Genomic DNA, 57,671 nt, shown 5'->3' with positions numbered 1-57,671 from the left:
TGGCTTTTTCTCTTATAGCGCTTACCTTAGAAGCTATATCCTTTGAAACCGCTCTCCCTAAGACTATGCCATTCAACACTTGGGCTCTGAAATAAGTGCTTCGGTACAGCGTTATTCAATAACGTCTTTTCGAAATAAACACAAAAACAACTTCGCGAGTATCAAAAAGTGAGTGCTTAATTAATTTTGTTAACACTTTGTTGACATGGCATTCCTCCTATAATAACTTATGTCTTATACAAGACTAAAGTCTTTTTTATTAAACAGGATTAAAGATATGAACGCGTTGGAAAAAATCCCTGAGGTTGGGTTTGGTTTCTGGAAAGTCGATACGGCTATCTGTGCTGATACTGCATACGAAGCGATTAAAGCGGGCTATCGCCATTTAGACTGCGCTTCTGATTATGGCAATGAGAAAGAGGTTGGCGAAGGCATTCAGCGTGCTATCAAAGATGGCCTTTGTACCCGTGAAGAGCTTTGGATCACGTCGAAACTGTGGAATACCTTTCATGCACCAGAGCATGTGCCGCTAGCACTTGAAAAAACATTAAGCGATTTACAACTCGATTATCTCGATTTGTACCTTATTCACTTCCCGATAGCGCAAAAATTTGTGCCGATTGAAACTCGTTACCCACCAGAATGGTTTTACGATACTACGCAAGAGAACCCAACCATGGAGTTGGCTCCAGTGCCACTTTATAAAACATGGGAAGCCATGGAAGGTTTGGTAGATAGCAAGAAGGTTAGTCGTATTGGTGTATGTAACTACAACACAGGGCTACTGCATGATTTGATGAGCTACGCCCGTATCAAACCAGCCATGTTGCAAATTGAATCTCACCCTTACCTTACACAAGAGCGTTTGATTCGCCTAGCAAAAGACTACGATATGAACGTTACCGCGTTCTCACCATTAGGTGCTCTGTCTTATCTTGAGCTTGAAATGGCGGATAAAACGGAATCGGTACTTGAGCAAGACGTAGTGAAAAAAGCCGCTGCTGCTCATGGTAGAACACCTGCACAAGTGGTACTTCGTTGGGGTGTACAACGTGGTAATGCCATTATTCCTAAAACGTCGAAGCCTGAAAGAATGCGCGAAAACTTAGCCCTGTTCGATTTCGAACTTACCGATGAAGAAATGCAGGCTATTTCAGCGCTTAACATGAACCGACGCTTTAACGACCCAGGTCACTTCTGTGAAGCTGCCTTTAATCGTTTCCACCCTATTTACGACTAGGAGAGTACTATGAGCAACGCAATCGAATATGCCAATGTGCCAACTCAACACAGCTACAACGGTCAAGTTTTTCCGCAAATTGTGGTAAATAACGATGGCTGTAAAACCGTAGAAGAAACAGTGACGTTTATTCAACAGAACCAGGCTGAGTTAGAAGCACAACTCGCCATTTCGGGGGCGTTGTTATTTAGAGGTTTCCCTTTAAATTCTGCTGAAACTTTCGATATCTTCTCTGCGGGCTTCGGGTATGCAAATTTTACCTATAAAGAATCGCTCTCGAACGCGGTGCGTATCAACTTTACTGAACGTGTATTTACCGCCAACGAAGCCCCTAAAGACGTAGAGATTTTCTTGCATCACGAAATGGCACAAACGCCAATTTCACCTAGTAAGGTATTCTTTTACTGCCAGTCAGCGGCTGATAATGGCGGCGCTACGCCACTATGTCGTTCAGACAAATTGTTTGAAGCACTAAAGGCGGAAAACCCGTCGTTAGCTAACGATTTTGCAGAAAAAGGCTTGAAGTACACCACGACAATGCCCGCTGCAGATGATGCGAATTCAGGTCAGGGCCGAAGCTGGAAAAGCACGTTAAGTGTAGAAAGCACCGCAGAAGGCGAAGCAAAGCTAAAAGAGCTTGGTTACAGCTGGGAATGGTTGGACGATGGTAGCTTACGCGCTATTACCCCAGTGTTGCCGGCAGTGATTGATCTTGGTGACGGTTCATACTCGTTCTACAACCAACTTATAGCGGCTTATATGGGGTGGAAAGGGGTGCGTGAAAACCCGTCTTCAGCCATTACGTTTGGTGATGGTTCTGCTATTCCTAAAGAAGGCTTAGAGCGTATTGCTGAGCTATCGCAACAGTTTACTTTCGACCTTGAGTGGCAAGATGGCGATGTTGCGTTAGTTGATAACTATCGCTCTATGCACGGCCGTCGCCCATATTCTGGTGAAAGAAAACGCCAAGTATTAGTCGCTCTTGTCGCTGCCGAGCGTTAATTGTTATGACCGAGTTTGCCGCAAAGTGTAAATCGATTTGGCCTGGGTTTGGTATTGCTACAATAACCGGTATGGCAGCGCTGTTTTTAAGTGAACATTATGGCGCACCGGCCATGTTGTTCGCGCTGTTACTGGGTATGGCAATCTCATTTTTGTATCAGGCCGATGGGGTGTGCAAATGCGGCATTGATTTTACCGCCAGTACGCTATTACGTGCTGGTGTTGTATTGCTGGGGTTGCGTATTGCCTTGGGTGACTTAGTCGTTCTTGGCTGGCAAACTGCAGCCATGCTGGCTTTTGCCATTTTCTCAACCATAGTGTTGGGCGTGGTGATGGCAAAAAGCGTGGGTATGCAAAAGCGCTTTGGCGCATTAACCGGCGGCTCGGTAGCTATTTGCGGGGCCTCTGCGGCATTAGCAATTTCTACTATTTTGCCTGCTGGCAAAAATCATGAGCGGGATACGCTGCTAACGGTAATTGGCGTAACTGCTATGTCTACCATTGCCATGATTGTTTACCCTATTATTGCTGGGCAATTGGGTATGGACGATACCGAAGCGGGTATTTTTCTAGGCGGTACCATTCACGATGTGGCGCAAGTGGTAGGCGCTGGATATTCAGTGTCTGAAGACGCGGGCGATATGGCCACGTTAACGAAGTTAGTGCGCGTTGCCATGTTATTACCCGTTGTTATGATCATGATGGTCATAGTAAAACGAGCACACACTAGCGTACAGGATTTGGATGGCGAAATGCCTAAGCTACCGGTGTTCTTAGTGGGTTTTGTGGCTCTCATGCTGTTAAATAGTTTTGTTACCTTACCTGAAGTGGTTATTGAATCAGGCTCACAGATATCTCGATTTTTTCTTGTAGTATCAATCACTGCCATTGGTATGAAATCAAACTTAGGTAAGCTGGCTGAAGTCGGCATGTTACCTATTGTACTTATTGTGACGGAAACCCTTTGGATAGCCCTACTCATTTTAGGTTATTTGTTTTTAAGTTAGTCAACTTGAGCTAGTTCTAAGTTAGCTTTTAAACTAGCTTTCTTAAGTTAGTTTTTCTTGAATTAGTTGTCGACATCAATGCACTCGTAAAGGAGGCAATGCGTGCCTATCTCAAAAAAATCTAAACAGAGTGTGAGCACGCATTCTGAATCATCAAGCCAGCAGCCTTTGGCGAACGAAACCGGTATTCATGCCTTGTACGCCGAAAATCCTATTGCCGCAGACGAGCAAGTATTCGGGCGTAAAACCGATGGGTTAACACGACGTGGTTTTCTATCAGGTTTTAAAACCCTCTCTGTATTACTAGGCGCAGAAATTGTTTATGGTCGCTTTATGCCAGCAGGGCTTATTCCGGCTGCATTAGCGCAAACCGAAACGCCTTTTAGTATTGAAGGTAAAGACGGGTTGGTGGTACTAAACGACAGGCCTATTAACGCCGAAACCCCCGCGCATTTACTTGACGATAAGGTTACGCCAGCGTCTAAATTGTTCGTGCGAAATAACGGTATTGTGCCTGAAATAACCCCCACTGATTTTGATGAAAACGCGTGGACACTCACGATTGAAGGTGAGTCGGCAGCTGCATCTCGCACCTTCACCTTAAGCGAACTTAAAGCCAATTTTAAACATTACACCTATCAACTCACCCTTGAGTGTGGCGGAAATGGCCGTTCTGAATTTTCCCCTACGGCCAGCGGTAATCAATGGACTACCGGCGCGGTAGGCTGCCCGTCATGGACAGGTGTTCGTTTAAAAGACGTACTGAATGCCGTCGGTATTAAAGACGATGCAGTCTACATAGGTTATTACGGTGAAGATTTACATTTAAGCCGCACGCCGGGTAAAGCGGCTATTTCTCGTGGCGTGCCTATTGGCAAAGCATTAGAAGATGAATCGTTAATTGCCTTTGAAATGAATGGCGAACCGCTACCGCTAATGAACGGCTTCCCCATGCGGTTAATGTTTGGCGGCTGGCCTGCTTCTACCTCGGGCAAGTGGTTGTCGAAAATTGTTATTCGCGATCGGGTACATGATGGCGCGAAAATGGGCGGCAATGCCTATCGTGTACCGTGCAAACCCATCGCACCAGGCACGAGTGTGCCAGAAGATGAAATGTGCATTATTGAAGCTATGCCGGTGAAATCGTTGATTACCCATCCCAAGTCAGGTGCGAAGCATAACAAAGGCAAAGCGTTGGCAGTGCGCGGGCATGCATGGAGCGGCGAAGCCGCGATAGCCAAGGTCTTTACCTCAATTGATTTTGGTCAAACGTGGCAACAAAGTACCCTGTCGAAGCCCGTTAATAGGCATGCTTGGCAGCACTTTAATTCAGAAATTAACTTCAAGCAGGCTGGCTACTATGAAATTTGGGCGCGCGCTGAAGATGCAAATGGTCGTTCTCAGCCCATGGTGCTGCCTGGTTGGAACCCCAAAGGTTACTTAAACAATGCGTGTCATCGCATTGCAGTAAAGGTGGTGTGAGAAATGAACAGGCTGACAAGCGCGCTAATGCTATCGGTGTTATGTACTACATCATTAGCAACGCTAGCTAACGAACATAAGCTCAACCCCGCGACAGGGCTTGTTGATGCCACTGGGCATAATATGGTGGCTGCACATTGTACTGCCTGTCATTCCGCTAAGCTTATTTCGCAAAATCAAATGAGCCGCGAACGCTGGCTTGAAACTATCCGCTGGATGCAAAGCACGCAAAAACTATGGCCCTTAGGCGATGCGCAGCCGGTTATTTTAGATTATCTTACGACGTGGTACGGGCCCAAAACCCAAAGTCGCCGTGCTCCCATTCCGGACTATTTAATGCCGAAAAAATCAGACTAGTTTTATCGCGGCTAAAAACGAAAACACCTAGATTATAAATATAAAAAACGGGAGCATAGGCTCCCGTTTTTGATGTTTTTAATTTTTAGGCTAGCGTGAGGCTAACTTAAGCTCAGATAGCCCAGCAATCACACGCTATGGGCACGCAATGTCTGACATTGACGCATCATCGCTAGAGGCATTCGCTTCATAGCGTATATTAGATACCAATAACGATGCCGAAGCGTTAGCGTTAAGCGCAAAGGGTGAGAAAAGCTCAGCAAATGACGCGCCTGCTTCTACAAAACAGCGTGAAGGAATAACAACCGTTTGCCACTCGCTTGAAGTAGCTGCGAAGGAATTTAACGGTAACGACACGCCGCAATTACTGCTACTACAACCAATAGACACCCTAAGGTTGTCTAGGCCTTCTGCTAGTTTCACATCTAGTACAAGTGCTGACTCATCGTCGCTGTAATCACGCATATCTTCAGGGAAAGGTGAATAGAAGCCTACAGTAGCTTGGTCAGTAAACGTTAGCGATAAGCTATCTTCTTGCACCATGCGGTCGGTGGTACGAACGCTAGCGCCTTCAGATTCCACCGTATTGCTTGCGACAGTCGTATCACCCGAAGCGTCTTTAATTATTAGCTGCCATGGTTTTTGTGTAGAAAGTACGTAAATATCATGGGCAGGTAATGGCGCGTTAGCATCAACGCCAGTCGACTCAGACAGGGGCGCTTCGATAGGATCGGTATCACCAAACGTTAACCCATAACCGTAAGCAAATTGTGCGGTATTACCGTCATCTTTATTCACGATTTGCGTAGGGGTGGCAGGCCAAGAGAACGATAGCTTTCCGTGCATTGGATAGTTGATTTCACCATCTTTTTTAGTGAACAACACATCAGCAACGCCTTGGCCTTCAGAGCCAGGTAACCACGCCACTACAAAGGCATCACTGGCGTTAATTTCTGGGTTTACCCACAATGGGCGGCCGGTAATGAAAACAGATACCACAGGAATACCTTGGGCTTGGAAAGATTTCAACAACGCAAGATCTGACTTGTCGCCACGTTGATATTCAACATTTGAAATATCGCCATTGCCTTCAGCGTAAGGGTTTTCACCAAATACGATAATGGCTACATCAGGTTTATTGTTTGTTGAACTTTGTGCATCAAACGTCATTCCTTCAAATAAAGTAGCCGTTCCGCCCGCTTCGCTAACTGTTTGCTGAATACCTTCAAAAATAGAGGTTGCGCCTGGGAAGTCGCTATTTTGGTTGCCTGTACCTTGCCACGTAATTGTCCAGCCGCCTGATTGCTTGCCAATATTATGAGCAGCATCACCCGCTACCACCACGTTCATATTGGGTGCTAGTGGTAGCAATTTATCTTGGTTTTTAAGCATCACTAAAGACTTACGAACCGCAGCGCGAGCAATATCGCGATGGGCTTGCGCACCAATAATCTCGCTATTGCCCGATAACGCGCGGTTAGCCGGAGAAGGTTGCTCAAACAAACCCATGCGTACTTTAACCCGCAATACGCGGCGTACCGCATCGTCTAGACGAGACTGAGGAATAACCCCAGATTTAACCTGTGCAATGGTGTTCTCATACAAAGGTTTCCAAGCACTGGTAGGCACCATAAATACATCAAGACCCGCGTTCATAGCTTGAGGGCAGCTTTCGTTAGTACAGCCTTCAATTTGACCATGGCCGTTCCAGTCACCCACGATAAAACCGTCAAAACCCATCTTATCTTTTAGCACATCTGTAAGTAGGTATTTGCTGCCATGAATTTTCTTACCATGCCAGCTGTTGAATGACGCCATTACCGACTGTGAGCCAGCATTTAAGCCCTCAACGTAGCCTTGTGCGTGAATGCGAAATAAGGTTTCTTCGTCGGCAATGTTGTTACCTTGATCGTCACCACCTTGTGTACCGCCATCACCAATAAAGTGCTTTACCGTTGAGATAACATGGCTATCGTCAATGCTGCCACTGGCGATATCGCCTTGCATGCCAGATACAATGGCTTTGGCATAAGCGCCTACAATGGCAGGGTCTTCTGAATAGCTTTCATAAGTTCTACCCCAACGATCATCACGGGCTACCGCAACAGTTGGCGCGAATATCCAATCTATACCAGTCGCTCGTACTTCTTTGGCCGTCGCTTCGGCAATTTGAGTAATGATGGCAGGGTCGTTCATCGCACCCAAACCAATATTATGCGGAAACAACGTAGCGCCAATGACATTGTTGTGACCATGTACAGCATCAGTTCCCCACATGGTAGGAATGGTGCTGCCATCAACAGAATCGTCTATTGATGCTTGATACATGGCATCCGCAATGGCAATCCAATCTTGTGGAGTGGCGTGCTTATCATTATTGGGAAATGCACCGCCGCCATTTAAGTACGAGCCAAACCCGTAGGTACGCATATCTTCAAGGGTAACATCGCGAATTTCTGGCTGAATCGTTTGCGCGACTTTTTGCTCAAGGGTCATAGTGGCTAAAATAGCGTTTACTTTTTCTTCTACCGCTTCGCTATTCGCCGTGCTAAAAGTAATTTCAGGCCAAAAATCGGGTACTGATTTTTGTGATGCTTGCTCAGCCTGCTCAGTTTTCGGCGTGCTAGCCTCGTCTGTCGCTGGCTGACAACCTGCCATAACCAATGCTGCGGCAATTAGTGAATATGAACTTAGTTTCATAGTAAATTCCTTGTTTATTTGTGGCTAGCAGCCAAGTTAACGGTGGCACCACGAAGCCCGTAATAAGCAATATATAAGTAGCAAATAACCGGCAATAAGAAAGAAAGTTGTACACCCGCGTTGTCAGCAATAACACCTTGTAGTAGTGGCACAATAGCACCGCCCACTATGGCTAAACACAACATACCAGAGGCTTGTGCTGTTTTTTGGCCTAGCCCTTTAAGTGCAAGACTGAAAATAGTGGGGAACATGATAGAGTTGCAAAGCCCTACCGCTAAAATTGTCCACATGGCGATATTACCGCTGCTGCATACCGAAACAACAATGAGTGTACATGAGGCAAATGAATTAACGGCGAGCAGTTTACCCGCGGCCACTTTTTGCATTACCGCGGCACCAATGAAACGCCCTACCATAGCGCCACCCCAGTAATAGGCGATGTATTTAGACGCTTGGCTTTCACTCATGCCTTTAATGCTTTCAAGCCCAAAGTAGTTTACCAAGAAGCTGCCAATCGCGACTTCAGCACCTACGTACAAAAATAAACCTAGTGCGCCTAATGATAGGTGGCGATGTTTTAATAAACCTGTATCTGTCGTGGTGGCGACATCCATTTCACTGTGCGTGGGTGAGGGCAGCTTCACTTTCACCATCACCACTGCCATGGCCACTAGTACAGCGGCCAATGTTAAATAGGGAAGTACTACCGCATTTGCATCTACTGCTGCGTTTTCCATACCTTCATGCGCACCAAATAAGACTATGCCGCCAATGATGGGCGCAACAGTTGTACCCAATGAGTTAAACCCTTGGGTCATGGTGAGTCGGCTAGAAGCGGTATCTGGGTTTCCCATAATGGTCACCAAGGGGTTTGCGGCAACTTGCAAAATAGTGATGCCTGAAGCCAATACAAACAACGCACCTAAGAACATCCAGTACTGAGTGAATAGCGCCGATGGAATAAACAACACGCAGCCCACTGCAGCCGTGATCAAACCCACACCAATACCTTTTTGATACCCAGTGGCACTCACTAATTTTCCGGCTGGAATAGAAATAAGAAAATAGGCGCCAAAGAAGCACGATTGCACCAGCATGGCTTGGGTATAAGAAAGCGAGAATAAGGCTTTCAAATGGGGGATGAGAATGTCGTTAAGTGCGGTAATGAAACCCCACATGAAAAATAATGATGTTAGCGTAGCGAGTGCAAGTTGACTGGTGGTTGTAGAACCAGCCGTGGTTTTTATAGTTTGATTCATAGGTAACGCCCTGAATTCACTTGTTAGTAAACGAAATGCCGTGTTCGCATTTAGCTTGTTGGTTACTTTGCGTTAACGAATTGGTTTGGTATTTGTTAACACTTTGTTGGTCAGTATAGGGGGCGAAAATGAAAATGCAAGCGCTTACATTGTTTGATTGTATGCGTTTACATTTTTATTGAAATATTACAAATACCTGCTGTGTTCTCTCGCATTTTTAATAGTTTGACGTGGTGAAGTTAATATTATTTTCCAATAGCGCTTGCATTTTTTCTTTAAATAAATAAGATCAAATGCAAATTGTTATCATTTGCATTATTGATTAGAAAGTAAATTAAATGACTCATTCTTACCCTGTTACTTTGCTATTGGCGAGCGCGCTACTGCCAACATATGTTTTAGCCGAAACTGAGGCGCCAGTTGAACGCGTAGTGGTAACGGGAACACGAACACCCAAGCTTTTAGGCGCATCGCCGGTAAAAGTCGATGTGGTAGATAAAGCGGAAATTTCGAGGCTTAGCAAAGGAACACTTAGGCAAGTATTAGAAGTGATGCCGGGTGTGGTAGTTCGGCGTAGTCAAAAAGACGGCTACAACGTTCAGTTGAATGGGTTTAACGGCGACCATGTGTTGGTGTTAATTAACGGTCAGCCCGTTATTTCTCCTACAGGCTCTTCAGTCGACCTAGACCAAATTAGCGTTGCCAATATTCGACAGATTGAAATTGTACGCGGCGCTGCATCGGTGCTTTATGGCAGTTCTGCCATGGGGGGGGTTATCAATATTATTACTGATGTGCCCGAGGGCTCACAGTTATCCGCCGACTACGAACTTTCTCATTACAGTGACGATGGGCTCGATGGCGATACCTTGGGGCACACCGCCAAGGTTAGTGCGGCTAAAGCAATAAAGGACTGGCAGCTAGGATTAGCCGCTCAGCATATTACGAACCCCGGCTTTGATTACGACCCTGATACCGTCTCTCAAGATGGTGGTGCGGTGGATAAATCCTTTGTGCAGTTCTCCTTATCAACACAGATCAGCGACCTTGATTTGAGTTACAAAGGCCAATGGCTAGACGAGAAGAAAGACAAACCCCAGTCCGCTATTCCAGGGCAAGTTAGCATTATCAGTTATGTGTCTAACGTTACTCAATGGCAGCACGATGTAAAACTTGCTCAACAGCAGAACTGGCACATTAATGGGCGCTATTTGTCTCACGATGAACAAAGCGGTAATACCAATGGCCTTCGCCAAACCGATATTCAATTAGCGGAAATTGAAGCGCAGAAAATTTTAACCTTGGGCGATGTTGAGTGGGTAGGAGGATTGGTTGCCCATGCTGATAACTTAGATCAGCAAAATGTAGCAACGGGTACGGTAGAAGTAGACGATGTTAGCCGAGAAAGCACCGAAGCTTACGTGCAAGCCAATTGGCAGCAAAACGACACCCAAGCCCTACTTGGCCTTCGAGTACAAAATGATTCAGATTTTGGTTGGCATACGGCGGCCAAGCTCAGTGGCAGTCAAAGCTGGAAACTTGATGAAACCACACTACAAGTGCGTGGTGGCGGTGGTTCAAGTTATCGAGTCCCTAATTTAAAAGAACGTTACTACGTGTTCGATCACAGTAACTTAGGTTACATGGTATTGGGAAATGAAGACCTTGTGCCAGAAACGGCGCTAAGTGCCAATATTGGGTTGAACGCGCGATTAACACCGAAACAAAGTCGTTGGTGGTATCAGGCCGATATCGATTTCCACTACACCGAAGCAGAAGATTTTATTACCACCGCGGTAGATGTTGAAGCATCGCAAGAAGCCGGACTTGATATCTCTATGTACGAAAACCTCGATGAAGCCACGCTGTATGGTGCGGATTTGAGCGTGAGCGCGCAAAACGATAACTGGCAGTGGCAACTTAACTATAGCTACTTACATGCACAAGATGGTGATTCTGAGCGCTTGCCGGAACGGCCCACACATTTAGTGAAAGCCTCAGTGACCTACCAATTTGATAAAACGGATACCAGCGTTCAACTGTATGGCGTGCATGAAAACGACGTTTCTCCCACCTCTGGTTACACCGTTACCGCGAAAGACAGCTACACCACCTTAAATGCCGTGGTGCAGCATGACTTTTCTAGCCATTGGCAAACCCGCTTGGGGGTTGAAAACCTTACCGATGAACATCGCTCACCCGATTCACTTTCGGCGGGGGCTTTTGATGCTCGCCCTATTTCAGCTCGCCGCGTTTATTTAGGCGTGAGTTATCAATACTAATTCGTCTGTGAAGGCTGAGCGCTTTAAAACAAAGCCCTTAAGAACAACTACCTAAAGACAGAAAAATCTAACAAAAAAAGCAAATAAGAGAAGTAAGCATAGGCGCCGTTTAATCGATTAATAACAACGGCTAAACACACCACTTAAAAAGGAACATACACATGAATAAAACATACTTAGCATTATTACTTGCGATGACACTGGGGCTTGCAGCCTGCGGTGGCTCTGATAGTAGCGATCCAGTTATTGAAACCCCTGATCAAAGTGGTGAAGATAGTGGTGAAGACAGCGCCGATAATTCAGGTGACGAAACCGATGACAGCGCGGGTGATGAAGGCGAAACCAGTAATGAAGTGGCTACAATTTATGGGCCGTACAGCACAGGTAGTACATCTGAACCGGTTGCCGTGTATTTTGATTTAGATACACAAACCCAGGTTACTCTTACCGAAGAAGAAGCGGCCAGCGACACCACTTGGGATATCGGCTTTAAACGCACGTCGGTATTTTTAAATACAGCACAAGAGACGCCAGTAAGTGTCTACTTTACTGCAAACAACAGTGACTTCTACGATGATAGTGGGGCAGCTGTGGCAGACTTATTTTTAAATGCCACCGCTGATAGCGAGCTGGATGATTATTTAGCAGTAACAACGAGCGATGTGCCAGATGCCGACGCTTTTTCTACCGATGCTGAGTCTGCTGTTATTGGCGATACCTTTTATAATTATGACACTACAACCCATGTCGTCAGCGCGGCGAGCGATACTTACTACGTGGTTTCATCAGATGAAAACTACACCAAATTCCATGTAACTGACATTGTGACTGAAGGGCGTGGTCTTGGGGAAATCACGTTGGGTGTTATGCATCAAAGTGTACTTGATGGGCAAACCACGTTTGCAGAAGAAGTATCGCTAAGTGTTAACGCAGTAGGGTGTACGTCGTCAATCTACATCGATTTCGATTTGCAGCAAGAAGTAACGGAAACGGATGCATGGGACATCACAATACCTTGTGCTGATGGCGCAGGTGAATTTGCCTTATCTATTGCCGATGATGCAACTGTACTTCGCACTGATGCTGATACCTATGCAGGCATAGATACCGAAGCCGCTGCATTTTATGGTTTCAGTGCTGAAACTATCAGTGACTACGCGTTTACCGCCAACAACTGGTACTTCTATGACAGCACAAGTCACTTGTTGTACTCACAGTTCGGGGTATACCTAATATCAGCGGGTGATAGCGTATTTAAATTTCAAATTACTAGCTATTACGATGAAGACGGAACGTCGGGCGCTTATAGCTTCCGCGCCGACCCCGTTACCGAGGAGTAATTAATGGATAAAACCAAATTACCACGCTTAGTTAGCACGAAAAAAGTGCTACATAGGCTAAGCGTAATGAGTGTACTTTGGTGTTTATGTAGTGGCGGCGTATATGCTGCCGCTACATCCTCAGCACCTAATACCCACACAGCGCAGCTCACATCTTCGGTACATGAAAACCAGCAAGCTGACACGCCTCGAATTATTGCTGCGGGCGGCAGTGTAACGGAAATCATCTACGCGCTAGGGCGGGGTGATTGGGTGGTGGCAACAGATAGCACAAGTATGTTTCCCGCCGCGGCGACTGAGGTAACAAAACTAGGCTATTTTCGTCAACTTAGTACAGAAGGCGTGCTTGCCCAGCAGCCGTCTTTGTTACTAGGAGCAAGTGCCACAGGCCCAGAACCTATGTTAGAGCAGGTAGCAAATGCTGGCGTTGATGTGCATGTTTATCATGTGTCAAAAGACATAGTCGGTTTGAGCGAGATGGTACTTGATATTGGTCACCGAGTATCGGCTGTAGAGAAAGCCAAGCAGCTTGTTACTGACTTACATCGCCAAGTGGACGCTCAGCAAGTGCAATATTCCGAAGCAATAGCGTCTTACGCCAGTGCCAACTATTCCAACACCATTAATGCACTTTTCGTGGTGGCGAATAATGATAGAGGCATTACCGTAGCGGGAGCCGATACGGTGCCGCAAGCTCTTTTTGATACCTTGGGTATGACCAATATTGCAGGCGATCTCAACGGTTACAAGTTAATGGATGCCGAGTCAGTGCTGGCACGAAACCCTGATGTCGTGTTTGCCGCAGGACACATGTTGCATGGCGAAAATGCGCTTAATTCACTGTGTTCACACCACGCGATTGCAGCAACGTTTGCAGGCCAACATTGTTTGGTTAAAGCGATGGATAGCAGCATTGGTTTGGGGTTATCTCCCCGTTTTACGATTGCGCTAAAAGCCGTTGCCGAACATGGGTTACGGGCTTTATCCCTTAAAGCTTCTGATACAGCTAAGCAGGGGCCTGCTAACCAAGAGCAGGTTATTAAAAAACTGATTTCACAAAATATTGTCTTAGAGACAAGCCTCAATTCAGACTCTCATCGTGATGCTGCGGGAAGGGAAGAGTGACAGTATCTACCTCGCCCTCCAGTTCTACCAATCATCCGCTGACAAATAATACGTCAGCGGTGAACCGGTCTGCATTGATGTTAAATTTGCTCGGAGCACGAACAAGACGTAAACGACACGGTTTAGTCTTACTTGGTTTTCTATTACTAGTTAGCGCCTATATTGGGGTGGTGAGTGGCAGCTTACCTATTAATGTGGGCGAACTTTTGTGGCATAAATTTTCTCAGTCCGCAGAGCTTCATATCTCTCAAAATGTGCTGGTTGAAGGACGTGGCGTTAATATTGAGGCGCTGTCATCTGACGCTGCATTTAACAGCACGCACTGGTACGTACTTACCGAACTGCGATTACCGCGGGTTATTATGACCTTATTTATTGGCGCGCTATTGGCGGTGTCTGGTTGTGCTATGCAGGGCTTGGTAAGAAACCCATTAGCCGACCCTGGTTTAATCGGTATTGCCGGTGGTGCCGCCGCTGCAGCAGCGGTCAGTATGGCCATTGTACCGCCACTCGTGCCAGCGCTTGCCTCAGTTTGGGTGGCACTTTGGGCGTTTGGCGGTGCATTATTGGCCGTGTGGACCGTGTTACGTTTTGCTAATAGTGCACAAGGTGTTTCGGTGGCTACCTTAATACTCGCCGGAGTAGCAATAAATGCGTTTACCGGCACCATTATTGGCGCCATTAGCTATGTGGCTAGCGATGATGCACTTCGCCAAATCACTTATTGGACGATGGGCAGTTTAGCCGGCGCTAGCTGGACGTTATGCGCGCTGGTGGCGGCAGCCGGTGTTATTGCTATTTCAGGCTTAATGGTGTCTCGCAATGCGCTTAATTTACTAGCCTTAGGCGAAAATGAAGCTGCCTATATGGGGTTGAATGTAACGCGCTATAAACAAGTCATATTGTGGTTGGTGGCGTTTGCTGTGGCTTTAGCCACCGCTCTGTGTGGCATTATTGGATTTGTGGGTTTAGTGGTGCCGCATATGTGCCGCACACTATTTGGCGTCAATCACAATGTACTTATTCCAGCCTGTGCATTGATGGGGGCATTGTTACTAACAGTGGCCGATACGTTGGCTCGCACCCTATTCATACCTATGGAAATTCCCATAGGGATAGTTACATCCGCAATCGGTGCACCTTTTTTCTTGTATCTATTATGGCAACAAAAAGGGGTGTTTAATGGCTCGCTTTAATCAAGCTCATGCACAGGAAAATGAAACGTTGTTTACCCTTATTAATGTGGATGTTATCAGGGGCAAGCGACAATTATTGTGTAACCTTAACATGGTATTTACTGCTGGTGAATTTATTGCGCTTGCGGGAGAAAACGGATGTGGGAAATCATCGTTACTCACTGTTTTGGGTGGCCTAGCGCCACTTGAAAAAGGCACACTATTATTTAAAGGCCAGCTACTAAGTGAAATAAGTATGCGAGACCTTGCAGAGTATCGCGCGGTAATGTTGCAAAGTGCTTCTACTCCTTTTGGCTTTTTGGTTGATGAAATATTGCAGTTAGCTCGCCATCATATTATTGAGTCGCCTGACAATCGACATCGTATTATTAGTGAGGTTGCCGAGCAATTTGATATTACTCATTTGTTGTCGCGAAATATTCAAACCTTATCAGGGGGAGAGCGGCAACGGGTATTTTTAAGTAAAGCAATATTACAGCTGCTGCCAGTAAACCCACAGGACAGCTTAGTAGGAAAGTTATTGCTACTTGATGAGCCAACCTCTGCACTAGACTTACGTCATCAAAAGTTGGTGATGCAGCAATTGGTCAGTCTTAGTAAACAGGGGCTTTGCATAGTTTGTGTGAGTCACGATCTTAACTTGATTTCCCCCTATTGCAGCAGAATGCTTTTGCTGGCTGAACAGGGGTGTATAGCCGATGATAAGCCGGAAAATGCTTTAACCATAGATACATTGGCACGCTGCTATCACACCCAATTAAACCTTATTCGTAACCAAGAACACGATGTGTTTGTTACGCATTAATTTAAATAGACGGAGTTTCTTATGAGCATGCAAGATATTGCATTTTCAGCAAAACAATTAAGCCGAACTCACCATAGCGGTGTGCTAGGAACCCATTCCACGTCAATGCCTGGGTATCCCTTTGGCTCGGTTGTTCCTTATTACCTTACCCCCGCCGGTGATGCCATTATCTACATTAGTGATATTGCCTTGCACACTCGCAATATTAAAGCGAACGATAAAGTCAGTTTAACCATATTCGATGCTGCTGAAGATGATTCTCAAGCAAATGGTCGAGTGACTATTATGGGCAATGCAGAACTGGCTAACAAAGAGGATGTGAAAGCGCAATATTTGCGGCTGTTCCCACAAGCCAAAGGGTATGAAAAAACCCATGACTTTAACTTTTATGTTATTCGCGCGGAGCGTGTGCGCTTTATTGGCGGATTTGGAAAAATCCATTGGATAGACAAAGCGTACTGGCAGGTTGAAGAGCAAGAGTGGCACACTTCACCAGAAGGTATGATCACTCACATGAATGAAGACCATCAAGATGCCATGCAGTTAATTTTACAGCATAAAATCGGCGTGAACATTGAGCACCCTGTTATGCACAGCGCATTTCCCGAAGGCATGCATTGTGGCAGCGAGGAAGCGACCTGGTTCATTCCATTTGAAACCCTTTGTGCAACCTCGACAGATGTTCGAAAGGCACTCGTCAAACTGACTAACGATGCACGCACGGCATTGAACATATCTAAAGCGAGCTAAGAGGCTCAAGCTATTGGAGTCTCGTTCTCCGTGATAGTGGCGTGTGCTAGACACCCTACCTTTATATCAACCCAGTGAAATACGTTACTGGGTTGTCTTCTGTGAATAAAATGTAAAAAGTTTCTTGGCAATGCTTGTACTATGTTTGCTATTGTATGAAAGCGCTTACATATAATGCTACACTTTGCCTAATAGAGATGCCTAATATGGATGCTTAATAGAGCTGCCTCATATATTTGGCTCTGTCCGTAAGTTGCCGGTAGCGCACCTTATATAAAGTGCTAGTAAACATTGGCTTCACACAATCTAAATATTGTTAGTGCCTGTGGTATTTACTTTTTAATCGCCTGTTATCTACAGGTGCTGATACATACATTCGAACAAGGTTTTGTACACATGGAAATTTTAGCCCAAGCTGGCTCTCCCTTTATGCAATCAAATTTCACTATGGGGGTTGCGACATCGTCATTTCAAATTGAGGGGGATGCAAAAAACAGGGAGCCAAGTATTTGGGATACGTTTTGCAATACACCGGGAAAGATTGCTGATGGCAGTCATGGGCTGGTGGCGTGCGACCATGTGAACCGTTTGGAAGAAGACCTAAGTATTATCGATTCGTTAAATGTAGACGCTTATCGATTTTCCATTAGCTGGCCACGAATTATTAAAAAAGATGGTTCGATTAATCAGCAAGGGCTCGATTTCTACCTTGCCTTGCTAGCCAAACTAAAGCAAAACAACATAAAGCCTTATGTCACTTTGTATCACTGGGATTTACCTCAGTATCTAGAAGATGATGGAGGGTGGCTAAATAGAGAAACAGCCTATGCGTTTGCTGAGTATGTAGATGTAGTGAGTAAAGCTTTCGGTGATAAGGTTTTCTCTTACGCGACGCTAAACGAACCTTTTTGTAGTGCTTATTTAGGTTATGAAATAGGCATTCATGCGCCAGGGAAAGTGGGTAAGGAATTTGGTAAAAAAGCCATACACCATTTATTGCTGGCCCATGGTTTAGGTATGCGTGTACTCCGTAAAAATGCACCAAATATCGAGGCTGGGGTGGTACTTAACTTTACCCCGTTTTACCCTAATTCCGATGATGAAAAAGACATTCGCGCCACACAATTAGCGCATGATCATCACAACGACTGGTATATTAAACCGTTAATGCATGGTTGCTATCCTGCCCTTATCGATGAGATTCCAGCCGCTCACCGACCAGATATTTACGATGGCGATATGGATATTATTGCTGAGAAAATAGATTACTTAGGTGTGAATTATTACACTCGCGCTAAAGTCACAGATGATGGCACAGAAGATCCTTGTCAGTTGCCAGCCCCAGAGGGAAGTGAAACTACCGCAATGGGCTGGGAAGTTTACCCCCAAGGGTTAACTGATTTGCTACTACAGTTGCATAATGATTACCAACTGCCACCGCTTATTATCACTGAAAATGGTTTGGCCAGTGATGATACGTTAACGAAGGATGGTACTGTAAACGATGAACAGCGTATTCGGTATCTAACCACCCATTTGCAGGCGGTGGCCGATGCGATTGAAGCAGGGGTTAATATAACAGGCTATTTTGTTTGGAGCTTGTTAGACAATTTTGAATGGGCGCTGGGTTATGAGAAACGCTTCGGTATTATTTACGTTGATTACAACACCCAAAAACGAACGTTAAAAGCCAGTGCCATAAGACTACAACTTCTGCTAGAAGAAAGGCGAAAAACGTTAAACGCAGCCTGATAGATGCGCAATTGATTAAAAGCATAAAATAATAAAGATAACGGTGAAGCCAATGGTAAGTGCAAAGGAAAAAATTGCCTACGGGTTAGGCGATACGGCAAGTAATTTCATTTTTCAAACCGTCATGCTGTTTTTGACATTTTATTATACCGACGTTGTCGGCATACCGGCTGCAGCAGTAGGGAGCATGTTCTTACTCGTTCGCGTATTTGATGCCGTTACCGACCCTTTAATGGGCTCTCTAGCCGATAGAACAAGAACGCGGTGGGGGGCATACCGGCCCTATCTATTATGGTTGGCTTTGCCTTTTGCGCTATGTAGCGTGCTGGCGTTTACCTCGCCTGAATGGCTTACTGAAGAAGGTAAGTTGTACTACGCATTTATCACCTACGCACTGCTAATGATAATGTATACGGCCATTAACATTCCTTATTCTGCATTGGGCGGCGTGTTAAGTGCCGATGCCTCAGAACGCGTATCTATTCAATCTTATCGCTTTGTATTTGCCATGGGTGGTGGGCTGTTGGTGACATCATTTATGTTGCCATTGGTTGATTACTTAGGGAACGGCAACGAAGCGCTTGGGTATCAGCGCGCCATGATAGTGATGAGCATAGTGGGGATGGTACTTTTTCTACTTTGCTTCGCCGGTACTAAAGAGCGGGTAAAACCTGCCAATGAAACGCCTGCGCCCTATAAAACTCAGCTAGCGGCCATTTGGAAAAATGATCAATGCCGAGTGCTTTGTATGGTTGCGATTGTGTTACTTACCGGTATGGTGATGCGAAACACGCTAGCGCTTTACTATGTGAAGTACGTGTTGCAGCGGCCTGAATCGGCCACATTGTTTGTTACCGCGGGTATGGTAGGAAGCATTATAGGCTGTGCGTTGGCGAACCCTGTTGCGAAACGATTTTGCAAAATTAAAGTCTACACTTGGCTTCAGTTAGCCAGTGCAGCAGTGTGTATTATGAATTATTTTGTATCTTATCAGGCGTGGTTTGCGGCCATTTCACTGCATTTCCTTTGGGGTCTTATACTGCAAATGGCTACGCCGCTACTGTGGGCAAAAATTGCTGACGTGGTGGATTATGGCGAAGATAAAACGGGGCTTCGTATGACAGGGTTAACTTACTCAACCGTGGTCTTTTTTATTAAGGTTGGGCTGGCTTTGGGCGGCGCACTAGCGGGGTGGTTACTGGCATCAGTCAACTATCAACCAGACGCATTTTCACCTGATGTGGCAAAAGGAATTGTGGCGTTATTTTGTATCGGGCCGGCAATTGCATCGATAGGTGTTGCGATTATTATGCGCTGGTATACATTAGATAACCAAAAAATGATGGCAATTCAGCAGCGTCTTGGATTGACCACAGACGACGCGCATCGCGCATCGTAATAGTAACTTCGCAAAGCAAGGATACACAGCGCTCGTGTGCACTGTTAATGTTCTATGGTAACGATTAAGCAAGTAAGTAAATTAGCCGGCGTGTCGTCAGCTACCGTATCTCGGGTGATCAACAACACAGATACCGTTAAAGAGAAAACGCGCCAACAAGTGCTTGATGCCATGGAGAAGCTTGGCTATCGACACAATGTAATTGCGGCTTCCCTTGCCTCAAATAAAACCCATACCGTTGGGTATGTGGTTCCTGAATTACACGGCTCATTCTTTGGCGCCATGATGGCCGGTTCTGAAAAAGTGCTAAGGCAAGCCAACAAACATATGTTTGTGGTGACTGGGCACAGTGATGAAGCCTTAGAGAAAAAAGAAATAGAAGCCTTGCTGAGCCGCCGCTGCGATGCGCTTATTCTGCATGTTGAAGCGGTCAGCGATGAGTACCTTATAGACCTTGCTAGCCAAGATGTTCCTATAGTTGTGGTTAACCGCTACATAGAAGCTATTGGTGAAAAGTGTATTAGTCTAGACAATGTGCTTGGCGCATATCTAGCCACTAAGCATCTTATCGATTTGGGCCATACCCACATTGCATACGCCGCAGGCGCATTGTTTAAAGCGGATGGTTTTAATCGTTTACTTGGGCACAAAAAAGCATTGGAAGAAGCCAATTTTAATTTCGATGAAGACTCCGTGGCTGAAGGTAATTTCCAAGCCTTCTCTGGTGAAAAATGTGTGGATGAACTATTTAGTCGTCACGTAAGTTTTAGTGCTATCGCCTGTGCAAATGATGAAATGGCATCAGGTGCCATTAACTCACTCAGAAAGCATGGTAAGCGCGTACCGGAAGATATCTCCGTCATCGGATTTGATAACGTTGACTTTGCTAGTTACCTAACGCCTAAGTTGACTACCGTAAATTACCCAGTGCGCGAAATTGGTGCTATGGCATCTCGCTGGATCTTAAATCAGGCTTATGGCGATGGAAAACTGACAATGGAACATATTTTGTCGCCCAAATTGATTATTAGAGGAACCACCAGAAAATTCGAGTAGATTCAACCAACGACGAATGGTGAAGTTACGCTTTTTTCTGTTATGCTAAATTTTACACATATAAAAATTTGGTCACCCTATGTTCGTTTCTCGAAGCAAATACTTAGAAAAAGAGTCTCAGGCCACGCAACTTGAAAATCGCTATCAAGTTGCCCTAGATAAAATATCAGCCTTAGAGTCTGAAAATGTAGAACTTCATCGACAAGTTACCGAGTTAAGCGATGCCTCAAAGCAAAGTAAAGACGATGTGGTAACACGGTGTTTAGTTAACTCTTTGAACCAAGTGGAAGGTATACGAGAAACCGTATTAGGGTCTTATCAAAAAATACACGCCGAAAACCAATCAATATCAGACATTAATGAATTGTTTGAGCAGTCCTCCCACGTATTGACCAAAATTGTTAAAGACATGAGTGGCTTGAATACCCAAATGGTGAGCATGAGCGAGCGCATTTCTGGACTATCAAGCACAGCCGATAACATCAACAAGTTTGTATCTACCATTACCAGTATATCGGATCAAACCAATCTACTGGCGTTAAATGCGGCTATTGAAGCCGCCCGTGCGGGTGATGCTGGTCGAGGATTCAGTGTGGTCGCCGATGAGGTGCGCGCACTAGCTACTGAAACAAATAAATCAGCGACAGAAGTCTCTGAACTAGTAAACGATATTATTCAATCTACGGCGAAAGCAGTTTCAGGTGTTAACGAATTAAGAGGCAATAACGAAGAACTAGAAGAGGGCATTAGTACCCTTAATAGTAGTTATGAAACCATGGTTTCTCATTGCGATAGCATGAAAACGACCATTAATGAGGGTTCGTTAATCACCTTTATACAAACGGTTAAGCTAGATCACGTAGTGTGGAAGTCAGATGTGTATGCGGTTTTATTTGGTTATAGCGATAAAAAATCAAGTGATTTTGCTGACCACGCGAGTTGCCGTTTAGGAAAGTGGTATAGCGAAAATCAGGGTACCGCTATTGGCAAGTCGTCATCATTCAGAGAATTAGAAACACCTCATGCAGCGGTTCATCGTGCCGGTGTGGCTGCTATTAATGCAAAAGCAGAGGGTGATACTTCAACACTAGAAGCTAAGGTGATTGAAATGGAACGCTCTAGTGAGAAAGTGATGCTGCTATTGGACAAGATAGCGAGCTAACCTGTTTTCTCATATACCTAAATGCGTTTGAAGAGGTATAGACTAAAAGGCTTATATATTGAGCGATGCTTCAATACCCCCTAGCCCCAACGAGGTTGCTGACTTAAAAGCTCAAGTGAAGTTACTTGAGCGACAACTTAAGCGCCAAAAAATAGCGCGGGCAAATGCTGAGTGGTTTTTAGAAAGCTACTCAAGTGATGCCTATTCGGCAACGCAAGCCTTGCGTAAAGCATTACATGAATCGAAAAAAAGAGAGCGAGAATTAATCTTTCTAAATCGCTCTGCTTCCCACCTTAAAACTTCCGATAGCGGGGCGAGTTTCATTTTCTCCGCCATTGAGTCAGCAGTAGAGTTCAGCGATGCCTTTTGTGGTTTAGCCTTCATTACCAAAGCCGGAAAAGTGGTTCAAGGAGATGACAACAAAATTTGGCAAGTAGAGAATGGTTGGGTTGAAGCCAACGATTTTGCCAAGGTTATGTTAGATGAGCTGCCACTGTCTGTCACCGAAGATTATAGCCAATGGTGTGTAAATATCGTTGAAAGGCCTGACAATCATGAAGAGGCTTACGTATTACATTTCATGCAGAACTTGGGCAATGGCGAGCAGGCATGGCTAGCACTACTGACCAAAAACAGCGAACTAGATGAAGAAATGCTGTATGTGCTGGATGCAAATAAGCACTATCTTCAATTTGGTATAGGCTACCGAAGTTCTAAACACGAAATTAAGCATCACAAAGCCGCGCTGTCTTCGATGGAAAAAGACCAACGCTATCTGCAAGAAAAGCTAATAACCGCAGATAAAATGGCCATGTTAGGTCAGTTGGCGGCCGGTATTGCCCACGAAATTAATAATCCGATTGGTTATGTACGTAGCAACACCTCGGTGGCTGGCGACATCTTTAAGGATTACCAGAGTGCTTTGTCTGAAATAAAGGTACTTTGTGAAGATGCTGGTGGAGAAATAGAAGCCCGTTATTTAGCGCTTGAAAACACGTATTCATTAAAAGAGAGCGCCGAGGCTATCTCAGAAATGTTTGAAGAGTCCTCAGAAGGTATCGAAAGAATTATCGATATCGTAAAAGCGTTAAGAGGGTTTTCCTACCCTAGCGGTGGTAAGCGCGTAGCCATTAATGTTGCCGAAGCGATAAACTCAGCCTTACGAATCACGAATAATCTGCACAAGTACAAAAATAAGGTCATATTCACGCCTCCTGAAACCGATATCGAAGTACTAGGCAACGCTGGGCAAATACAGCAAGTACTCGTCAACTTACTCACTAATGCCATCTATGCCACAGACGAAGGAAAATGCATTAAGTTTGTTGTTGAATCGGTAGAAGGCGAGGCGGTCATTACGTTGCAAGATGAAGGCAAAGGTATGTCAGAGGAAGTTATTGGCAAAATGTTTACCCCCTTTTTCACCACTAAACCGCCAGGTGATGGTACCGGTCTTGGTATGTCTATTTCACTGACTATTATTGAAGAACATGGCGGCCAATTTGAAGTGGCCAGTGAAATCGATAAGGGCACCACTATTACAGTTCGCTTGCCACTGGCGTAATTTTTTTATTCTTATAATCTTCATTGTTACCGAATTCTTTTTCTACTTTAGTATAAACCTAGCCAATAATGTTCTACGCTTCTAGGTAACTATAAAGAAATAGGACGCTCCTATTTACTTTGATACCACTATAGCAATGGATTTTATTAGTGAAGAAAAATCAGTCTGTTACCCAGCGCGAATACAAATTCCCATCTCACTACCGCCTTATCTCTTCCACTGACAAACGGGGTGTCATACAACACTGCAATGATGAGTTTGTAGAGGCAAGTGGGTACAACCGAGAAGACCTGATAGGAAAAAACCACAACATTATTCGTCATCCGGATATGCCATCAAGTGTGTTTAAAGAAATGTGGCGAACGTTAGAATCGGGTCAAAGTTGGGCTGGACTCGTTAAAAATAGACGAGAAAACGGCGACCACTATTGGGTGTCAGCATTCGTAACCCCCGTACACGAAAACGGACAAGCGGTGGGTTATGAGTCAGTTAGGGTTCATGCCGCCGATGAAGAAATAACACGAGCATCCGCCATATATGCCAGGTTATCGGCAGGAAAATCGCCAATTCCTTTTGCTGCAAAATTGGGTCAGACACTCTCACCTATGTTACCCATGATAGTGGTAAGTTTACTGCTGTTGGTAGCCATTGGCTTTACGGCGGGTTTGGTACCTCTAGGTGTTACTTTCATTGCACTACTGATTATGATGGTGTGGCAATCGGCAAAAAGCCGGAGTTACTGGCGGGAGTTTCTTTCGTTAAGTCCTGCTAGCTATAGTAATGAACTCGTGGCACAAACGTATTATGCCGATGTTGATTATATTGCTCAGGCTAAGTTAGCGTTAGGCTGTGAACTCGCGCGTACTCGAACGGCGTTAACCCGCATTAAAGATGAATCTGAGGGGTTAGAAGATATTGCAGTCTCAACTCACAGCCAAGCCGAGTTAACCAGTAAAACGATTATTCAGCAAAACCTTGCCACCCAGCAAATTGCCACAGCGGTAACTCAAATGAGTCAAGCTATTCAAGAAGTAGCTGAGCGAGTAGAGAGCAATGCGGTTAGTGCTAAAACTGCCGCGACTAACGTACAAATGGGTAACGACAAAGCTGAAGAAGCGATGCAGGCTATACTGTCATTAAAAGGCGCGGTGGAGTCGATTTCCGATACGGTTACCGAGCTTGCCCAATCCACCAGTGATATAGGCGAAGCGGCTAGCATCATTTCTAGCATTGCTGATCAAACAAACCTGCTAGCACTTAATGCCGCTATAGAAGCCGCCCGCGCTGGCGAACAAGGACGCGGCTTTGCTGTTGTTGCCGATGAAGTTCGTACCTTGGCATCTAAAACTCGGGTGTCCACCGATAAAATTCACAACATTATTCAAGAGCTTGTTGATAGAACAGAACGGGCTGTAAAGGTATCTTCGGAAGGGTTGGTGTCTGCTGAACACGGTAGTGCCATTGTTGAAGAAACCCGAGGCGCGCTACAAGAAATCAATAATGCGGTAAGTGGTATCGCCTCAGCTACCGTTGAAATGTCTTCTGCTGTAGAAGAACAAAGCACCGTGGCTGAACATATTAATCAGCAGCTCGTCGATGTTGCCAATAGCGCGGAAGCAACGCAGAAGTCATCAGAAGCTTCCCTCAAAGTGGGTCGAGATCTTCGTGATACCGTAAATCAAGTTAACGGGCTAATTGCTCGTTTTAACACGGATAAACGCACAGGATAATCTGTGCTGTTTATCTTTCGCGTGCTTTTAACCTTTTTCTACTTACGTTAGTGCCACTTAAAAGCACGCCAAGCTTTTCTGCTATGCCTATCCGTTGGCTTTAAGCTTTACTACGTCGGCACTCTCATCTTCTAATACACTTTGTGCTGTCGCACCTTTAAAAATTTTGCTCACCTTGTCTTTATTTTTAGACAACATAATAGTGAGTTCTTCAACAAGGCTATCGTCAATGCCCAAGCCCTTTGCTTGAATGTATTCAGCAAGGTTGTCGGCAGCGTCGAGCATCTTATCGTACTGATCTGCTTCTTTTTTATCGGTAGTTACCAATTTTTCTACCCCTTTGTGCGTGACAACATACTGTGTGGTAATGGCCATGGTAGGTCCCCTTAGATGAATAGACCATAAAACTGTACAATATTTAACTGGATAAATAAACAGTATTTGCAGTTTTTTGATTTTATTTTTCTACAACTTAAGTATAGTGACCAAGTACGCTTCGATATATTTTAAAAACGTACGTTGGAAAACAGCTTTCACATCGCCACGTCTATATGCAAAAATTTACCGGCTTCGTTCACATTGGTTACCGTTTTTAGCTAACAACACAGCCACGAAGAACAGTAAATTTATCACTAGGCACAAGAATCTTTCTTGCTAGAGCGTGAAATCGAGTGCCGAAAATCGGCGTGATTTAGGTGACTTAGATACGAAGAGGATGTAATGAATTCTTCCATTGAGCGAGATATTCGCACGATTCAATCGATAGAAGCTGTTCCACATATAATGAAAATGTTGTCAGATGCCACGGGACTTCGCTTTATTTGCGTCGCCAGAGTGACGGAAGATAATTGGACCATGTGCGCTGTGCTCGATCAGGTAGATTTTAATTTAATACCTGGCGATGAACTCGATATCAAAACCACCTTTTGCAACCAAGTAAGAAAATCTACGAAAGCGATAGTGATTGAGCACGCTAAAGAAGATACCGTTTATCGCGAAAGCGAAATCCCCATTATGTATGGCTTCGAGAGTTACTTTTCTTATCCCATTTACAACAAAAACGGTGATTTTTTCGGTACGCTTTGTGGTTTAGATCCACTACCTGCCATTTTAAAAACCGATAAAATTGAAAACCAAATAAAGTCTTTCGCCGAATTAATTTCAAGGCAGATGGAAGTGGATGAACGCCTTATCGAGGCTGAAACTAATCTCATTAGCGAGCAAGCTGCCGCTAAATTGCGAGAGCAATATATCGCCATTTTAGGTCACGACTTAAGAACACCGTTGTCGGCGCTTAAAATGGGGGTCGATTTCCTTGTTGATCACGTCAGTGATACCACTTCCCAAAAAGTGCTGTCGCGAATGGACAATAGCGCTAGACGCATGACGCGACTCATTAGTGACGTGATGGATTTTACGCACGGGCAAATGGGCAAGGGGATTCAATTAAACGTTAAGCCAGTAAACGATTTACAAAGTGTATTAGCACATACGGTAAGTGAACTATCGGGTTTGCATTCAGACCGAGACATACGTGCAGATATCAATATAGAAGGCACTTTTCCGTGTGATCCAGAGCGTATCAGCCAGTTATTATCTAACTTGCTGATTAACGCCATAGTGCACGGCGATAGAGCGCAGCCTATTAACGTTAACGCGAATATTGAAGAAGAAACACTTACAGTAAGTGTGTCTAATGGGGGGGTCCCAATAAGCGCTGATGTTATCGATAAGCTATTTCACCCATTTTGGCGAAATGAAAACAATAAACAAACCGGTGGCTTGGGTCTAGGTTTGTTTATCGCCTCGCAAATTGCTGAAGCCCATAAAGGCAGCCTGATGGTGCGTTCAGATGAAAATGAAACCGTGTTTTCATTTAAGGCAGCATTATAAACATGAAGGTTAAGCCTCGCGCTTAGCCTTTTTAACCCCGACGGAACCCGCTACCCCCCCACCATTCAGCGTATCTAGCCCAATTTCATCAAAACACACACAAACATAAAATTTGCCGGTGATTAATGCTTGTACAAAAGCAGGTATGTGCGTATAATCCGCGCCCTTACAGCCACCCTAACTAGGTTCCTTGTCTCTATACAGTCTGGCTGTACTGTCGAGGCTACAACCGTAAGGAGCAATAATGCGTCATTACGAAATCGTATTTATGGTTCACCCTGATCAGAGTGAACAAGTACCTGGTATGATCGAACGTTATACCACTATTCTTAAGCAAAACGATGGTCAGATTCATCGTTTAGAAGATTGGGGCCGTCGTCAATTGGCATACCCAATTGAAAAGCTGCACAAAGCCCACTATGTATTGATCAATGCTGAAGCGACTGCTGAAGCTGTTGACGAGCTGGAAAATGCTTTCCGCTACAACGACGTTATCTTACGTAACATGGTAATGCGCACTAAAAACGCTGTAACCGAGCCTTCTCCTATGACTAAAGAAGAGCGTCGTGAGCGTCGTGACGATTCTGCACCTCGTACAGAGCGCGCAGAAAGAAGACCTGAATCCACTGAAGATAACGCTTAAGGAGATCACCCATGGCTCGTTTTTTCAGACGTCGTAAATTCTGCCGTTTCACTGCAGATGGTGTGACTGAAATCGATTATAAAGATATCGCTACTCTTAAGAATTATATCACAGAGAGCGGTAAGATTGTCCCTAGCCGTATCACTGGTACAAGCGCAAAATATCAGCGTCAGCTGTCTTCTGCGATTAAGCGCGCACGTTTTCTTGCGTTGCTTCCGTACACTGATTCACACAAGTAATTTGGCGTAATTAAGGGGTAGTTAAGATGAACATCATCCTACTAGATAAAGTCGCCAATCTTGGCGGTCTGGGCGACCAAGTAGCTGTTAAAGCTGGTTACGCTCGTAATTTCCTGTTTCCACAGGGTAAAGCAGTTCCTGCAACTAAAGCGAACGTTGAAAAGTTCGAAGCACGTCGTGCTGAACTTGAAGCGAAAATCGCTGAGCAGCTTGATGCTGCTAATGCACGTGCTGAAAAACTAAATGAACTTGCTGAAGTAACTCTTGCGGCGCCAGCTGGCGACGAAGGTAAACTTTTCGGTTCTATCGGTACGCGTGACATTGCTGATGCAATCACTGCAGCTGGTGTTGAAGTAGCTAAAGCGGAAGTTAAACTTCCTACTGGCACACTTCGCGACACTGGCGAATATGACATCGACTTACAACTTCATTCTGATGTAACCACTTCTATTAAAGTGATCATCATTGCTGAAGCATAAGCGCTGACGTATACGAAAAAACCGCTCTTATGAGCGGTTTTTTTATGTCTGGACGCTTTATATCTGCATGCACCTCAACGCTATACACTTCGCTACTTCCTTTATAAAAAATCACCTTACATTTCTTATTTGCAGTACTTTCCGTAATTGCCGTTTTCAAGGTTTGACACGTCTTCCACATTTTATCTCTTACACCAATGTGATCTTCACTCACATCCTCGGCAATATGTAACGATTTGTTAATTATTTCGTTAAATTAATGATAAATTACGACCGTTGGTCGTCGACAGATTGCTGTTTTTTTCAGCATTAACCGAAAATGTCGGTTAACCCATAAATTGTTCTTAATATAGCTTTAAACTTTTCCTGTATCCCCTGCGACCTATAGTAATCCAAACTACAAAAAGCATAGTGCTTCATTATGGACATTACACGTGCAGCAATAAAAAATGCGTCAGGGGTAGGAATTGGCATCGCAATATTGGTTTTTCTTGGGCTATATAGCTTATTCAATTTGCCAGTTCAGCTTTTCCCAGACATTGAACGCCCTAATATCAATATTCAAACCTCTTGGCGAGCAGCGTCTCCACAAGAAATTGAGTCGGAAATAATAGAGCCACAAGAAGAAGTGCTTCAGGGAATACCTGGGTTGGTCTCGATGAATGCGTGGTCAAATCAAGGTAATGCATGGATTAATCTCGAATTCAGTTTGGGTACAGACATGCAGAAAACCCTTATTGAAGTGATAAGCCGCATGAACAGAGTGCCGCCATTACCTAGAGATGCATTGTCGCCGAATATAATGCTGGCAGGCAGTGGGGGGGATGCCCCTGCGCTAACTTACTTTTTCATGCAGCGCCTGCCTGGCAATCCCAACGAAATAAACACCTACGTTACTTACTTCTCAGATGTAATAAAACCTCAGCTAGAATCTATCCCCGGGGTTGCCCGTGCACGGATGGAAAGTGGGGTAGGGGGGGAAGAAGAATTCCAAATTGTTTTCGACCCTTTCAAGGCCGCTCAACTGGGTATTGATTTAACTGCAATCACTGCCGCTTTGGGGCAAGCTAACGATGTTTCTGGCGGGTTTGTGGATGTAGGACGGCGCCGATATACCCTGCGTTTTGAGGGGCGTTACGAGCCGCAAAAAATGGGGGAAATGATTTTAGAGTGGCGTGATGGCAGCCCCATTACCCTAAGTGATATTGCAGAGATTACTATTACCCGCGCAGATGGGGCTAATTTTAGCGTGCAAAACGGCAATCCTGCTATTTCTATTCGCGTTGATAGACGTAACGACGCGAATGTTCTCGCCACCCTAGATGCGGTAAAGAAAAAAGTCGCCGAGATAAACAAAACCCACCTCGAAGCAGAGCAACTAATAATGGTTCAGTCCTTTGATGCTTCAATATTCATTAAGCGTGCGGTGCAATTGGTGACCAGTAATCTGTTCATCGGAGTCATGCTAGCTATCGGTATCTTGTGGTTGTTTATGCGCCAACTTAAAGCCACGCTCATTGTCGCACTCGCTATTCCAATCTCTTTACTCAGCACGTTTGTTGTACTTCAAATCACGGGGCGTTCGCTGAACATTATTTCACTTGCGGGCTTAGCCTTTGCTGTAGGAATGGTATTGGATGCCGCCATTGTGGTACTGGAAAATATTGTTCGCTTAAATAAAAAGGCCATGTGTCGGCAGGAAAGTGCTTATGTAGCCACTAAAGAAGTATTCGGAGCGTTAATGGCTTCGACAGCCACCACGGTCGCCATTTTTATTCCGGTGATGTTCTTAAATGATGTTGAAGGGCAACTGTTTGCAGATTTAGCCTTAACCATCGCTATTGCTGTATGTATGTCATTAGTGGTGGCGGTAACGGTTTTACCTGTTGTGGCCAGCCGTTGGCTTACAGAAGACGTACCCGAAGACAAATTATTGCCGGTGTGGAAGGCCATAACAAATAAAATTATGATCTTATCATCAACAGGTATGCGTCGCATTATAGTGATGTTGGCTTTAATGGGGGTACCCATTACGGGCAGTTATTTGCTCATGCCATCAATGGACTATTTACCACCTGTTAAACGAGATGCGGTAGATGCCTTCTTAATGTTACCCGCAGGTGCGAGTGAAAATTTTGTCGCTGAAGAAGTGATCCCCGTCATTGTCGAGCGATTAAAGCCTTACATGGAGGGCGAAAAATCCCCTGCGCTTAAAAACTACTACATCATCACATGGCCCAATGGCGGCACCTTAGGGGTAAGGGCGAAAGATCAGTCTCAAGTAAAAGCATTAGAGGCTATTGTTCGCGATGAGGTACTTAAAGATTTACCCGACACTCAAGCATTCGCGCAACAAGGCAACTTGTTTGGTGGCTTTGGTAACGGTCGCTCTATTGATATTCATTTGCAGGGTACTAACCAAGCTATGCTGAGCGTAGCGGCGCAAGCGGGCATTGATAAACTAAGAGATATTTTCCCCAATGCCAATGCGCGGGCGAATCCTCCGTTAGAACAGTCTGAGCCTGAACTGCAATTTTATCCCAACGACAGCCGATTAGTCGAAGTAGGGTTAAGTCGCGGGCGTATGGCGGGCTTAGTGCGAGCAATGGGCGATGGAATGTATGTGGGTGAGTACTTTAATGGCACAAAGCGGATGAATATTATTTTTCGCTCAGAGCCATGGTCAACCCCAGAAGAGTTAAGTGCGACGCCCGTAATGACCCCCATGGGGGAAGTGGTGCAATTAGGTGAACTTGTCGAGATGAAACGAGCGGTAGGGCCGAGTCGCATCCAGCGTATTGATGGTAAACGCACCCTTACACTCAATTTTAACCCGCCTGACGGTATGAGTTTAGAAGAGGCCATGACGATGATAAAAGCCGATGTTGAACCGGCTATTATGGCGATGATGCCAACCGATGGCGCAATTCACTATGGTGGCAGTGCGGATAGCTTGAAAGGGGCAATTGCCTCGATGGCAGATAACTTCTTGTTTGCCATGCTGTTGCTGCTTCTGTTGATGGCGGGACTATTTAAATCGCTTAAAGACAGCGTCTTAGTGGTGCTGTCTATTCCCCTCGCTACAGTTGGCGGGGTGGCGGCCATTAAAATTATGAATAGTTTTACCTTCCAACCGATGGATTTACTGACCATGATTGGTTTCATTATCTTGCTTGGGCTTGTGGTGAATAATGCCATTTTGTTAGTGCACCAAACCCGATTGGGGCAAGCTCATGGGCTTAATCGTAACGATGCTGTAGAGCAAGCCATTCAACTGCGTCTTCGCCCTATCTTTATGAGCACGCTCACCTCTATTTTCGGCATGCTCCCGCTTTTATTACTTCCTGGCGCTGGCAGCGTGATCTATCGCGGTTTGGCTGCGGTGATTGTGGGAGGGATGTGCATCAGCACAGTGTTCACCTTAGTGTTACTTCCCACGCTACTTAGAATGACAAGAGCCGATTTCGGCTTCAAAGATAAAGTAAAAGCTCCCGTGGTTGGTACGCCAGGCGGCATGCCAACAAAAACGGTAAAGCTAAGCAAATTTTCAGATTTTAATTAAAGGATGCAACCACCATGAATATAAAAATAGGCCTAGTAGGCATAAGCGTGTGTTGTTTGTCGCTGAACCTTATTGCACGAGAAGCGGATAAAACGCCTCCACCCATCTTGGTTCAAGTTGATGAAGCCAGAGAAGAGGCGATAACAGCATTAACTTGGGTGCCAGGTACCGTGATGAGTCAAACTGATTCAGATGTCGCCTCTGAAGTTGATGGCCGAATCACGTGGATGGCGAATGTAGGTGACAGTGTTGCGGCGGGCGAGGTTTTAGCCAAAATTGATGATACCCGATTGCAAATTACGCTGAGTCAAAATCAATCCAACATTGCACGGTGGCGTGCTCAGGTGACTTTATTTGAAAAGCGCTTGGCACGTTATGAAAACTTGGAAGCCAGCAGAAATACGTCGCGGGGTGAGCTAGAAACCGTAGTGGCTGATTTAGAAAACGCGCGTCAGGAGCTAGAGCAAGCCACGTTGGCAAAAAATTTAACCGAATATCACATTCGCCAAAGTAGTGTAAAAGCACCCTTTACCGCCTTGGTGGTCGACCGCATACAAGCTCCTGGAGAATACACCAGTATTGGTCAAACCCTGATTAGAGTAGTTAACCCTAATAATATAGAGGTGCAGGTGAAGGCGCCGCTTTCCGTATTGCCTTTCATTGAAAGTGGAATGCAAGTTAATGTGCTAAGTAAAACCCACGGAGTAATGGAGTCGGTGCGGGCTATTGTTCCTGTGGGTAACGAAAACTCTCGCATGATGGAAATGCGTATTGCCCTTAAACCCGGAGATTTCCCTATTGGAAGTGCAGTAAGGGTGGCTGTGCCTAGCAGTGAAGAGCATGGTGGTGTTACCATTCCTAGAGATGCGCTAGTTTTACGAAAATCCGGTACCTATATTTATCAACTCAATCAAGATAATGAGGCCCAGCAAGTTAAAGTAGAAACAGGGGTAGGTATGGGGAGTAGAATTGAAGTCTTTGGTGAAGTAGACCCCACGCAACTGGTTGTTATTCGTGGGGCCGAGCGTTTAAAACAAGGTCAAAAGGTGCGTCATGAGTGGGAAGGCGATAGCCTGACAGCGCGCAACTAGCCTTTTCGGCTTATGCGCGCGCACTTATCCCGCCATTCATCATCAATAATGGTTAAGTTTGCCAGTTTGGTCGCTAATTCGACATCGGTTTTAGTGTGTGCACAGCGCATAAGTGTTTGTACATTAACGGTATCGCCCTCTCTGCTAACCAAGGTTACCGAGTCGCCTACGTTAATTACACCGGTCTTAATCACGCGATAGTACCAACCCGTTATCCCTCGCTCACCAACAAATCTGTCTAGGTTTTGAATATTGAAACGCTGGGATATTTTACTGCATGGTGCTCTAGGTGCACTGACTTGCAGTACAACCTCACCGAACTTCCATACGTCGCCGATATAAACCGTGGCATCGTCCATACCATCCACGCTGATATTTTCCCCAATACTACCAGGCTCGAACTCACCGTCTGGAAAATGCTTACGTAACGTGAAGTAATGAAGGGGGCTAAATTGATGCAAAACCTTTTCAGGTCCGCCATGAAGCTTCTTGTTTGATTGTTGATCTTCGTCGGTACAATCAAGATGGACGGTTAGCTGCGACACGGCACTTTTTACAATACTGCTTGGGGCACCTCGCGGGCCAAGTGGTTGAGGCTGACCGGCGAATAAAGCATCCACTTTCAAGGGTGAGGACATACAAACTCCAAAAATAAGTTTTGCTCATTTAAACCTTTATCGCATAGGGTACGACTAACCTTTTAAGAATAACAAGATGGTAAGCCAAAAATGTCAAAAAAATCGGTTTACGAAAAAAAATGAGATTGTCATGGAGCGCACTTTAGCAAAGGTTACCAACCTGACTAGTGACGATGAAAGCCAGCGCGAAGCCGCGGTTATTCTCGCGGCTAAACAGGGTGATAAAGTGGCCTACAAAACCTTGTACCATAATCATGTCGGGCGAGTGTACGCACTGTGTTTTCGTTTAACCGGCGACCGTGGCCTCGCAGAAGACGCCACACAAGAAGTATTTATTCAGTTATGGTCAAAGTTAGACAGATTCGATGGACAAAGCCAGTTTTCAACTTGGCTACATAGTGTATCAGCCAATGTGACCGTGTCGTATTTACGTAAGCAGCGCAATTGGGTGCAACGTATGTTTAATATTGAAACCAGTCCAGCGATGGAAATGCCAGCAGAGGCAGACAGTAGCCAAGTCGATTTAGAAGCATTAGTGGTTAGATTGCCACAAAGAGCACGAATGGTATTCGTACTGCACGCCATTGAAGGCTATCGGCATGAAGATATTGCACAAATGTTAGATATGGCAGTTGGAACCAGCAAAGCCCAGTTTCATCGCGCTAAACAACTGCTAAAAACCTGGATGGGGTGTGAAGATGAATAAGTTTGATAAAGCCTTAGATGCTGAGATTCAACGCCTACCGAAAACCCGTGAGCCTGAAAGAGATTTATGGCGTGGTATTGAATTGTCACTACACAGCCAAGAAAGTAGCGGTGCCGATAATAATGAGCTACATAACGCGCCCCAGGGGCAAGAGAGGTCTAGTACTGTTACTCGCTTATCTACCAAGCCATGGTTGGCTATGGCGGCAAGTGCCATGCTGGTCAGTGTTATTTGGTTTTTCTCACCTGCTTTTACTAGTGGTGAAACGAGCGATGAGCAACCTAAGCTTTCAGGTTATGCGTTAGTTGATGCACTAAGTGAGCAGCAAGATGATCAGATGAGTACATTGCTAGCAAGTTACGACAGTGCGCCAGAACTAAGTGAAAACTGGCAGGCGCAATTAAAAGAGTTAGACGATGCTGCTGGCGTGATAAAAGCAGCATTAAAAGATGATCCAAACAATCGAGCACTATTAAAGATGTTGAAACATGTATATCAACAGCAAATCACATTGATTGAGCGAGTGCACGCGCCCAAATGGCAACAAATTTAAGGAGTTTTTATTATGACTATCATTCGCAAAACCTTAGCTAGTGTACTTTTTCATGGAGTGCTTTTAAGTAGCACAATGTTGGCGTTGACTGCGCATGCAGGTGAGAAAATAGACCGCGTACTTGATGCCCCCAATAATGTGAAAATTGATATAGAGCACGTTAACGGTGACGCTGAAATTAGAGGCTGGGATAAACCGCAAGTACAGGTTACGGGTGAACTGGGTGACAACACAGATGAATTTATCTTTGAGCAACGTGGCAATGTTATTGTTATTCATGTTGAAGTGGAGCGTAGCGGCAAGCACTGGTGGAAAAACAAAGATGAAGGTGATGACCTCGTTATTTTTGTGCCTAAATCTAGCGACGTTAACTACACCGCGGTTAATGCCGATGTGCAAATAAACGACATAGTCCAAAGTGTTAATGTTGAAGTGGTAAACGGAGATGTTGAATTAACCGATATTGGAAAGCGCGTTAAAGTAGAATCGGTAAACGGTGACATTACGTTGAACAATGTTAAAGGAAAACTGGATATTGAAACGGTGAATGGCGATGTGGAAGCCGTTCATTCCGGCAAGGAAAATGTGACGTTTCTTGCCGTTAATGGTGACTTAAGGTTAAGTACCACCAGCCCTGACGTAGCCGTGGAAACCGTCAATGGAGGCATTGATTTAACCTTAGAGAAAATAGATTCTCTTAGTGTGACCACTGTGAATGGCACCACGAATGCGCGCTTGCACTTAAACGAAAATGGGCGACTGAAAGCCAGTTCGGTAGGCGGGGAATTACGTTTTAACCTTCAACCTGAAGTATCGGCACAATTTGATATTGAGACGCATGCAGGTGGCAAGATTATTAATAACGTAAGTAGTGATGCAGTTAAAAAACCAAAATACGGCCCTAGCAGTTGGCTACGATTTATTAATAATGGTGGTTCTGCAAACGTTGATATCTCAACAGTAAACGGGCGTATCACCTTGGATACGCAGTAGCGGCAAGGGTCGAGGTAATGAAAACATAGGCGTTTTTGCTTGAAAAAAGCACTAACGCCCCCATACATAGATTAAGTTAGGGCAGATTGCTATCAGGTTGCTATTCAGTTAGCGCTCGATTGCGACATGGTGCTACACCATATTTCGCATAATTCACACGCAATTAATCTGTCCGCCGCAGTTTTGTGTCTATTTACCCCACGCTAGTGAACGTAACCTTTCTCCCCACGTCAAAATAGCAAAGTCGATATCCGCAAATAGCGCTAAATAATCAATAATTAGGGAAAGAGCTTTGAATATTCTTAGCCATTTAAAACGCTTTTGGCGCTTTCACGGCCTTATAGCCGGCGCGATAAGCATCAGCGTATTAACATTAGGATGCGCAGTACAAGATCCTGCTTTTTTTGAAGGTACATGGGTGGTAACCCAAGCTTACCAGCCAGGTATCTCAGCACACAGCGCTACAGAAGCTAACGATGTGTTAGGCAGTTCGTTAGTTTACCATGCAGATGGCGCACAACTGAATCAGCAGGCATGTGAGTCTCCTACGTATACTGAGGAAAAAATTGATTCCGACCAAATAGCCACTAGTTTCAAAATAGAGGGCAACGCGTTAGGTTTCGATGATGGTAAAATTACGCAGGTCGAGCTTTCGTGTGCTAATGGCCCACAGGCGTTAGGTTCAGTGCTGTTGTTTCAAGAGCACAATGTTGCTTATACCGTTTTTGATGGCACTTTTTTCCGCATTGAAAAAACGATCTAAATTAACCTTCATTTATGATCCTCTTCTTTATTGTTCAACGATGCGCAAAAGCGCATAATAGTCGGCCGTGCTTCAAGTAAACAGAATAGGTAGTGTAAGTGGTATCCCCTCCAAAAGGCGATAATAATGTAGAGAAGTTGAAAGTTCCTCCTCATAGTATTGAGGCCGAACAGTCTGTTCTTGGCAGTATGCTTATAGATCCAGAAAGTTGGGACAAAGTAGCGGAACTCGTTACTGATACCGACTTTTATAACCGCTCGCATCAAACCATTTATAGCGCCATTACTCGTTTGTTAAATAGAAGCGCGCCAGTCGACCTTATTACTGTATCGGAAGAGCTTGAAAAGCACGATGAACTTGAAAATGCAGGTGGCTTTGCTTATCTCGGTGAACTCGCTAAAAATACACCAAGTTCTGCGAACGTGGTGTCATATGCACAAATTATCAGTGAACGTGCAATTACACGTGAGCTTATTGGTGTGGCTCATGAAATCGCGGAAGTCGGATATAACCCCGAAGGTCGAGATAGCGCTGACATTCTCGACTTAGCCGAAAGCAAAGTATTTGAAATTGCAGAACGCCGCACCGGTGAAAATGAAGGTCCTCGCGATGTAGAAGCGGTACTGGGTAAAACCATCGACCGTCTTGAAGTGTTGGTTAAGACCAATAAAGAAGTGACGGGTGTCACTACCGGCTTCACCGACTTAGATAAAAAGACCAGTGGTTTGCAGCCTTCAGACTTAATTATTGTTGCTGCTCGTCCTTCAATGGGTAAAACCACCTTTGCGATGAACTTGGTTGAAAATGCCATGATGTCTGAGGAAAAGCCGGTATTAGTGTTTAGTTTAGAGATGCCTTCTGAACAAATCATGATGCGTATGCTGGCATCACTTAGCCGAGTGGATCAAACCAAAATTCGTACCGCTCAGTTGGATGACGAAGATTGGGCACGCATTTCTAACACCATGGCGATGTTGAAAGACAAAGACAGATTATTTGTTGATGATTCATCTGGCCTTACCCCCATGGATGTGAGAAGCCGAGCGCGTAAACTCGCTCGTGAACGTGGTGGAATAAGCTTGATCATGATTGATTACCTTCAACTTATGCGCGTACCTTCATTAAGTGATAACAGAACCTTAGAAATTGCTGAAATTTCCCGCTCACTTAAAGCATTAGCAAAAGAGTTGGAAGTGCCAGTGGTAGCCCTATCGCAGCTTAACCGAAGCCTAGAGCAACGGGCCGATAAACGGCCAGTAAACTCAGACTTGCGTGAATCGGGCTCTATCGAGCAGGATGCCGACCTTATTATGTTTATCTACCGTGATGAGGTTTATCACGAGAACAGTGAAGAGAAGGGCGTAGCAGAGATTATTATTGGTAAACAACGTAATGGTCCTATTGGAACCAGCCGTCTTACCTTCCAAGGCCAGTTCTCTCGTTTTGACAATTATGCTGGTCCAGCAATGCCTGACGAATATTAACCTAGTAGAAACGTTTGCTATCGATGCATAGCGATAAGGTGAATTGTTGGAATGAGCAGAAATGAGCAATAAAAAAGGCGCCAATTAGGCGCCTTTTTTGTGTCTGAGGGAAGCTTACTTCTCTTCAGGAACCTTGACAGTATCTTTAACAGTCACAGAGATGCGACGGTTAACACGATGTGCTTCGGCATTTTTAGCTGTATCTAGTAAACGAGTCTCACCGTAACCAACAGTTTCTAAACGGCTAGCGTCGATATCGTACATGTCTACCATTACTTCTTTGAAAGATGCAGCACGGTCTTCTGAAAGATCCATGTTGTATGCTTCAGAACCTGGTGCAGAAGTGTGACCTTCAATTACCGCAGTAGTGTTAGTGTACTGTTTCATGAACTCAGCAAATTCAGAGATTTCTGGGTCACGAGGTGCTTTAACAACAGAGCTTTCATTGTCGAAAAGAACGCGTAGTGTAATTTCTACTGTTTCTTCGTCAAATACTGTACAACCTTTAGCGTCAACTTTAACGCCAGCAGCTGTGTCTGGGCACATGTCTTTTGAATCTACAACGCCATCGTTGTCAGCATCTTTAAGTGCACAACCTTTAGCATCAACAACAGTACCTGCTGGAGTGTTAGGACACTGGTCTACACTGTTAAGCACGCCATCGTTGTCGTTATCAACGCTACAACCAGTTGCATCAACACGAACACCAGCTGGAGTCATAGGACACTGGTCACGGCTGTCGATTACGCCATCGTTGTCAGCATCTTTAGGCGCAGACGGAGTAGATTTACCGAAAGGAATCGCTAAACCAACTTTTACGCTGTAATCGTTATAGTCTTCACCAAAGTCATGGTAAGTAGCAATCTCTGTAACAATCTTAACAGACTCAGAGATATCCCAGTGTTTACCAATACCGATGTTACCTAGTGTGGTAGATTCGCCTACTGATTGACGTTTAACACCACCGAATAAGTACCATGCATCGTTAGGCATGAAGTAAAGTGCATCAACACCTACCATTTCGCCATCATCGCTAGAACCACCAACGTAGTCTAGTTCTAGAGCAGTAAATTCAACACGTGCTGCCCAGCTTTGAGTGAAGCGAAAACCGTACTCGAATGATACGCCTTGGCCGTCATCTAGTACTTCAGTAGTAGGACGTTCAACGTCAGTGTTGTAATAAAGGCCAGAAATACCAAACCAGTTTTTATACTCTGGCTCAGAAGAATCTTGTGCAAAGGTAGTTGATGAAAGTACGGCAAGCGAAAGTGCCGCTAATTTAAAGTGTTTTTTCATAGTCACATCCTGTTAAACGTTGAGTGATTATCGATTTATGATAATTCTAGCTTGTGCTTAGTTGTTCTAAGCAATTAATATGCCATTTTGTTATATGGGCGATGTCGCTAGCCCTTGTAATGTGGCAATAATCGTTCGTTGGCCGCCAATATCTCGGTGCTCGCCTAGCATGATGCCCTGCCAAGTACCAAGTTGTAGCCTCCCTTTCTCCACCGGTATTGAAACCTGACACCCCAGCAGACTTGATTTCAAGTGAGCCGGCATATCATCACTACCTTCGTAAGTATGCCGGAAAAAGGGCAAGTTTTCTTTTACACTATAGTTAAAGAAGGCCTCCATATCCGACCTAACCGTCGGATCTGCATTTTCATTTATTGTAAGGCTAGCACTGGTGTGTTGGAGCCATAAATGAAGAAGACCTACCTCAATATTTTGCAGCATGGGTAAAGCGCTAATTATATACTCTGTTACTATATGAAAGCCACGAGGAAATTCAGGTAGTGTAATTTTTTCAGAGTACCAGGAATTATTTGTCAAAGCAGATCTCTAAATGCGCCAATCCTTCATCACACATAAACGGAAGAATGATTTTCGCGCCGCTGACCTGATGGCTGATGGTATGCTGCTTACCAGACACAACAATAGGTGTCGCCATTCCAAATTCAAACCCACGCTCTGCAAGGTCGCGTTTTGCCGCTCCGCATATCATATTAGTGACTTCGCCAACCATATCCCCAACTTCCGCATCAAGTTTTTCAGGGCGCTCTCCAACCATGCGTTCCATAATGGTAAGGGCAAGTGATTCTTCAAAGGTAATCGACATAGAGCCGCGTACACTTGGGCCAACCATACCGATTAACCCAGACACATCGCCTTTAGCTACATCGCCTTGCTTGCGTTTGGGTTTACCCGGAGTAAGTTTGGTTTGCGCCATGGTCTCTAATACATTAAGTAAACCAGAGATAAACGGATTAACGAATTCAGCATTCATGGGAGTGCTCCTTTGCAACGGTATTTTCCGTTTGTTGACAATCAGCACAAAGACCATGCGCTTCTATTGTTTGTTTAGACACTTTGAAGCCGTTGGCCTCTGCCTGACTATCTAATGTTTCTTTCAAACCTTCAGACTGTATCTCTGCAACGTCACCACAACTGTCGCAAATAAGGAACTGAACAGGGTGGTTGCAACCAAAATGATAACAGGCTACGAATGCATTGGTCGACTCAAGACGATGAATAAAACCGAAATCGAGTAAAAAATCGAGGGCTCGGTAAACGGTGGCAGGTTTTGCACCGGACTCAGTCTCTTTTAGCGCATCTAGCAAATCGTAGGCCCCCATTGGACCGTGCTTTGCGACTAATATTTCGTACACTTTCTCTCTAAGAGGGGTAAATCTAGCACCTCTTTGTTCGCAGTATGCGCGAGCCTTGTGGATAAGCGTGGCTTTATTCATTTATTGCTACCGTGGCTATTTTACTAATTATATTGGTAATGACGTCATTAATGACAGATGTTTACCCGCTTTATTTACTCTACGCTGGCGTACATATGTGCAATTAATTGGTCCTCTAAAGCAAAGCGCTCTTCAAGAGTTTCACCAATATTCGCAAGTTCACTGTCAAAAACAGCCGCTTGTTCAATAGTAAGTGCCTCTGCGAATTTATCATTAAATTGTAGGGCTGAGTCAGTGGTTTGCGTAAGTTTTGGGTAAAGACGCTGTTTTAACGCTTTTCCTTCTGCTTCATCGTCAACCAACATATCAAAGACTTCAAAGTGCCCAGCGGAAAGGTAATCCATTAGGTTTTCACAAAAATTAGCGATGTCATTTGCTTCAGGCAATGACTCGCCTTGCTGGTCTAAACCGGCTAAATGGCAATAGGACACCAGCAGTGACTGTCTGGCTAACAGCCAATTATCGACAGTGTCACTTTTGCCGCCCCATTTTACTTTTACCTTCTCTAACTGCTGTAACATTTCATGATCCTTTCAATCAGCGCTTTTTATTAATTCAGCACCTGCTATTTACCAGCATTTTAACCTAGTATAACACTCAGCCTATACGACACAAATTGAACCCACTTCGTTGTCGCAATTAAATATATGTTATCTTACCTTGTATATCTTTAATGGTTGGATGACAGTTTTATGATGATAAAGCGCAGCGATAGTGAAATCGAGACTGAGATTGGGCAATGGATCATTTTTTCCAAGGGGCGCATTGTCATTCGTAAAGGCGAAATAAACGTTCCTTTAGCGCATATCAATGAATTTACCTTTCTTGAAAACTATCGCGAAGAGATTCATCAACTCCCTCCATTACATGAGTCAGCTCAGAAAAATGAACCTGTCTTTGTTGTCGACCTTGGTGCTGAAACCATAGAAGACGAACAATGGGAGTCGGTGTCACTACGACAATTATTGTTTGAGCAACAAGATATCGGTTTTTCAGTCATCGGTCGGGCGTGGCAGTATGTCCATTTTTTAAGAACGCATCAGTTTTGTGGTCAATGTGGTTCACATACCGAAAGAGTGAATTGGGAAATGGCCGTGCATTGCCATCGCTGCCATCACAGAAGTTACCCTCGTGTATCACCATGCATCATTGTTTCAATACACAATAATGAAAAATTGCTATTGGCAAAAGGCGTTAGGCACAAAGAAGCGAATATGTATTCAACCCTTGCTGGTTTTGTAGAAAGCGGTGAAAGTTTAGAAGAAGCCGTTCACAGGGAGGTATTCGAAGAGGTGGGGGTAAAAGTTAAGAACTTACGTTACATCGATAGCCAGCCATGGCCATTCCCGCATTCTATAATGGTTGGATTTATTGCTGAGTATGAGAGTGGTGAAATTCGGTGTCAGGAAAATGAAATTGATGATGCACAGTGGTTTAGTGTTGATGCATTGCCAACCATTCCACCGCCATTCTCTATTGCAGGCCAACTCATTGCCAAAACACTGTCGCAATTAGAAGACAAATAAAAAACCCTGCCGAAGCAGGGTTTCAATGAGTTTAGCACGGTCCCTTTGCGGGCTTCTTTGTCGTTGCTGTATCTATTAGTAGCAAACACTTACTATTAGTGCAAGCCCCTTTTTCAAGTATTGTTCGTCGCATTATTATGGGCAAGTATCGCAAGTTGCCAAATTAAGACAGCTTTTTAGCACAAAATGAAATGAATGCTGGTATAATTTCGCCGTTTTATTTTTCTAATTTTAGGTGAATATATGTCGCAAAAAGCTACCAGTGCTGCTAAACCCGCTTTAAAGAATGATCGTTACCTACGGGCTTTATCAAAGCAACCTGTCGATGTCACCCCTGTATGGATGATGCGACAAGCTGGCCGCTATTTACCTGAATATAAAGCAACGCGAGCAGTCGCCGGCGACTTTATGTCGTTATGCAAAAATGCGGAGCTTGCCTGTGAGGTGACTTTACAGCCTCTTCGTCGTTTTCCACTAGATGCCGCTATTTTATTTTCAGACATTCTAACGATTCCTGATGCGATGGGCTTAGAGCTTTATTTCGAAACTGGCGAAGGCCCGCGTTTTAAAAAGCCAATTACCTGTAAAGCCGATGTCGATAAAATTGGTTTGCCGGACCCAGAAGGTGAACTGCAGTATGTAATGAATGCAGTGCGCACCATCCGCCGTGAACTAAATGGCGACGTGCCTTTAATTGGTTTTTCTGGCAGTCCTTGGACGCTTGCTACTTATATGGTGGAAGGTGGCTCAAGTAAGGCCTTCACTAAAATCAAAAAAATGGCGTTTGCTGAACCGGCTATCTTACATGCCTTACTAGAGAAGCTGGCTGATTCCGTAACGGAATACCTCAATGCTCAAATTGCAGCAGGTGCACAATCAGTCATGATATTCGATACGTGGGGCGGTGTGTTGTCACCACGTGATTATAAAGACTTTTCATTGCAATATATGGCGCGTATTGTTGATGGACTTACCCGTGAAGCCGATGGAAGAAAAGTACCGGTTACTTTGTTTACCAAAAACGGCGGCATGTGGTTAGAGTCAATTGCTGCTACAGGTTGTGATGCGGTAGGCCTTGATTGGACGATTGATATTGCTGAAGCACGTGCACGTATTGGTGACAAGGTAGCACTACAAGGCAATATGGACCCTTCCATGCTTTATGCTTCGCCGGAAAGAATTCGTGAAGAAGTTGGCACTATTCTATCGGGTTATGGTGAAGGCTCTGGCCATGTATTCAATCTAGGTCACGGTATTCACTTAGATGTGCCACCAGAAAATGCAGGTGTGTTTGTGAATTCAGTTCACGAACTCAGTGCGCCTTATCATAAGTAGTTATATTCGTAGCTAAATGTTTAGCTACGACTCGCCAACAAGTTGGTAAGGAAATCATGAAACCCTGGGTTGTTATTGTACTCATTCTCTTTATTGCCGTGACAGGTTATCAGTTCGGCTTTTACCACGGTAAGTTGGCTAATTCCAACGTGGAAAAAGAGCGTTTGAATACTGTGCTGGAGCGTTCGCGCACCACCGCAAGTAGCAATCTTAGGGTGATTAAAGCTACCCCTCAAATGTCTGGCGAAGCATACGCCCAGCCCCCGACGAGCGCGCATATACTCGCTACCAATGAAGATCTTTCTGAATTTCAGGTTCAAAACGAAATAACGGAATTTTTAGCGTTTCACCCCAGTGGTCAAAAACTTACACTGAATACGTTTCAATGCACGCAATCAGAATGTGAGTTTACGGGGGAATACTCTGGCAGCCATGCAGGGTTCGAGCGCATGCTTGATGACTTGAAATCCCAGTCGTGGTGGCAATTCGGTGAAATGCTTGAAGTGAGCAATATTGAAGAGGGAAACCCCCGAATTGGTGTTAAGTTTTCATCAAAGCCCGTGCTTATCAGTGATGCAACTACTTAGTCAGGTGATAGGCTAACCAGCTTTGTGTACGCGTTTTATTACGCGTCTCTGGGCAAGCCTTTCTCAACTGCTCTGGTTAGTCTTTTTTGTTGTCTATTCGCCTTTTCTTCTAACGCTAATCCTGTTTTTTTATTTTCCTGTTGCGCTAATGCCCATAAAATGTGCCGGTCGACTTTATCACTCACCTTCCCAAGGTTTGCCTGAAGGGCGTTAACTGTCTGTTCGCTATATTTGGCATTTCCCAATGCGACGGCAATATTACGTTGCCATTTTTCAAACCCAATTCGGCGAATGGGCGACCCTTCGGTATTAACTAAAAAGGTAGCTTCATCCCATGAAAATAGGGTTGTCAGGCTTTGCCCGTGCAATACTTTTCTGGGGTGAAAGTCTTCTTCTTCAGTGATATCAGCATAACGATTCCACGGGCAGATAAGTTGACAGTCATCACAGCCATAAATTCGATTACCCATTAAAGGGCGAAGTTCCTCGGGAATGTCTTTGTCTGATTCAATAGTCAAGTAGGAAATACAACGCCTAGCGTCTACTTTATAAGGCGCTACTATTGCGTTAGTAGGGCAGATAGTTAGGCATGCCGTACACGTGCCACAGCCTTCTTCTATTGGTGAATCGATAGGTAAGGGCAAGTTAATAAAAAGCTCACCTAAAAAGAACCAAGAACCTGCTTCTTTATTAATGGTTAAGCTGTGTTTTCCTGTCCAACCTATTCCCGCTTTTTCTGCAATAGCGTGTTCCAATACCGGTGCTGAATCTACAAACGGACGGTACTGGGTGTCACTCAGCGCGGTAGTAATTTTCTCGCCGAGTTGCTTCAAACGCTTACGCAATACCTTGTGATAATCGCGGCCAAGTGCATAACGACTGATATACCCTGTATCTGGTTGGCTTAAATGTTTTGCGAACGAGGCATCGGGTGGAAGGTAGTTCATTCTCACACTAATAACCCGCAGCGTGCCTGGCACAAGTTCGTCGGGCCGGGCCCGCTTCATTCCATGGTTAGCCATAAAGGCCATGTCGCCGTGATAGCCGTTCTCTAACCACTTAGTTAAATGGGCTTCATGCTGATGTAAATCAATGTCGCTAATACCAACTTGCTGAAAGCCTAGCGCGCGGCCCCAAGCCTTGATATCTTGGGTCAATTGAATTAGGTCGATAGAATTTATAGTGGACATGTACTTATGCTAGATACTCAACTCACCTCAAGTTTATCATACAAACTGTTTCGGGCCGATCAGGTCAGAGAAAATGAAGCCGAAGCGGCTGCTCAGTCTGGCTGTGATATGTTCACGTTAATGCAACGCGCCGGCGGTGCTGTATTTGAACAGTGCCAAAGTTTATTCGCTAATTCTGATGTGTATTTAATTTTACTAGGCCAAGGTAACAATGCTGGCGATGGTTACATAACAGCATTAAATGCGAAAAAAGCGGGTAAAAAAGTGCATGTTTGCGCAATTGAACCTGACCGCGTGTTAGAAGGTGATGCCGGCACTGCACAAAAACAGTGGCTAGATGCTGGCGGCAGTATTAAACCTTTCGATGTTGGCCTGATTGAAAAAGCAGACGTAGTCATCGATGCATTATTAGGTACAGGAATTAACAGCTACATTCGCAATGAATTCGCCGATGTTATCGACGCTATCAACGATTCATCAACCCCAGTGGTCAGTATTGATGTACCTTCAGGATTAGATGCGAACACAGGCCAAAGTTTAGGGCGCTGCGTTCAAGCCGATGTCACCGTTACCTTTGTAGGCATCAAACCTGGGTTAGTCACAGGGGCAGGTAAGCAGTCTTGCGGAAAGCTGGTGTACGCTGATTTAGAAATAGGTAAAGCGTTTCAGACCTTAGCAAAAGCCAGCGCCACCTTATTAAATATTGAGCACTTCAAAGGCATGGGGCCTCGGGATGTTCACAGCCACAAAGGCACCTATGGCAGGTTGCTGTGTGTGGGCGGAAATCGTGGAACGGCCGGCGCTATTAGGCTTGCTGGGGAAGCGGCCCTTCGAAGTGGTGCCGGTATGGTGCGGGTTTATACCCACGAGGCGTCTACTATTCAGGTTAGTGCAGGTCGACCTGAGCTGATGGTGACATCAAGCCACTTAGATGATGCCTTAGCATGGGCGTCATGCGTAGTCATTGGTCCAGGACTTGGTCAAGATGAATGGTCACAAAGTGTGTTCACTAGCGTGCTCAAACACTGTCAAAGTGAGAATAAACCTATTGTCATCGATGCTGACGCGCTTAATCTTTTATGCAAACAGTCAACCGCATACACACTAGAACACTGCGTACTTACTCCTCATGCGGGAGAGGCTGGTCGACTGCTAGGAGTGTCGGTTGAAGATGTAGAAAGCGACCGATTCAATTACGCCAGACAATGTTCGCAGCGTTACCATGCAGTATGTGTTTTAAAAGGGGCCGGTACGCTTATCGATAACGAAAAGAAAACGTGGGTTTGTCGCCATGGTAACCCTGGTATGGCAACCGCGGGAAGCGGTGATGTACTAAGCGGTATATTAGGCGCGCTTATGGCGCAAGGGCTTAGCGTTGATATTGCCGCTAAGTACGGCGTGGTGTTGCATGCTAAAGCGGGCGATGATATTGCCCAGCTTTACGGACAACGTGGTATGATAGCCAGTGATCTATTTGATGCCGTACGTGCGTTAATTAATCAATAAATCTATTGGCATGGGCTGTGTAGGCTTAATGCCAATATCAGCCTTTTAGTTTGATCATGTGGAACGTTAAAAAGATGTCTTACCCGCACTCTTCATTTTTTGCTGCAACACCTGAAGATACGTCAGCAATGGCAAAGGATCTGGCGAATGCCGTAGCGGCGCAGCAGCCAATAGATGCCGTGATATTTTTAAACGGTGACTTGGGCGCAGGAAAGACCACCTTCAGCCGGTACTTCATTCAAGCATTAGGGCATGATGGAAATGTAAAAAGCCCGACCTATACCTTGGTGGAACCTTACGAGCTAGAAAATGTCTCAATTTATCATTTCGACTTGTATCGTTTAGCCGACCCAGAAGAACTTGAGTTCATGGGAATTCGAGATTATTTCGGTACCGGAAACATTGCCCTTATAGAATGGTCAGAAAATGGCGCTGAATACTTGGCATCACCAGACATTGTGATTAGTATAAATATTGTGCCAACTGGTCGTCAGTTCAGTGTTGAAGCGACAAGCGTGAAAGGCGCAAAGATATTGCAAGGTTGTAAAACGCTATAAATAGTGAGCTTTGATAAACAATAACGACTATAAGCTTGTGGCAACAAGCAAAATAAAGGCGAAGCATGGTACGTAAAATTTTATCGGTTATGTGCATTTGGGTTGTAGTGCAAACTGTCCATGCTGCACAAAATCAAATTGATGGGCTAAGAATTTGGCCCTCGCCAGATAATACGCGAATTGTGCTCGATATGTCGTCTGCGCCTGAATTCACCTACTTTCCCCTTAAAAATCCACATCGCTTGGTTATCGACTTATCGAATACGAGTGATAGCAAGGCATTATCTCTTCAATCTGAGTCAGGCGATTTAGTGCGAAAGGTACGCTACTCAACACCGAAAAATAAACAATCTGCGCGGGTGGTTATTGAGTTAAACCGCGGGGCGTCGCCGTCTTTGTTCGCAATGACCCCCACCAAACCTTACGGGCATAGATTAGTTATTGATTTGAAAGGCAGTGGTGCGCCTGCTGCGAGTTCAAGTACATCCGCATCTAGTAAGTCTCCGTCAAATGCCTCAACGTCTTCGGTTGTCATGGATGGTTCGAGCAGCCACAGAAACCGAGATATTATTGTTGCCATAGATGCAGGTCATGGTGGCGAAGACCCTGGTTCCATTGGGCCAGCTGGTACGTATGAAAAGCACATTACATTAAGCATTGCCAAAAAACTTGAAGCCATGATTAATGGTGAACGTGGTATGCGGGCCATTATGACGCGCAGTGGTGATTACTATGTATCGCCAAACAAACGCCCAGAACTGGCTCGCAAGCAAAAAGCGGACTTATTAATATCGATTCACGCTGATGCGTTTAGCCAACCACAGCCCAAAGGGGGATCTGTGTGGGTACTGTCGATGCGCCGTGCCGATACAGAACTAGGTCGCTGGCTAGAAAAATCAGAACGGCACTCTGAATTACTTGGTGGTGCGGCAGAAGTGATCAGCGATAAATCGAGTGAGCGTTATTTAGCGGAAACCATTCTTGGTTTATCGATGGACCACAGTATGGCCACCAGTCATGACTTGGGCAACAAAGTGATTGAAGAAATGAAGCAAGTGACTTCCTTGCACAAACGCGCGCCTCAAGCAGCCAGCTTTGCTGTACTCACTGCGCCGGATATTCCATCCATTTTGGTTGAAGTAGGGTTCATTTCTAACCCGCAAGAAGAGAAAAACCTTAACTGGGGTAAACATAGAGAAAAACTGGCGAAAGCCATGTTTACCGCAGCAAAACGCTATTTTAAGCAAGTCCCCCCAGATGGTACATTATGGGCACTTGAACGTGCAGATAGTCGAACCCATACTGTAAGAAGTGGCGAGTCGCTATCGCTACTTGCGCAGCGCTACAATGTGAACGTCAGCCGCTTAAAAGCTGCCAATAACTTAAATAGTGATGTGGTGAGAATAGGGCAAGTACTTACTATTCCAAGAACCTAACATCACGTTAATCAATTTCTACCTACGAGTTTCTTTTGTCTATACAATTATTATCGCCACAATTGGCCAACCAGATTGCCGCAGGGGAAGTGGTTGAACGCCCTGCGTCTGTGGTTAAAGAGTTACTAGAAAATAGCCTAGATGCAGGCGCCAATAGAATAGAAATAGATATTGAGAAAGGCGGTCATAAACGCATTCGTTTAAAAGATAACGGCGCAGGCATTGCTAAAGATGAATTACAGCTTGCCCTGAGTCGTCACGCCACCAGTAAAATTTCAACATTAGATGATTTAGAGCGAATCTTATCGTTAGGCTTTCGTGGGGAAGCGCTCGCCAGTATCAGTTCGGTTAGCCGTTTAACGTTAACCTCTAAAACCGAAGCGCAAAGCGAAGCCTGGCAGGCCTACTGCGAAGGCCGGGAAATGGCAGTTAATATTCAGCCAGCTGCACACCCCAAAGGGACCACCATTGATGTGGCAGACCTTTTTTACAATACGCCGGCGAGGCGCAAGTTTCTGCGTGCCGAAAAAACAGAGTTTCAACACATTGAAGATGTGGTGAAACGCATTGCCCTTAGTTACCCCCATGCTAGTTTTATTCTGAAACATAACGGCAAGACGACAAAGCGCTATATTGCCGATAAACACGGATCACTTGCCCCTCGTATCGCCGCTGTAGTAGGGCAAAAGTTTATTGATAACGCTGTACATATCAATGTGGAATACGAAGGGATTACCATGAATGCATGGCTAGGTAGCGAAGTAATGCTGCGTAGCAGTAACGATTGCCAGTTTAGCTTTGTAAACGGGCGCGGCATGCGAGATAAGTTAATTATGCATGCTATCAGGCAAGCATACGAAAGTGTATGGGGTGTATTAGAACAGCCTTCATTTGTGGTTTACCTTACGTTAGACCCTAAAGATGTGGATGTGAACGTCCACCCGGCAAAGCATGAAGTTCGCTTTCAGCAAGGGCGCTTAGTACATGATTTTATTTGTAAGACAGTGTGTGATGCACTGCACTCAATTACCAATGAGAGTGAAACTCACCAACATGGCGAAGCTGAGAGCTATGATGAACCAGTGAGTTTTAATCCACCGCAGCAAAGTCATGATTATATACGTCCTTTAAGTCATTCTCCGGCTTCGTCATCTCAATCAGGTTTAGGCGGTTCAGGTGGCGCGTCTTTATCTGGGCATAGACAATCGAAAGCGCCAACCGCGGCTTACCAATCTAATTTTAATCGTTTAATGACGCCAAATAGCGACACGGCATCATCAGAGCGTGAGCAAAGTCAGCATGTTGCACTAAACTCATATTGTAGAATTTACGTACACAATGAAAATGTTTACCTACTGGATGTGAAATCTTTCGCAAATGTGTACTTACAAGAGGTATTTGAGGCGGCCGAGCATTCACAACCTTTGTTGATGCCAGTGGCGCTTGAAGTTGCTCATGTTGAGCCTAATAAAATTGCGGCACTTAACGCGCTTAACTTTGAAATTAACCAAGTGGCGGGCAAGTATAGATTGCAGCAAGTACCCGCGGGCACAAGGCACTTCCCTTGGATACGTTGGTTTGAAAGGCTGTTAGAGAGCGACGTTGCAAATGATGATAAGCGCTTTCAAATAGTGTTAACTGACGACCAAGATTTAGATGAAATATTATGCGAACAATTGTGGCACTGGTTGGATGAGAAAAACGACGTGAAACAATGGGAATATATAGAGCGATTTGGTAAAGTGCGCTCGTTAGATGGCCTGCTTTCAACATGGGGAAATAACCATGGTTGATGGCATAAAATCTGCATTGAATACATCGAATACACCGAATACATCAGACAAGTATCAGTCTCAATTACCTGTTATTTCCATTATGGGCCCAACGGCATCAGGTAAGACAGGTTTGTCACTGTCGCTAGCTGAAACAATGGACTGTGAAATTATCAGCGTTGATTCAGCTTTGGTCTACACTAATATGGATATAGGTACGGCGAAACCTACGGCTGCTGAGAAATCGTTAGTTCCTCATCATCTTATTGATATTATTGACCCAGCAGAAAGTTACTCTGTTTCACAGTTTTGTAACGATGCAATTAGGCTTATAGAAGAGATTCATAGCCGAAATAGGGTACCAATATTGGCTGGGGGTACAATGATGTACTTTAATGCCTTGATAAATGGGATTTCGCCACTACCTAAGTCAGATGAAAAGATACGCAGCGAAATAGCCAGTGAAGCAGAAGCTTCCGGTTGGCAAAAATTGCACGACGAGCTTTGCCGAGTGGATCCTATTAGCGGTGACAGAATTCACCCTAACGACCCTCAAAGATTGACCAGAGCATTAGAAGTATTTCGTGGAACGGGCAAAACGCTAACAGACTGGCAAAACGAGAAAGGCAGTCCTTGCCCCTACGATATTAGCCAATTTGCTATTGCTCCAAAAGATAGAACCGTCTTACATGAACGAATTGCCCAGCGATTCGACATGATGTTAGATGATGGATTTGAACAAGAAGTTAAGCGACTGTTTGAACGGGGCGATCTTCACGAAGATTTACCATCAATTCGCTCGGTTGGCTATAGACAAATGTGGCAATACTTAGAAGGCCAATTGTCCTACGAGCAAATGCGCGAAAGGGGCATTATCGCAACTAGGCAACTCGCTAAGCGACAGCTTACGTGGCTTAGGGGTTGGGAAAACCTCACTTGGCTAGACACATTTTGTAAAGATAATTTGACTAAAATTACAGCGAAAGTCACACTCTAATAAGTTGAGTGTGGTATACATTAGACGTGCAGTGGCCGAGAGTAAGGGCTACGAATAATAAAAACTAAGGATATCAAATGGCTAAAGGGCAATCTTTACAAGACCCATTCTTAAATGCATTACGCAAGGAGCGTATTCCAGTATCTATTTATCTGGTAAACGGCATTAAATTACAGGGACAAGTTGAATCATTTGATCAGTTCGTGATTCTACTTAAAAATACAGTAAGCCAAATGGTGTATAAGCACGCTATTTCCACCGTTGTTCCAGCTCGCGCTATTACTATGCCGAGTGCTACAGGAGAATCTGAAAATACTAAAGCTGAATAAATTAAAAGGTAACGCGCTTGTTTGACCGTTATGAAGCCGGTGAACAGGCTGTACTAGTTCATGTTAATTTTACTGATGAAAACAGCAAAGAAGATTTAGCCGAGCTCGAATTGCTTGTGTCTTCTGCGGGTGTAAACGCGGTAGAAGTTATCACAACTTCGCGAAGTGCACCCCAAGCTAAATTCTTTGTGGGTTCGGGTAAAGCGGAAGAAATCGCAGCAGCAGTTAAAGCGCACGACGCTAATGTCGTTATCTTTAACCATAGTTTGTCGCCCTCTCAAGAGCGAAACTTAGAAGCGGTTTGTCAATGTAGAGTGCTAGATAGAACCGGGCTTATCCTCGATATATTTGCGCAAAGAGCAAGAACGCATGAAGGTAAGCTTCAGGTTGAACTCGCTCAATTGCGTCACATCTCTACGCGTCTTATTCGAGGTTGGACTCACTTAGAGCGCCAAAAAGGGGGTATAGGTTTGCGTGGGCCGGGTGAAACTCAGCTCGAAACTGACCGCCGATTACTTCGTGGGCGCATAAAAGCTATTCTTCGCCGTTTAGAAAAAGTACAAAAGCAGCGCGAGCAAGGACGTAGGTCTAGAAAACGTGCTGAAATTCCCACAGTATCCTTAGTGGGCTATACCAATGCTGGTAAGTCTACCCTTTTCAATACTATTACCGACGCGCACGTGTATGCGGCAGACCAATTGTTTGCTACGTTAGACCCTACGCTTAGAAAAATAGATTTGAAAGACGTAGGGCCTGCCATCTTAGCCGATACGGTAGGCTTTATAAGGCACCTACCACACGACCTAGTGGCGGCATTTAAAGCCACGCTTCAAGAAACCCAAGAAGCTGATCTCTTGCTTCATGTGGTGGATATTGCAGACGCGAAATATCGTGAAACTATTGATGAAGTGAACGCTGTGTTGGAAGAAATAGACGCCAGCGAGATTCAACAATTACTAATATGTAATAAGATTGATAAACTAGATGACATAAACCCTCGGATTGAAAGAAACGAGGAAGGTGTTCCAACCCGAGTTTGGCTATCAGCTCAAACCGGTGAAGGCACCGAACTGCTTGGGCAAGCGTTAACCGAGTGCTTAAGTAAAAGTATGGTTAACTACACGCTTAAAATACCCCCAGCGCAAAGTAGTCTTCGTGGTGTACTATTTGAATTGAATTGTATATCCAGTGAAGAATACGACAATCAAGGTGATTGGGTGGTAGATGTTCGAATGCCAATGGCAGATTGGAACAGACTTGAAAAGCGTTTAGAAAACGGAATATCAGAGTATGTTGTGCGACATTAACCGCTGCTAATTTTTAGCACGGCAATGCATGCGAATTTCAAAAATAAAACTGTAATCTATGGAGTATCAGCATGGCTTGGAATGAGCCGGGTGGCAATAATAACGACCCGTGGAAAAATCGCGGCGGACGTGATCAAGGTCCCCCCGATTTAGATGATGTATTCAAGAACTTATTCGGTAAGTTCGGAAAGTCTGGCGGCGGTAGCGGTGGCTCAGGTAAGAGTTTGGGCGGTATCGGTGCTGGTATTTTAATTGGCTTGGTTGTGATCATTTGGGCAGTAAGCGGTTTTTACACCATTCGTGAAGCTGAGCGAGGCGTAGTATTACGTTTCGGTGAGTATGCTAAGCAAGTTGAACCTGGATTACGTTGGGCACCAACGTTTATCGACAGAGTTATTCCTGTGGATGTGCAATCTATACGCGACCAATCTTCGTCAGGCTCTATGCTAACGGAAGACGAGAACGTGGTTAGCGTACAGATGGAAATGCAATTCCGTGTTGTAGACCCATACCGCTGGACGTTTGCTGTTGAAAGCCCAGAAACGAGCTTAAGCCAGTCTTTAGACAGTGCAATCCGCTATGTAGTAGGTCATTCAACCATGGATGATGTACTTACTGATGGGCGTGAAGTGGCTCGCCAACGCGTTTGGGAAGAGCTTCAAGCTATTATTGAACCGTACAATATGGGAGTGTCGATTATCGACATGAACTTCCGTGATGCACGCCCACCTGAGCAAGTGAAAGATGCATTTGATGATGCAATTTCAGCCCAGGAAGATGAACAGCGTTTTATTCGAGAAGCCGAAGCCTATGCACGTGAGATTGAACCTCGTGCCCGTGGTCAAGTTAATCGTATGAACGAAGAAGCACAGGCTTATAAAGAGCGTGTAACCCTTGAAGCGCAAGGTGAAGTTGCTCGCTTTGAAGAGTTGCTACCTCAATACGAGAGAGCACCTGTAGTAACACGCGAACGTATTTACATCGAAACAATGGAAGAGGTATTAGGCAATACCAGTAAAATCCTTGTGGACAGTAAAGGTGGAAATAACATGATGTATCTTCCTTTAGATAAAATCATGGAGCGCCAACAAGGCAGTTCAACACCTCGCTCACGCAGTACGTTAGAAGGGTTACAAATGCCAGTGGCTGACGAAGGCCAAAACAGCCGCAATTCATCATCCACCTCAGGTGTGCGTGGTGACAGCTACAGAGAGGGGAGATAATCATGATGAAGAATTTAGCGATTGCAGTATTAGTACTTCTTGCGGTTCTTGCCTCAGGCTCTCTATTTGTAGTGACTGAAGGCGAACGTGCCATCGTTATTCAATTTGGTAAGGTTCAACGAGATGATGCCACAGGCGATACAAAAGTATTCGAACCTGGTCTTCACTTCAAATTGCCATTCATTGATTCCGTTCGTCACCTAGACGCACGTGTACAAACGTTGGATGATACACCTGACCGTTTCGTTACCAGTGAAAAGAAAGACTTAATTGTTGATTCATACGTAAAATGGCGCATTGACGACTTCGCTCGTTATTACCTTTCAACCGGTGGTAACAAGCTACAAGCCGAAGCACTATTGAAGCAAAAAGTGAATAACGGATTACGTTCTGAATTTGGTACTCGTACTATTGCACAGATTGTATCTGGTGAGCGTTCAGCATTAATGAACCAAGCAATGGAGCAGGCTTCAACGTCTTCTGATGAGCTTGGTATCGAAATTGTTGATGTACGTGTTAAGCAAATCAACCTACCTACGGAAGTGAGTAACTCAATCTTCCAACGTATGCGTGCTGAGCGTGCTGCAGTAGCAAGAGAACACCGTTCAGAAGGTCAAGAGCAGGCTGAGGTTATCCGCGCTGATATAGACGCAAAGGTAACGGTAATGCTCGCTGATGCTGAACGTAATGCTCGTCAGCTTAAAGGTGAAGGTGATGCCTTAGCAGCAGAAATCTATGCAGATGTTTATTCTAAAAATGCTGATTTTTATAGCTTCCTAAGAAGTATGGATGCGTATAAAGCTAGCTTCAATAATAAGCAAGATGTGATGGTGATTGCGCCAGATAGCGACTTTTTCCGCTACATGAACGCATCTAAAGGTAATTAATACCTAACATCGGTTCTTGTTAAAAAGCCAGTCTTTAGACTGGCTTTTTTGTGCCTGCTGTAAACCACCTAATTAGCTGAAAGTGAAAAGCTTTACTGAATATTTGCTGCGTTTTGCGAACACTTTAAATTGTCCAATTTGCCCACCTACTGCCCAAATTGCTCAAAATACGTTAAAATAGACGAGCATTTATTATTATAAAACGCAGCATTATTAAACTGCACGGCAGATATCCCTGCTACTTAGTTGGTAATGACTGGGTAATAAAAACGACAGAGGGAATGTTTTGATTCCGGAAAATACAAAAAATAAATCTGCCCAAAATCAGGGCGGACAGGGTGGTTTATTCTCCCGATTCCTCGCTACTGTGGAATTTCTTGGGAACTTACTGCCACACCCCGTTACTTTATTCGCCATGCTGGCCTGCTTTATTGTGGTGTTAAGCGGTATTCTTGGCTATTTCGATTTAGCCGTAGTCGACCCTCGTCCTGAAGGTGCGAAAGGTCGCGAAGCTGATGGCATGATAGAAGTCATTTCATTAATGAGTGCGGAAGGCTTACAGCGCATTGTTACTGGCCTGGTCACTAACTTTACCGGCTTTGCTCCTTTAGGTACTGTATTGGTTGCATTGCTTGGTGTATCAGTTGCTGAGCACTCTGGCTTGTTGTCGGCCACGATGCGCTCATTAGTGATGAATGCTTCAAAGCGTACGGTTACTTTTGCCGTCGTGTTTGCAGGTATTATCTCAAATACCGCCTCAGAGCTTGGCTATGTAGTGTTAATACCACTAGCCGCTATGATATTTCATTCGTTAGGTCGCCACCCTCTCGCGGGTCTCGCAGCCGCCTTTGCCGGTGTATCAGCAGGCTACAGTGCAAACTTGTTGCTTGGTACGGTAGACCCTTTGCTTTCAGGCATTACCGAAGCAGCGGCTCACATGATTGACCCTGATTATGTGGTAGGCCCAGAAGTTAACTGGTATTTCATGTTTATCAGTACCTTTGTAGTAGCCACTATGGGTGCCCTGGTGACTGAGAAGGTGGTAGAGCCTCGACTAGGCAAATTTGACGAATCAGAAGCTTCTGTAGATTTAAGTAAGCAATCAATGGATGCGCCTTCGGATATTGAAAAGAAAGGACTTCGTTGGGCTGGCATCGCTTTTGTCGTGGTATGCGGTATTTTAGCGCTCACCATTGTGCCTGAAAACGGTATTTTGCGTCACCCAGAGACCGGTGCGGTAGCGGGTTCGCCTTTCCTAAAAGGAATTGTTGCCTTTATCTTTGTTTCTTTTGCTGTACCTGGTTTTGTTTATGGCCGTATTACAGGGTCGATGAAAAATGACCGTGACGTGATTGATGCTATGGCAAAAAGCATGGGCGCAATGGGGCTTTATATTACATTGGTCTTCTTTGCTGCACAGTTTGTGGCTTTCTTTAAATGGACGAATTTAGGCACAGTATTAGCCGTTAAAGGCGCTGCGCTTTTACAAGCGGCTGGCCTAGATGGCCCGTCGGTGTTTATCTTATTCATCTTAATGTGTGGTGTGGTTAACTTATCGTTAGGCAGTGCCTCGGCGCAGTGGGCGGTAACCGCGCCTATTTTTGTGCCTATGCTAATGTTGATTGGTTATTCACCTGAGGTTATTCAGGCGGCATATCGTATTGGAGATTCAGTCACCAATGTTATTGCGCCCATGATGAGCTACTTCGGTCTTATTTTAGCGATGGCTGCACGGTACAAAAAAGATCTCGGTATGGGCACCTTGATTGCAATGATGCTGCCCTATTCCATGGTGTTTATCGTGGGTTGGACCATACTGTTTTATCTTTGGGTCTTTGTATTAGGCATGCCTGTAGGGCCTGGTGCAGCAACCTACTATCAGCCTTAACTGGTTGAAAATATTAAGACTAAAAAGGTGGCTAAGGCCGCCTTTTTTAATCGCTAAATTTAATTGCATCAATCGTGGTAAATTTGTGGTCTATTCACCCAAAATTGCCGTAAATTCAGTATACTAGTT

At 44.8% G+C, this 57,671-nt stretch carries 51 protein-coding genes; 41 read left to right on the top strand and 10 right to left on the bottom strand.

Annotated elements, in window-relative coordinates; translation table 11 throughout:
* Positions 1-277 precede the first annotated feature (277 nt).
* The 5 genes from J8L84_RS07360 (at position 278) to J8L84_RS07340 (ending at position 5,088) form a co-directional block, all read left to right on the top strand.
* Positions 278-1,240, top strand: coding sequence for an aldo/keto reductase (locus tag J8L84_RS07360; RefSeq protein WP_211070120.1), 963 nt, complete (start codon positions 278-280; stop codon positions 1,238-1,240).
* Between the two features lie 9 nt (positions 1,241-1,249).
* The gene (locus tag J8L84_RS07355) at positions 1,250-2,242 is read left to right on the top strand and encodes a TauD/TfdA family dioxygenase (RefSeq protein WP_211070119.1); all 993 of its coding nucleotides are present in this window, start codon (positions 1,250-1,252) and stop codon (positions 2,240-2,242) included.
* A 5-nt stretch (positions 2,243-2,247) separates the two neighbouring features.
* Positions 2,248-3,249 (top strand): putative sulfate exporter family transporter, encoded by a 1,002-nt coding sequence (locus J8L84_RS07350; RefSeq protein ID WP_211070118.1) that lies wholly within the window; start codon positions 2,248-2,250, stop codon positions 3,247-3,249.
* A gap of 132 nt (positions 3,250-3,381) precedes the next feature.
* Entirely contained in the window at positions 3,382-4,731 is a 1,350-nt protein-coding gene (locus J8L84_RS07345) for a sulfite oxidase (RefSeq protein ID WP_348771826.1), read from the top strand.
* A 3-nt stretch (positions 4,732-4,734) separates the two neighbouring features.
* Positions 4,735-5,088 carry a hypothetical protein gene (locus tag J8L84_RS07340; protein ID WP_211070116.1) on the top strand — a complete coding sequence of 118 codons (354 nt, stop codon included), beginning with the start codon at positions 4,735-4,737 and terminating at the stop codon, positions 5,086-5,088.
* Positions 5,089-5,223: 135 nt separating this feature from the next.
* On the opposite strand, the gene J8L84_RS07335 is transcribed toward J8L84_RS07340, so the two are convergent.
* The gene (locus J8L84_RS07335; RefSeq protein ID WP_211070115.1) at positions 5,224-7,788 is read right to left on the bottom strand and encodes a glycoside hydrolase family 3 N-terminal domain-containing protein; all 2,565 of its coding nucleotides are present in this window, start codon (positions 7,786-7,788) and stop codon (positions 5,224-5,226) included.
* 14 nt (positions 7,789-7,802) lie between these two features.
* Complete coding sequence (locus J8L84_RS07330; protein WP_211070114.1) at positions 7,803-9,047, bottom strand: sugar MFS transporter; 1,245 nt, start codon at positions 9,045-9,047, stop codon at positions 7,803-7,805.
* Between the two features lie 338 nt (positions 9,048-9,385).
* Between J8L84_RS07330 and J8L84_RS07325 the strand changes: the two genes are divergently transcribed.
* From J8L84_RS07325 to J8L84_RS20650, 12 genes are all read left to right on the top strand, one after another.
* Positions 9,386-11,329 (top strand): TonB-dependent receptor, encoded by a 1,944-nt coding sequence (locus tag J8L84_RS07325; RefSeq protein WP_211070113.1) that lies wholly within the window; start codon positions 9,386-9,388, stop codon positions 11,327-11,329.
* A gap of 161 nt (positions 11,330-11,490) precedes the next feature.
* Complete coding sequence (locus J8L84_RS07320; protein ID WP_211070112.1) at positions 11,491-12,669, top strand: HmuY family protein; 1,179 nt, start codon at positions 11,491-11,493, stop codon at positions 12,667-12,669.
* A 3-nt stretch (positions 12,670-12,672) separates the two neighbouring features.
* Complete coding sequence (locus J8L84_RS07315) at positions 12,673-13,794, top strand: ABC transporter substrate-binding protein (RefSeq protein ID WP_211070111.1); 1,122 nt, start codon at positions 12,673-12,675, stop codon at positions 13,792-13,794.
* A 77-nt stretch (positions 13,795-13,871) separates the two neighbouring features.
* Positions 13,872-14,990 (top strand): iron ABC transporter permease, encoded by a 1,119-nt coding sequence (locus J8L84_RS07310; protein ID WP_211070374.1) that lies wholly within the window; start codon positions 13,872-13,874, stop codon positions 14,988-14,990.
* The gene (locus J8L84_RS07305) at positions 14,977-15,795 is read left to right on the top strand and encodes an ATP-binding cassette domain-containing protein (protein WP_211070110.1); all 819 of its coding nucleotides are present in this window, start codon (positions 14,977-14,979) and stop codon (positions 15,793-15,795) included. Before J8L84_RS07310 ends, J8L84_RS07305 begins: the two co-directional genes overlap by 14 nt.
* 21 nt (positions 15,796-15,816) lie before the next feature.
* Positions 15,817-16,545 (top strand): DUF2470 domain-containing protein, encoded by a 729-nt coding sequence (locus tag J8L84_RS07300; protein WP_211070109.1) that lies wholly within the window; start codon positions 15,817-15,819, stop codon positions 16,543-16,545.
* Between the two features lie 396 nt (positions 16,546-16,941).
* Positions 16,942-18,297 (top strand): GH1 family beta-glucosidase, encoded by a 1,356-nt coding sequence (locus tag J8L84_RS07295; protein ID WP_211070108.1) that lies wholly within the window; start codon positions 16,942-16,944, stop codon positions 18,295-18,297.
* A gap of 52 nt (positions 18,298-18,349) precedes the next feature.
* On the top strand, positions 18,350-19,696 hold the full coding sequence (locus J8L84_RS07290; protein ID WP_211070107.1) for a glycoside-pentoside-hexuronide (GPH):cation symporter: 1,347 nt from the start codon (positions 18,350-18,352) through the stop codon (positions 19,694-19,696).
* A 54-nt stretch (positions 19,697-19,750) separates the two neighbouring features.
* A complete protein-coding gene (locus J8L84_RS07285) occupies positions 19,751-20,752 on the top strand; it encodes a LacI family DNA-binding transcriptional regulator (protein ID WP_211070106.1) in 1,002 nt (333 codons plus the stop codon).
* A gap of 79 nt (positions 20,753-20,831) precedes the next feature.
* Complete coding sequence (locus J8L84_RS07280; protein WP_211070105.1) at positions 20,832-21,914, top strand: methyl-accepting chemotaxis protein; 1,083 nt, start codon at positions 20,832-20,834, stop codon at positions 21,912-21,914.
* A gap of 58 nt (positions 21,915-21,972) precedes the next feature.
* Positions 21,973-23,478 (top strand): ATP-binding protein, encoded by a 1,506-nt coding sequence (locus tag J8L84_RS07275; protein ID WP_211070104.1) that lies wholly within the window; start codon positions 21,973-21,975, stop codon positions 23,476-23,478.
* Positions 23,479-23,627: 149 nt separating this feature from the next.
* Positions 23,628-25,208 carry a PAS domain-containing methyl-accepting chemotaxis protein gene (locus J8L84_RS20650; protein WP_211070103.1) on the top strand — a complete coding sequence of 527 codons (1,581 nt, stop codon included), beginning with the start codon at positions 23,628-23,630 and terminating at the stop codon, positions 25,206-25,208.
* A gap of 87 nt (positions 25,209-25,295) precedes the next feature.
* On the opposite strand, the gene J8L84_RS07265 is transcribed toward J8L84_RS20650, so the two are convergent.
* A complete protein-coding gene (locus J8L84_RS07265) occupies positions 25,296-25,583 on the bottom strand; it encodes a YebG family protein (RefSeq protein WP_211070102.1) in 288 nt (95 codons plus the stop codon).
* Between the two features lie 345 nt (positions 25,584-25,928).
* Here J8L84_RS07265 and J8L84_RS07260 point away from each other — a divergent pair, with 345 nt between their 5' ends.
* The 6 genes from J8L84_RS07260 (at position 25,929) to J8L84_RS07235 (ending at position 33,115) form a co-directional block, all read left to right on the top strand.
* Positions 25,929-27,101 (top strand): HAMP domain-containing sensor histidine kinase, encoded by a 1,173-nt coding sequence (locus tag J8L84_RS07260; RefSeq protein WP_211070101.1) that lies wholly within the window; start codon positions 25,929-25,931, stop codon positions 27,099-27,101.
* Between the two features lie 244 nt (positions 27,102-27,345).
* The gene (gene rpsF / locus J8L84_RS07255) at positions 27,346-27,744 is read left to right on the top strand and encodes a 30S ribosomal protein S6 (protein ID WP_013786398.1); all 399 of its coding nucleotides are present in this window, start codon (positions 27,346-27,348) and stop codon (positions 27,742-27,744) included.
* A gap of 11 nt (positions 27,745-27,755) precedes the next feature.
* Positions 27,756-27,983: a 30S ribosomal protein S18 gene (gene rpsR, locus J8L84_RS07250; protein ID WP_013786397.1), complete on the top strand. Its 228-nt coding sequence runs from the start codon at positions 27,756-27,758 to the stop codon at positions 27,981-27,983.
* A 26-nt stretch (positions 27,984-28,009) separates the two neighbouring features.
* Positions 28,010-28,462 (top strand): 50S ribosomal protein L9, encoded by a 453-nt coding sequence (rplI, locus tag J8L84_RS07245; RefSeq protein ID WP_013786396.1) that lies wholly within the window; start codon positions 28,010-28,012, stop codon positions 28,460-28,462.
* Between the two features lie 421 nt (positions 28,463-28,883).
* The gene (locus J8L84_RS07240) at positions 28,884-32,024 is read left to right on the top strand and encodes an efflux RND transporter permease subunit (RefSeq protein WP_211070100.1); all 3,141 of its coding nucleotides are present in this window, start codon (positions 28,884-28,886) and stop codon (positions 32,022-32,024) included.
* 14 nt (positions 32,025-32,038) lie between these two features.
* The gene (locus J8L84_RS07235) at positions 32,039-33,115 is read left to right on the top strand and encodes an efflux RND transporter periplasmic adaptor subunit (RefSeq protein WP_211070099.1); all 1,077 of its coding nucleotides are present in this window, start codon (positions 32,039-32,041) and stop codon (positions 33,113-33,115) included.
* Here J8L84_RS07235 and J8L84_RS07230 read toward each other — a convergent pair.
* Positions 33,112-33,753 carry an MOSC domain-containing protein gene (locus J8L84_RS07230; RefSeq protein WP_211070098.1) on the bottom strand — a complete coding sequence of 214 codons (642 nt, stop codon included), beginning with the start codon at positions 33,751-33,753 and terminating at the stop codon, positions 33,112-33,114. The two genes, J8L84_RS07235 and J8L84_RS07230, sit on opposite strands and share 4 nt — an antisense overlap.
* A gap of 130 nt (positions 33,754-33,883) precedes the next feature.
* Here J8L84_RS07230 and J8L84_RS07225 point away from each other — a divergent pair, with 130 nt between their 5' ends.
* The 5 genes from J8L84_RS07225 (at position 33,884) to dnaB (ending at position 38,252) form a co-directional block, all read left to right on the top strand.
* Entirely contained in the window at positions 33,884-34,459 is a 576-nt protein-coding gene (locus J8L84_RS07225) for a sigma-70 family RNA polymerase sigma factor (protein ID WP_057796542.1), read from the top strand.
* Positions 34,452-35,012, top strand: a complete 561-nt coding sequence (locus tag J8L84_RS07220; RefSeq protein ID WP_211070097.1) for a hypothetical protein — start codon at positions 34,452-34,454, stop codon at positions 35,010-35,012. Before J8L84_RS07225 ends, J8L84_RS07220 begins: the two co-directional genes overlap by 8 nt.
* Positions 35,013-35,024: 12 nt before the next feature.
* A complete protein-coding gene (locus J8L84_RS07215; protein WP_211070096.1) occupies positions 35,025-36,005 on the top strand; it encodes a DUF4097 family beta strand repeat-containing protein in 981 nt (326 codons plus the stop codon).
* Between the two features lie 292 nt (positions 36,006-36,297).
* Positions 36,298-36,768, top strand: coding sequence for a hypothetical protein (locus J8L84_RS07210; RefSeq protein ID WP_211070095.1), 471 nt, complete (start codon positions 36,298-36,300; stop codon positions 36,766-36,768).
* A 98-nt stretch (positions 36,769-36,866) separates the two neighbouring features.
* Positions 36,867-38,252: a replicative DNA helicase gene (gene dnaB, locus J8L84_RS07205; protein ID WP_013786388.1), complete on the top strand. Its 1,386-nt coding sequence runs from the start codon at positions 36,867-36,869 to the stop codon at positions 38,250-38,252.
* Positions 38,253-38,366: 114 nt separating this feature from the next.
* Here dnaB and J8L84_RS07200 read toward each other — a convergent pair whose 3' ends face one another.
* From J8L84_RS07200 to rsd, 5 genes are all read right to left on the bottom strand, one after another.
* Positions 38,367-39,548 (bottom strand): OmpA family protein, encoded by a 1,182-nt coding sequence (locus J8L84_RS07200; RefSeq protein WP_211070094.1) that lies wholly within the window; start codon positions 39,546-39,548, stop codon positions 38,367-38,369.
* Positions 39,549-39,638: 90 nt separating this feature from the next.
* A complete protein-coding gene (locus J8L84_RS07195) occupies positions 39,639-40,085 on the bottom strand; it encodes a secondary thiamine-phosphate synthase enzyme YjbQ (protein WP_211070093.1) in 447 nt (148 codons plus the stop codon).
* The gene (locus J8L84_RS07190) at positions 40,075-40,539 is read right to left on the bottom strand and encodes a chemotaxis protein CheX (RefSeq protein ID WP_211070092.1); all 465 of its coding nucleotides are present in this window, start codon (positions 40,537-40,539) and stop codon (positions 40,075-40,077) included. Before J8L84_RS07190 ends, J8L84_RS07195 begins: the two co-directional genes overlap by 11 nt.
* Positions 40,529-41,002: a transcriptional repressor gene (locus J8L84_RS07185; RefSeq protein WP_057795573.1), complete on the bottom strand. Its 474-nt coding sequence runs from the start codon at positions 41,000-41,002 to the stop codon at positions 40,529-40,531. Before J8L84_RS07185 ends, J8L84_RS07190 begins: the two co-directional genes overlap by 11 nt.
* 74 nt (positions 41,003-41,076) lie before the next feature.
* Positions 41,077-41,523 carry a sigma D regulator gene (rsd, locus tag J8L84_RS07180; RefSeq protein ID WP_057795575.1) on the bottom strand — a complete coding sequence of 149 codons (447 nt, stop codon included), beginning with the start codon at positions 41,521-41,523 and terminating at the stop codon, positions 41,077-41,079.
* A gap of 171 nt (positions 41,524-41,694) precedes the next feature.
* On the opposite strand from rsd, the gene nudC reads away from it, so the two are divergent.
* The 3 genes from nudC to J8L84_RS07165 all read left to right on the top strand — a co-directional run bounded on the left by nudC (position 41,695) and on the right by J8L84_RS07165 (position 44,450).
* Positions 41,695-42,528 carry an NAD(+) diphosphatase gene (nudC, locus tag J8L84_RS07175; protein ID WP_211070091.1) on the top strand — a complete coding sequence of 278 codons (834 nt, stop codon included), beginning with the start codon at positions 41,695-41,697 and terminating at the stop codon, positions 42,526-42,528.
* Positions 42,529-42,771: 243 nt separating this feature from the next.
* Positions 42,772-43,863 carry a uroporphyrinogen decarboxylase gene (gene hemE / locus J8L84_RS07170; RefSeq protein WP_013786381.1) on the top strand — a complete coding sequence of 364 codons (1,092 nt, stop codon included), beginning with the start codon at positions 42,772-42,774 and terminating at the stop codon, positions 43,861-43,863.
* Positions 43,864-43,919: 56 nt separating this feature from the next.
* A complete protein-coding gene (locus J8L84_RS07165) occupies positions 43,920-44,450 on the top strand; it encodes a hypothetical protein (protein ID WP_211070090.1) in 531 nt (176 codons plus the stop codon).
* 38 nt (positions 44,451-44,488) lie between these two features.
* On the opposite strand, the gene queG is transcribed toward J8L84_RS07165, so the two are convergent.
* Positions 44,489-45,640, bottom strand: a complete 1,152-nt coding sequence (queG, locus tag J8L84_RS07160) for a tRNA epoxyqueuosine(34) reductase QueG (RefSeq protein ID WP_211070089.1) — start codon at positions 45,638-45,640, stop codon at positions 44,489-44,491.
* A 6-nt stretch (positions 45,641-45,646) separates the two neighbouring features.
* On the opposite strand from queG, the gene J8L84_RS07155 reads away from it, so the two are divergent.
* The 10 genes from J8L84_RS07155 (at position 45,647) to J8L84_RS07110 (ending at position 57,542) form a co-directional block, all read left to right on the top strand.
* Positions 45,647-47,146 carry an NAD(P)H-hydrate dehydratase gene (locus J8L84_RS07155; RefSeq protein WP_211070088.1) on the top strand — a complete coding sequence of 500 codons (1,500 nt, stop codon included), beginning with the start codon at positions 45,647-45,649 and terminating at the stop codon, positions 47,144-47,146.
* A 74-nt stretch (positions 47,147-47,220) separates the two neighbouring features.
* Positions 47,221-47,703, top strand: a complete 483-nt coding sequence (tsaE, locus tag J8L84_RS07150) for a tRNA (adenosine(37)-N6)-threonylcarbamoyltransferase complex ATPase subunit type 1 TsaE (protein WP_057795583.1) — start codon at positions 47,221-47,223, stop codon at positions 47,701-47,703.
* 65 nt (positions 47,704-47,768) lie between these two features.
* Positions 47,769-49,139, top strand: a complete 1,371-nt coding sequence (locus J8L84_RS07145) for an N-acetylmuramoyl-L-alanine amidase (RefSeq protein ID WP_211070087.1) — start codon at positions 47,769-47,771, stop codon at positions 49,137-49,139.
* A gap of 35 nt (positions 49,140-49,174) precedes the next feature.
* A complete protein-coding gene (gene mutL / locus J8L84_RS07140) occupies positions 49,175-50,932 on the top strand; it encodes a DNA mismatch repair endonuclease MutL (protein ID WP_211070086.1) in 1,758 nt (585 codons plus the stop codon).
* A gap of 82 nt (positions 50,933-51,014) precedes the next feature.
* A complete protein-coding gene (gene miaA, locus J8L84_RS07135) occupies positions 51,015-51,908 on the top strand; it encodes a tRNA (adenosine(37)-N6)-dimethylallyltransferase MiaA (RefSeq protein ID WP_247670651.1) in 894 nt (297 codons plus the stop codon).
* A gap of 77 nt (positions 51,909-51,985) precedes the next feature.
* Positions 51,986-52,237, top strand: a complete 252-nt coding sequence (hfq, locus tag J8L84_RS07130) for an RNA chaperone Hfq (protein WP_013786373.1) — start codon at positions 51,986-51,988, stop codon at positions 52,235-52,237.
* Positions 52,238-52,254: 17 nt separating this feature from the next.
* Positions 52,255-53,544, top strand: a complete 1,290-nt coding sequence (gene hflX, locus J8L84_RS07125; RefSeq protein WP_057795589.1) for a ribosome rescue GTPase HflX — start codon at positions 52,255-52,257, stop codon at positions 53,542-53,544.
* A gap of 71 nt (positions 53,545-53,615) precedes the next feature.
* Positions 53,616-54,767 carry an FtsH protease activity modulator HflK gene (gene hflK / locus J8L84_RS07120; RefSeq protein ID WP_211070084.1) on the top strand — a complete coding sequence of 384 codons (1,152 nt, stop codon included), beginning with the start codon at positions 53,616-53,618 and terminating at the stop codon, positions 54,765-54,767.
* Positions 54,768-54,772: 5 nt separating this feature from the next.
* Positions 54,773-55,654, top strand: coding sequence for a protease modulator HflC (hflC, locus tag J8L84_RS07115; RefSeq protein ID WP_211070373.1), 882 nt, complete (start codon positions 54,773-54,775; stop codon positions 55,652-55,654).
* A 286-nt stretch (positions 55,655-55,940) separates the two neighbouring features.
* Positions 55,941-57,542 carry an AbgT family transporter gene (locus J8L84_RS07110; protein WP_247670631.1) on the top strand — a complete coding sequence of 534 codons (1,602 nt, stop codon included), beginning with the start codon at positions 55,941-55,943 and terminating at the stop codon, positions 57,540-57,542.
* Positions 57,543-57,671 lie beyond the last annotated feature (129 nt).

The organism is Alteromonas sp. MMG017 (assembly GCF_018100795.1).
In the GTDB taxonomy this organism is placed as follows: domain Bacteria; phylum Pseudomonadota; class Gammaproteobacteria; order Enterobacterales; family Alteromonadaceae; genus Alteromonas.
This window is presented reverse-complemented; position numbering and strand designations above follow the sequence as displayed.

Excerpts from the sequence above, each read along its gene's own strand:
- J8L84_RS07240 (WP_211070100.1), top strand. The coding sequence starts at position 28,884 with ATGGACATTACACGTGCAGCAATAAAAAATGCGTCAGGGGTAGGAATT.
- J8L84_RS07330 (WP_211070114.1), bottom strand. The coding sequence starts at position 9,047 with ATGAATCAAACTATAAAAACCACGGCTGGTTCTACAACCACCAGTCAA.
- J8L84_RS07265 (WP_211070102.1), bottom strand. The coding sequence starts at position 25,583 with ATGGCCATTACCACACAGTATGTTGTCACGCACAAAGGGGTAGAAAAA.
- miaA (WP_247670651.1), top strand. The coding sequence starts at position 51,015 with ATGGGCCCAACGGCATCAGGTAAGACAGGTTTGTCACTGTCGCTAGCT.
- hfq (WP_013786373.1), top strand. The coding sequence starts at position 51,986 with ATGGCTAAAGGGCAATCTTTACAAGACCCATTCTTAAATGCATTACGC.
- J8L84_RS07340 (WP_211070116.1), top strand. The coding sequence starts at position 4,735 with ATGAACAGGCTGACAAGCGCGCTAATGCTATCGGTGTTATGTACTACA.
- J8L84_RS07220 (WP_211070097.1), top strand. The coding sequence starts at position 34,452 with ATGAATAAGTTTGATAAAGCCTTAGATGCTGAGATTCAACGCCTACCG.
- J8L84_RS07230 (WP_211070098.1), bottom strand. The coding sequence starts at position 33,753 with ATGTCCTCACCCTTGAAAGTGGATGCTTTATTCGCCGGTCAGCCTCAA.
- J8L84_RS07190 (WP_211070092.1), bottom strand. The coding sequence starts at position 40,539 with ATGAATGCTGAATTCGTTAATCCGTTTATCTCTGGTTTACTTAATGTA.
- J8L84_RS07350 (WP_211070118.1), top strand. The coding sequence starts at position 2,248 with ATGACCGAGTTTGCCGCAAAGTGTAAATCGATTTGGCCTGGGTTTGGT.
- nudC (WP_211070091.1), top strand. The coding sequence starts at position 41,695 with ATGATGATAAAGCGCAGCGATAGTGAAATCGAGACTGAGATTGGGCAA.
- J8L84_RS07165 (WP_211070090.1), top strand. The coding sequence starts at position 43,920 with ATGAAACCCTGGGTTGTTATTGTACTCATTCTCTTTATTGCCGTGACA.
- J8L84_RS07215 (WP_211070096.1), top strand. The coding sequence starts at position 35,025 with ATGACTATCATTCGCAAAACCTTAGCTAGTGTACTTTTTCATGGAGTG.
- J8L84_RS07300 (WP_211070109.1), top strand. The coding sequence starts at position 15,817 with ATGAGCATGCAAGATATTGCATTTTCAGCAAAACAATTAAGCCGAACT.
- J8L84_RS07355 (WP_211070119.1), top strand. The coding sequence starts at position 1,250 with ATGAGCAACGCAATCGAATATGCCAATGTGCCAACTCAACACAGCTAC.
- J8L84_RS07200 (WP_211070094.1), bottom strand. The coding sequence starts at position 39,548 with ATGAAAAAACACTTTAAATTAGCGGCACTTTCGCTTGCCGTACTTTCA.
- J8L84_RS07155 (WP_211070088.1), top strand. The coding sequence starts at position 45,647 with ATGCTAGATACTCAACTCACCTCAAGTTTATCATACAAACTGTTTCGG.
- hemE (WP_013786381.1), top strand. The coding sequence starts at position 42,772 with ATGTCGCAAAAAGCTACCAGTGCTGCTAAACCCGCTTTAAAGAATGAT.
- J8L84_RS07280 (WP_211070105.1), top strand. The coding sequence starts at position 20,832 with ATGTTCGTTTCTCGAAGCAAATACTTAGAAAAAGAGTCTCAGGCCACG.
- rpsF (WP_013786398.1), top strand. The coding sequence starts at position 27,346 with ATGCGTCATTACGAAATCGTATTTATGGTTCACCCTGATCAGAGTGAA.
- J8L84_RS07305 (WP_211070110.1), top strand. The coding sequence starts at position 14,977 with ATGGCTCGCTTTAATCAAGCTCATGCACAGGAAAATGAAACGTTGTTT.
- queG (WP_211070089.1), bottom strand. The coding sequence starts at position 45,640 with ATGTCCACTATAAATTCTATCGACCTAATTCAATTGACCCAAGATATC.
- J8L84_RS07260 (WP_211070101.1), top strand. The coding sequence starts at position 25,929 with ATGAATTCTTCCATTGAGCGAGATATTCGCACGATTCAATCGATAGAA.
- J8L84_RS07225 (WP_057796542.1), top strand. The coding sequence starts at position 33,884 with ATGGAGCGCACTTTAGCAAAGGTTACCAACCTGACTAGTGACGATGAA.
- J8L84_RS07360 (WP_211070120.1), top strand. The coding sequence starts at position 278 with ATGAACGCGTTGGAAAAAATCCCTGAGGTTGGGTTTGGTTTCTGGAAA.
- J8L84_RS07235 (WP_211070099.1), top strand. The coding sequence starts at position 32,039 with ATGAATATAAAAATAGGCCTAGTAGGCATAAGCGTGTGTTGTTTGTCG.
- J8L84_RS07295 (WP_211070108.1), top strand. The coding sequence starts at position 16,942 with ATGGAAATTTTAGCCCAAGCTGGCTCTCCCTTTATGCAATCAAATTTC.
- J8L84_RS07290 (WP_211070107.1), top strand. The coding sequence starts at position 18,350 with ATGGTAAGTGCAAAGGAAAAAATTGCCTACGGGTTAGGCGATACGGCA.
- tsaE (WP_057795583.1), top strand. The coding sequence starts at position 47,221 with ATGTCTTACCCGCACTCTTCATTTTTTGCTGCAACACCTGAAGATACG.
- rsd (WP_057795575.1), bottom strand. The coding sequence starts at position 41,523 with ATGTTACAGCAGTTAGAGAAGGTAAAAGTAAAATGGGGCGGCAAAAGT.
- hflC (WP_211070373.1), top strand. The coding sequence starts at position 54,773 with ATGAAGAATTTAGCGATTGCAGTATTAGTACTTCTTGCGGTTCTTGCC.
- J8L84_RS07310 (WP_211070374.1), top strand. The coding sequence starts at position 13,872 with ATGTTAAATTTGCTCGGAGCACGAACAAGACGTAAACGACACGGTTTA.
- J8L84_RS07320 (WP_211070112.1), top strand. The coding sequence starts at position 11,491 with ATGAATAAAACATACTTAGCATTATTACTTGCGATGACACTGGGGCTT.
- J8L84_RS07335 (WP_211070115.1), bottom strand. The coding sequence starts at position 7,788 with ATGAAACTAAGTTCATATTCACTAATTGCCGCAGCATTGGTTATGGCA.
- rpsR (WP_013786397.1), top strand. The coding sequence starts at position 27,756 with ATGGCTCGTTTTTTCAGACGTCGTAAATTCTGCCGTTTCACTGCAGAT.
- J8L84_RS07325 (WP_211070113.1), top strand. The coding sequence starts at position 9,386 with ATGACTCATTCTTACCCTGTTACTTTGCTATTGGCGAGCGCGCTACTG.
- J8L84_RS07145 (WP_211070087.1), top strand. The coding sequence starts at position 47,769 with ATGGTACGTAAAATTTTATCGGTTATGTGCATTTGGGTTGTAGTGCAA.
- J8L84_RS07285 (WP_211070106.1), top strand. The coding sequence starts at position 19,751 with ATGGTAACGATTAAGCAAGTAAGTAAATTAGCCGGCGTGTCGTCAGCT.
- J8L84_RS07315 (WP_211070111.1), top strand. The coding sequence starts at position 12,673 with ATGGATAAAACCAAATTACCACGCTTAGTTAGCACGAAAAAAGTGCTA.
- hflK (WP_211070084.1), top strand. The coding sequence starts at position 53,616 with ATGGCTTGGAATGAGCCGGGTGGCAATAATAACGACCCGTGGAAAAAT.
- rplI (WP_013786396.1), top strand. The coding sequence starts at position 28,010 with ATGAACATCATCCTACTAGATAAAGTCGCCAATCTTGGCGGTCTGGGC.
- J8L84_RS07185 (WP_057795573.1), bottom strand. The coding sequence starts at position 41,002 with ATGAATAAAGCCACGCTTATCCACAAGGCTCGCGCATACTGCGAACAA.